Source organism: Bradyrhizobium campsiandrae, assembly GCF_014529705.1.
Lineage (GTDB): Bacteria > Pseudomonadota > Alphaproteobacteria > Rhizobiales > Xanthobacteraceae > Bradyrhizobium > Bradyrhizobium campsiandrae.
Window position 1 is genome coordinate 1 of the sequence record NZ_JAANIH010000038.1, and the last position, 55516, is coordinate 55516.

The window sequence follows — 55516 nt, forward strand, 5'->3', positions numbered from 1 at the left end:
ACCCATCGCGCAGGGAAGGCCGTGTGTTGGGCTTCACCTGTATGCTGCTGTGCGGTTCTCTCTGCGCTACATCTCGCGCAGCGGACCGCGGGTGCCGCTGGCACCCGGTCTTCCCTGCGCCCTCTTGGACAAGAGGGTGAAAGATCAAGCAAAGCTCGGGCGGATTACGCCGCGAGAGCGAGAAGGCGTTTCTGCAGTTTGAAATGCAACCGGGAGAGCGATGCCGTCGCCTCATACTCCGTCATTGCGAGCTCCGCGAAGCAATCCAGAATCCCTCCTCGGAAAGACTCTGAATTGCTTCGCTCCGCTCGCAAAGACGATTTGCAGAGAAGGTGCCCACCACAAGGATAGGGTGAGCAGGGCGCCTTGCGCCTCCGCCACCCCACGGCACTCAACCCTGGCTGGCGACCCGCGCGCGGTCGAGATGCTCCTCGATCCTGGGGCGGTCGCGGGTGCGCTCGAAGCTGGTGCACAGCAGTTCCGTCTCCTCGAGCGAGATGGGAGCGCGGTACAACCGGCACATGAACTCGGCAGTGGTGCGTCCCTTGCCTGTGACCGGGCTGCGCTCGGCCAGGAACATGCAATCGCGGCAGATGCTGGCATCGAGTCGCTGATGAGCTGCATCGAGATGATTGAGAACCTCGCGGAGCGAGTCGCGCAACCTGACGCATTCCTCGGTGCCGAGCGAGTTGACCGCATTCACGACGTGATTGATCGGATCATGCTGGCTCAGGCATTTCTCCCCCTGCGGGGTGACGTGCAGCACGACGGAACGCTTGTCTTCCTGCGACGGTTTGCGCACCAGGAAGGATTTGCTCTCCAACGTCTTCACGATTTGCGACGCCGTCGCTCTGGTCGCGCCGATGAAGCCGGCGAGAGCAGAGGGCGTGCGCGAGAAACGATTGGCGCGGCCGAGAAAGCGCAGCGCCATCCACTCTCGATCCCGCAACCCGTGTTGATTGCCTTCGAAATACCAGGCTCTGGCCGCCTGAACGAGCAGCTCGACTGCTTCGCGTGCCAACGGCATGAATTCCTACCTCGCCCTGCGCGAGAAACGGTCCTGCCGATGGCATGCCAACCGCAGGGTCGTCGAACGTCCGCCCGAGCTGCCGTCACTGCCGGACGATGGATCGGAGTTGTTCAACCGAAGCCCCTGAGTTCAAGTTACACGCAGACGTTTCTTATGTTCGACCGAAACGATGAATGAGCTTCTTAACAAAATCAAGTCAAGACACTCGTGGAGAACGGATGTCGTTGCCGACGAATGTAACGTTCAAGACAATCTCATTCTTCGGGAACACATGATGGTGAACGCAAGATGCAGTCAACAGGCTAGATGCACGTAGTATTACGCGCGCTTGATTGCATGCATATTGCCGTAGATCGTCGCTGCAATCTGATCGAAGCTTGTGCAGGACAGGCGGTGCGCATGACGAAAGTCATCCACAACTTCCGCGATCTGTTGCCGAAATGGCCGAGATGGCGTCAGGGGAACTCTGGCGAATTGCACGTGTCGGTTGTTGCGCTGTTGTGTCTGGCGTGTCGTCTGCACGTCGTTTGAGCGCCCGGCCGATCGTGCTCATTCAAATGGTTGAGACTGGCAGCTTATTAGGGCGAACGTGCGCCTATGCGGTTTGTGCCACGACATGCGTGCATCGAGGCAAGATGCGCGTGGGCCGATCGCGTGCCCGGCCCGCTGCTTGCGCGCTAGTCGCCCTTGAGCATGTCCCTCAGTTCGCGGAACGGGTCGGCGCTCGGCGCAGCGGAGGCGTCTTGGCGCATCGCGTTGTAGATTCGCGGGACCATGTCGATGGCCTGATCAAGCCCCGAATCGCGACCCGACTGGTATCCGCCCATCAGGCGAAGGTCGCGTGTGTCCTCGTATTTGGCGATGAGGGTCCGCAATTTACTCACCAGTTCGCGTTCCTCGGGGTCCCAGACGTTGTGAGCGAGGCGGGAGACCGAGGCCAGCACGTCCACGGCGGGATAGCGCGCCTGGTCGGCGATGTGCCTGGAAAGCACGATGTGGCCGTCCAGCGTGCTGCGGATGGTGTCGGCGATCGGCTCATTGTGATCGTCGCCGTCGACCAGCACGGAGAAGATCCCGGTGATGGTCCCGGATCCCTCCTCGCCCGGCCCGGCGCGTTCCAGCAGGCGCGGCAGATCGGTGAAGACAGTCGGGGCGTAGCCGCGCGCGACCGCGGGCTCGCCGGCTGCGAGTGCGACCTCGCGTGCGGCGTGGGCAAAGCGGGTGATCGAATCGACCACGAGCAACACCGATTCGCCGCGGTCGCGGAAATATTCGGCCACCGCCATCGCCGTCTTCGGCGCCAGTCGCCGCATCATCGGGCTTTCGTCGCCGGTCGATACGACGGTGACGGCGCGGTTGCGATCGTTGCCGAGCACGTCCTCGATGAATTCGCGCACTTCGCGGCCGCGCTCGCCGACCAGCGCCAGCACGACGGTGTCGAAGCCCTGGCTGCGGGCAAGCATGGCCAGCAGCGTCGATTTGCCGACGCCGGAGCCGGCGAAGATGCCGACGCGCTGCCCGGCACAGATCGGGGCAAACAGGTCGATGACGCGCACGCCCGTGCTCAGCGGCTTGTGGACGCGCGCCCGCTTCATCGCCGGCGGCGCCTCCGTCTCGGCCGAGACGGCCCGCGATCCCGGGGTGAGGGGACCCATTCCGTCCAGCGGTACGCCGAGCGCGTTGATGACGCGGCCCTTCCAGCTTGGATCCGGCGCGAACGACAAGGCCGGCATGCGGTAGGCGACCGAGCCGAGCCCGCCGCCGAATTGCCTGTCAAACGGTTTGGCGACGATGCCGTCGCTGTCGATCCGCACCACTTCGCCGATCTGGGACTTGCCGCCGGTATTGACGCCGATCAGCTCGCCGAGCTTGACCGAGCGCGACAGGCCGGAGACGCGGAAATGTGTCGGTGCGATCTCGGAGATCGCGCCGCTGATGCTTGCCAGCGGCGTGCTCTGCTGAAGTTCGAGCAGCGCCCACTCAAGTTGCCGGAGAGCGTTCAAGGAAATCGTCCACCCATATTACGCGCGACGCGCAGTCTACTTGTTGGGATCGCCCAGCGTCTGGATTGCGTTCCGAAGCGTGCTCTCGGTGCCGTCGATCAGCGAGTTGGTGCTGTCGAAGGCGCGCGAGGCCGCCATCAGCTTCGTCAACTCCATCATCGGATTGGCGCCGGAGCCCTCGACGTAACCTTGCTTGAAGCCATCCCGGCTGAAATCGGCAATGGCGGTGGCGGGACGGTCGGGTGTGACGCCGGAATTGCCGTAGCGCTCGAGATCGGCATCGGGGGGAATGTTGAACAGGCCGATGGTGCCGATCTCGTTGTTGTCCTGGGTGATCGCGCCGCTGCGCGAGATCGAGACGGGGCCGCCGTTGGGGTCGAGCGTCAACTGTGCGCCGCCGGAATCGATGACGGGGAAGCCCGACACGGTCTGAAGGTCGCCGTTCGGGGCGATCTGGAGTCGGCCGTCGCGAGTATAGACCGTGCCGTTGGGGCCGGCGAAGGCTATAAAGCCCTGTCCGACCACGGCGACATCGAGCGGGTTGCCGGTCTCGGTGATGTTGCCGGTCTCACGCGAGATGATGTTTTCGCCGGGCGAGGAGAACGCCACCGGATTGGCGGCGGCCTTGGAGAGCACCGTCTCGAATTTCACGACGTCGGTGCGGAAACCCGAGGTGTTGACGTTGGCGACGTTGTTGGCGATCGTCTGCAGGCGCTTTTCCAGCGCGACCTGCGCCGACAACCCGACATAAAGAGCCGATTGCATGGCTTACCTGTTGAACTTGATGTTTTGAAGTGTCGTCAGCATACCGGTGTCCAGGCTCGCCCCCGATGCCGATGCGCCGGTAATCAGGACCAGCGCGGGGTTGGTCGAGGGGTCGCTCTGGGCCTGGGTTGCGTCCCACATCGCGGCGAAGCGCTGGACGAACTTGGTGACCTTGGTGGGGTCCTTGAAATCCGCGAGGTTGATCTTGTCGGTGATCATCTTCGCCTGCATGTCGATATCGGACGAACTGATCGTCGACGACCAGCCCATGGCGGTCTGCACCACCTGGGTCAAGGCCTTGTCGGCGAGGATCTGGTAAGGGCTCGCGATCGAGGAAGCCTTGCGGGTGAAGTAGAGCGCCAGCCGCAGACCCTCGTTCTGGTCGCCGGCATTCTGCTCCAATGTCTGGGTGGCATATTGGCTGGTCGTGCCGGTCGTGGCGGCGGTGCTCTGGGTCGCGGCGGCGCCGAGCGCCGCGAAATTGAAGGCAGCGGCGAATTCCCGGTAGCGGGCGTCGGTCAACTTGTTGGCGAAAGTAGTCGGAGTCGCGATGCCCTCGGTCAGCACTTTCCGCATGAACGCCTTGGCGTAGATCATGTCGTCGAGGCCGTAGGCCTTCATCGCATAGGTGTAGAGCTTATAGTTATTGAGGAAGTCGTCGATGCTCTTCACTTTGCCGATATTGGCAAGGTAGTAGGCGGTATCGCGGCTGACGTCGGGCTGCTGCTCGACCTGGGTGAGCGACCTGCTCATGTCCGTGGTCAGTCTCGTGTAGTCCGCGATGGTGGATAGCATGGCCCCCGCCCCTTTGGCCGCCCTTGCGACATGATCTCAAGTTGCCGCCAATTGCTTGCGCGGGGCTGGCCATGCCATAGCCAGCTTCGCGCAAGCGTCGCCGACTAGATATTCCCGGTGGGATCGGCGATGGAGTGGCGGGTTGCTCAGTTTCGTGGGGATTTTCATCACGGTGGCGGCGCTGCTCGGCGGATTTGCCGCCATGGGCGGGCACCTGGCCGTGCTCATGCAGCCGTGGGAATTCGTGATCATCATGGGTACGGCGATCGGCACCTTCATCGTGGCCAATCCGTGGAAGACGGTCGTTGATACCGGCGTTGCCTGCATGCAGGCCATCACCGGCGCGGTGCCGGGGGAGCGCTATTATCTCGATCTGCTCGGGGCGCTTCATGCCCTGATGCGCGAGCTGCGCGGCAAGGGTCGCAACGAGGTCGAGGCTCATATCGACGATCCCTCATCCTCGGAGATCTTCAAGGCGTTTCCGAGCGTGCTCGGGGATCCCGCGCTGCTCCAGTTCATCTGCGACTATGTCCGCCTCATCATCATGGGCAATGCGCGCACGCACGAGATCGAGGCGCTGATGGACGAGGAGATCCACACCATCGTGAAGAGCAAGCTGACGCCCTACCACGCTCTGGTGACGGTGTCCGAGGCGCTGCCGGCGCTCGGCATCGTCGCCGCCGTGCTCGGCGTCATCAAGGCCATGGGCGCGCTCGATCAATCGCCGAAGCTGCTCGGCGGCTTCATTGGCGCGGCGCTGGTCGGTACTTTCGCCGGCATCTTCCTCTCCTACGGCATCATTTCGCCCTTTGCGCTGAAGATCAAGATGACGCGCGAGAAGAAGTGTCGGCCCTACATCATCGTCAAGCAGACGCTGCTGGCGTTCATGAACGGCGCCATGCCGCAGATCGCGGTCGAGCACGGCCGCAAGATGATCGCGAGCGGCGAGCGGCCGTCGATCGACGTCGTCGAGAACGAAACGATCGCAGGTCCCAAGGCCGTCGTGGCCGACGCTGAACCCAAGGCGGCACGCGCATGACCATGGAAGACGTCGAGGTCGATCAACGGAAGCAGTTGCCGAACTATCTGCTGGACGCGGCCGGCATCTCGATCGAACGCATGCCGATGCTCAATGTGATCTTCGATCGCATGGCGGCATCGTGTACGGACAGCCTGCAGCCGATGGCGGGTACGCCCTGCTATTTCTCGGTCAACGGCATCACCAACGACCCGCTCGGCGACATCATCAAGGACTACGAGGGCAACGCAGTTGCCGCCGTGCTCTATGCCGAGCAGTGGGATTCGCGCGTCATCATCATGCTGGATCGCGACTTTGTGTTCACCATGGTGGAGGCGATGTTCGGCTCCGACGGCGCCGAGCCGCCGCTCGATGTCGAGCGCACCTTCTCGAATATCGAGATCCGCCTTGTCCAGGCGCTGTTCGAGCGGTTCGCCAAGGCGCTGCAGACCGCCTTCGCCGGCACGTCCAACGTCACCTTCCGGGTCGAGCGGGTCGAGACGGCGATGGCGTCGCTGGCGATCGGGCGCGCCAGCAACATGTCGATCTGCGCGAACATGATGGTGCAGGCGCTCTATCGCGGCGGCCAGATGTTCCTGATCATTCCGCATTCCGCGCTCAATCCGCTGAGGCAGAAACTCGCTCACGTCGTCGTCAGCGAGGGCGGTGCGGCCGACCCTCGCTGGCGCGAGCAGTTGGAGAGTGAGGTTCACCGCACCGAGGTGACGCTGAGCGCGGTGCTCGACGAGAAGATGATCTCGCTCGAGGACGTCGTGAAATTCAAGGTGGGGCAGGTCCTCGAGCTCGAAGCCACCCCGCGCACCCTAGCGCGTCTCGAAAGCAACAACCAGGTGCTGTTCTGGTGCCAGATCGGCCAGCTCGATGGCTACTACGCCATGCAGGTGGCAGATCCCGTCGATCAGAAGCGGGAGTTCGTCGATGATATCCTATCTCGTTGATGCAGTGCTGCTGATTGCGTTGGCCTTCACCAGCATGCGGGTGACCCGGATGCACCGCGAGCTGGCGCGGCTCCGCAGCTACCAGGGCGAGTTTTCGACCATCGTCCATGAGACCGCGGGTGCCTTCGACACGGTGATCACTGCGGCGCACGATTCGACCGCAAGTCTGGGCCGGCTCGCCAACGTGCTGAGCACGAAGATCGACCAGGCCCACGAGGCGATCGCCGCACTCGATGCGCGTAGCGGGCTCCAGCCCGCTGCCACCGTGAGTGGTGCCGAAGCCAGCAAGCATTAGGGCCGGGCCGGCTCAAAAGACAGATCGGAACGCCGCGGCGCTCCGGGAGCGGAAATACCAAGAGGCGATACCAAATGGCGCAATCCTTCGACTACGAGTCTGCAACCGCGTCCGACGAAGCCGAGGCGTCTCCGCTGGAGCGGCTGGCGGAGATCGCCGCGCGCACGGCCGAGGAAACCGGCAAGTTCGCCAATGTCGATGCCATTCTGCGAATTCCCGTCACCATGCAGGTGGTGCTGGGGTCGGCGACGATTCCGGTGGCCAATCTGATGAAGCTAGGCCGCGGTGCCGTGGTTCCGCTCGATCATCGCGTCGGTGAGCCCGTCGACGTCGTGGTGAACGGCCGTGTCGTGGCCCGCGGCGAAGTGGTCGTCGTGGAAGAGGACAATTCCCGCTTCGGTGTCTCGCTCACCGAGATCGTCGGGCCGCTGGGGCAGAGTGATTCCTGACCATGGCGGCACAGGTCGGCATCGCTCCCGTCAAGCAGCGCGGCGTCGCCACGCTGGGCGGAACGGAAAAGGTCGCAGCGCTCCTGCTGGCCATGGGCCGGCAGGCCGCCGCGAGCGTGCTCGCGCAGTTCGAGCCCCAGGACATCCGCATCGTCACCAAGGCCGCGGCCGAGCTGCGGCCGATTACGGCGCAGGAACTTGAAGCGATCGTCGAGGAGTTCGCCCAGCAGTTCTCGATGGGCGCGAATATCCTTGGAACCATCGGCGGTCTCGAGGCCGTCCTCAACGACGTGCTTCCCGCCGACCAGGTCACCGCGATCATGTCGGACCTGCTCGGCAATTCGAGCCGGTCGGTGTGGGACCGCGTCTCGTCGGTGTCGGAAAACTCGCTGGCGACCTACCTGTCGAAGGAGCATCCGCAGACCGCGGCCCTGATCCTGTCCAAGGTCAAGCCATCCTGCGCCGCCAAGGTGATGAGCCAGTTGCCGTCGAGCCTGCGCAACGAACTGATGCGGCGCGTGCTCAGCCTCAAGCCGATCGTCGACGACGCGATGAAGGTTCTCGAAAAGACGCTGCACGAAGACCTGACACTCAACTTCGCGCGCAACCTCGGCGCCGATACCTACGCTCGCGTCGCCGACATCATCAACAAGATGGAGCGCGGCCATATCGAAGACATGCTGAAGAGCCTGTCGGAGAAACGGCCGAAGTCGGCGGAAGTGCTGAAGGAGCTGTTGTTCACCTTCGACGACGTCGTCAATTTGACGCCGAAGGCGCGCACCATGATCTTCGACCAGGTGCCGACCGATCGCATCGTCGTCGCGCTGAAGGGGACCGACAAGCACTTCCGGGAGCTGATCCTGTCCTCGGTCGCCTCGCGCGTCCGCCGGGTCGTCGAGCACGAGCTCGCGATCGGCGAGCCCTCGAACCAGCGCGACGTGCTGGAGGCGCGCCGCGTGATTACCGATCTCGCACTCGACCTCGCCGAGAAGGGTGAAATCGAGCTCAATCCCGATCAGGAGGATGAGCTGGTCTTCCGCTGACCGCTGAACGGGCATGGCAGAGACATCCGACCAGGAGAGCAAGACCGAAGAGCCGACCGAGAAGAAAGTCCGCGATGCGCTCGAACAGGGCAAGATTCCGGTCTCTCGGGAGGCGTCGATGTTCGCCTCCATGGCGGCGTTGATGGTGATTCAGGCGTTCCTGGTCGGGCAGGGCGTGCAGCAGCTGACGCCGACCTTATCGGGCTTCTTGGACGATCCCAGCGGCTTCCGCCTTCGCACCGGGGCGGACGCGCAGAACCTTCTCACCGTCGTGGGTCTCGAAGCCCTGCGATTCCTGGTGCCGCTGGTCGTGATCCTGGCGGCGTTCGGGCTCGCGGCCTCATTGCTGCAGAACGCGCCACGGCTGGTGCTGGATCGCATCATGCCGGACTTCTCCCGCATCTCGCCGTTCAGCGGTTGGAGCCGCATCTTCGGAACGCAGGGTCTGGTGGAGTTCGCCAAATCGCTGTTCAAGCTAGCCTCGGTGGCATCAGTCGTCTTTTTCGTCCTGCGATCGTCGGAGGCGAAGGCGTTCGAGGCGATGTACACCGATCCGGTCGCATTGCCGGAGATGATCCTCACCATCGCGATGCGGATCGTGTCGGCAATCTGCATCGCGACCATCGTGCTGGTCGCAATCGATCTCGCCTGGGCGCGCTTCCATTGGCGACGTGAGCTGCGCATGACCAAGCAGGAGATCAAGGACGAGCACAAGCAGGCCGAGGGTGATCCACTGGTCAAGGCGCGCCTGCGTTCGCTGGCGCGCGACCGCTCGCGTCAGCGCATGATCGCCTCCGCGGCGCGAGCGACGCTGGTGATCGCGAACCCGACGCATTTTGCGATCGCACTGCGCTATCAACGCAAGGAGAATCCGGCTCCGCTCGTGGTGGCCAAGGGCATGGACCTGGTTGCGCTGAAGATCCGCGAGGTCGCCGAGCAGAACAAGATTCCGGTGATCGAGAACAAGGCGCTCGCCCGCGCGCTCTACGAGGCGGTGCAGGTCGATCAGGTGATTCCGGCCGAGTTCTTCCGCCCGGTTGCCGAAATCATCTACTTCCTGCAGTCGAAGCAAACTCCGCGGCCCGAGAAGGTCCAATAGATTTCCGAGGATTGTGCTTCGCGCAACAGCTTGACGAAAGCTTAACGCCCTAGGGTTCTTGCCAATGAACCATAATGGGGCCGTCGTGGGACCGCTTTTTCTCTTCGAGCTCGCATCGTCGCAAGCGCGCTGGCTCGAGCTTCGCCAGTCGACGATCGCCACCAACGTCGCCAATGCGAATACGCCTGGCTTCAAGGCGCGCGACGTAGAGCCCTTCAACAAGGTGCTCGACGGCATGCCGGTCAGGCTCGCGACCACGTCGCCGTCGCACATGCAGCTGTCTCCGGCCGAAACCGATACGCGCGCGACCGCGAAGAAGGATAGCTGGGACGTCGTTCACTCCGGCAACTCCGTCAGCCTCGAGCAGGAGATGATCAAGGGCAGCGACGTCAATCGCGACTATTCGATGAACTCGGCGATTGTGCGGTCGTTCAACCGCATGATCATGAGCAGCGCGAAGACCTGAGGTGATTTGACATGCTGGACGCTCTATCGGCTTCATTGACGGTCGCAAGCTCCGGGCTCGAAGCGCAATCGACCCGCATGCGCATCGTCTCGGAAAACCTTGCGAATGCGAGCTCGACCGGGCGCACCGCGGGAGCGGATCCCTATCAGCGCAAGACGATCACCTTCGATGCCGCATTGGATCGCGCTTCCGGTACGCAGCTGGCCAAGGTCAAGGAAATCGGAGTCGACACCACGCCGTATCGCGTCGAGTACGATCCGGGCCATCCTGCCGCCGACAAGGCCGGCTACGTCAAGATGCCCAACGTCAACATGATGATCGAGATGGCGGACATGCGGGAAGTCAACCGGTCCTATGAGGCCAATCTCCAGGTCGTGAAGCAGGTGAGATCGATGCTCGGCATGACCATCGACCTGTTGAGGAGCTGACAATGCTTGAAGCCATCTCATCCACCGCGATCACCGCAGGGCAGGCGGCGTCCCGCACGTCCGAAACACAGTCCATCGCACCGATGGCGACGTCTGCGGTCCAGTCCGCCGACGATCTCGGCTTCGATTCTGTGATGAAGCAGGTGACCACGGACGCGATTGGAACGCTGAAGGCCGGCGAGGCGGCGTCGATCTCGGCGATGCAGGGCAAGGAATCGACGCGGAAGGTCGTCGAGGCGCTGATGTCGGCCGAGCAGGCCTTGCAGACCGCGGTCGCGGTCCGCGACAAGGTCGTGCAGGCCTACCAAGAAGTCGTTCGAATGTCGATTTGATCTGAGGGAGTGCCGTAAGTGAAATCGCTCGCCATTGCCGCGACGGGCATGAATGCCCAGCAGACCAATATCGAGGTCATCGCGAACAACATCGCCAACATCAACACGACGTCGTTCAAGCGCGCGCGTGCGGAATTCACCGATCTGTTCTATCAGATGGACCGCATGCAGGGCGTCGCGAATGTCAACGGCTCCTCGCCGATCCCGGAAGGCGCCAATCTCGGTCTCGGCGTCAAGTCGGCCGCCATCCGCAAGCTGCATATCCAGGGTCCGCTCACCCAGACCGGAAACCCTTATGACCTCGCGATCAACGGCCGCGGTTGGTTCCAGGTGCTCGGTCCCAACAACGAGATTCAATACACCCGCGCCGGCTCGTTCAACACCAATGGCAACGGCCAATTGGTGACGATCGACGGCTACCTGCTCGATCCCAACATCACGGTGCCGCAGGGAACGGTGCAGGTCACCGTCAACCAGACCGGGCAGGTCTTTGCCAAGCTGGACACTGAAGTCAATCCGCGGCAGATCGGCCAGCTCAATCTTGCCAATTTCGCCAACGAAGCGGGCCTCGAGCCGCTCGGCAGCAACCTCTATCGCGAGACCACGGCGTCAGGCGCGCCGGTCGTCGGCCTGCCCGGCGATGCCGGCTACGGCAAGATCAACCAGCAATGGCTCGAATCCTCGAACGTCGATCCCGTCAAAGAAATCACCGAGTTGATATCGGCGCAGCGCGCCTACGAAATGAACGCCAAGGTCATCCAGGCGTCGGATGAAATGGCCTCGACGGTATCGAAGGGTCTCAGTCGCTAGTTTCGGTGTGTCCATGTTGAACAGGATGGGCCTGATCGTGCGCGGGTTGGCCGCTGCGCTGTTGATTCTCGTCTCCGCGCGGCTCGCCGCCGCAGACGAGAAGCGGCTTCCAGTGCCGGCGGTCGCGATCCGCGCCGGCGAGCTGATCAGGGAGGACATGATCACCGAGCGCAGCTTTGAGCCCAACGCGCTCGGCGTCGCCATGTTCGTTGAAGGACGTCAGGTCCTGGTCGGCCGCATGGCGCGGCGGGCGCTGCTGCCGGGGCAGCCGATCCCGACCAATTCGGTCGAGGACCCCTGGACCATCGCCCGCGGCGCCATGGTCAAGGTCGTGGTCGAGGATTCCGGCCTGTCGATCGTGACCTACGGGGCCGCGATGCAGTCGGGCGCGCCGGGCTCGCTCATCACCGTGCGGAACACCGATACGGGCGTGATGATCAGGGCGATTGTCCAGCCCGATGGCACCGTCAAGGTTGCGGACGGGTCATGACCAGAGTTCTGATCGCCCTCGTCCTCATTCTGTCCGCCGCCAGCGTCCAAGCAGCCGTCCGCATCAAAGACATCGCCGATATCAAGGGATTGCGCGAAAACCAGATCGTGGGCTACGGGCTCGTCATCGGCCTCAACGGCACCGGCGATACCCTGCGCAACGCGCCGTTCACGGAACAGTCGCTCCAGTCGATGCTCGAGAATATGGGCATCAATGTCCGGAACGAGACGACCAGCACGAACAATTCGTCGCGGCCGACGACGCTGCGCACGCGCAATGTTGCGGCGGTGATGGTGACCGCGGACCTGCTGCCGTCGATCGGACCGGGCGAACGGATGGACGTGACGGTGTCGTCGCTGGGAGATGCGACGTCACTGCTCGGTGGCACGCTGGTGATGACGTCGCTGCGCGCGGCCGACGGTGCGGTTTACGCGGTGGCGCAGGGCGCGGTCACGGTTGCCGGCTACAGCGTCGGTGGCCAGGCCCAGAACGTCAGCCAGGGCACGCCGACGGCAGGGCGCATTCCGAACGGCGCGCTGGTCGAGCGCGAGGTGCAGGGAAGTCTCCACGAGATGGAATTCCTCGTGCTCGAGCTCAAGAATCCCGATTTCGTGACGGCGACGCGAATCCTCGACGCCGTCAATCGTTATGCCGGCGGCCGCTACCGTTCCCAGATCGCCTTTGAGCGCGACTACCGGACGATCGTGCTGTCCAAGCCGCGCTATGTCGGGCCGGTCCGCTTTCTCGCCGAGATCGGAGAACTCACGGTCGAGCCCGACACGCCCGCGCGAGTCGTGATCAACGAGCGTACCGGCACGGTTGTGATCGGGCGCGACGTGCGGATCTCGACCGTGGCCGTCACGCACGGAAACCTGACGGTCCGTGTCACCGAGATGCCCGTGGTGTCACAGCCGGCGCCGTTCTCGCAAGGCCAGACGGTCGTCGTGCCCCAGACCGTGGTCGAGGCCAACGAGGCCGGATCGCAAGTGGCGATCCTGAGTGGCGTCGATCTCCAGCGCCTGGTGCGAGGGCTGAATCAGATCGGCCTGAAACCATCAGGCATCATCGCGATCCTCCAGGCGATCAAGACCGCGGGCGCGCTGCAGGCTGAAGTCATCGTGCAATGATGCATAAGCGTCGTGCAAGCTTGGTCGCTCAATGCTCTGGTCTCGACCGAGAATCGTACGCGGCCCGATGCTGAAGCTGGATCACAAAGCGCAACTCCTTCTCCTCGCAGCGACGTTCGCGCTCGCGGCCGGCTCGCCCGTGCTGGCGCTGGACGAGCCGAAGCCGTCGAAGCCGCTCAATTTGCTTTCCTTCGCGCGCGCGCGTGCGCCAGGGCCGCAGAAGCCGCGCGGACCGGCGACGCCGGCATCTGGCGAAACCACGGGGGCGACGGCTTGGGCGGCCGAAGATTCTGGCCCCGCGACCACCAGTGCGGTGCCGACGTTGGAGACGCCTCCGCCCGCGCCGTCTCCCGCGTCCGCGCCGATGCGTCCAGCGAAGCCCGGCAGCGTAACCGCGCCGCCAAAGCCGGCGCCGGCTCAGGCGGTTGCGCCTGCGGACAATGAAGTCGCGCTGTTCTGCAGCAACGTCGCCGATCCCGCCGTCGATGCCAGGCTGGCCTGGCAGCTGAAGGAGCTGGAAAAGGCCGAGAGCCAGTTGCGCGAGCGGATCGCCGAAGTCGAGGCCAAGCGGGCCGAGTATGAGAAGTGGATGGCGCTTCGCGACGACTTCTTGAAGAAGGCCGAAGCGGGCGTCGTCGAGATCTATTCACGCATGAAGCCCGACGCGGCGGCGACCCAGATCGCCGGCATGGCGGACGAAACCGCCGCCGCTGTGCTCGCCAAGCTCAGCCCCAGGAGCTCGAGCGCGATCTTCAATGAGATGGAGACGTCTCGTGCGGCCCATCTCGCCGATGTGCTCGGCGGAATGCGTCGCGTGGACGACGGAAAGACCAAGTAAATGAAGACGCCGATCCTCATCCTGTCGCTCGTGCTTCTCGCCGGATGCTCGCATGATCCCGCAGAGATTTTGACGGGACCGAAACTGTCGCCCGTGGGCAGCGGCCTGAGGACGCCGGCCGAGCCTATCCCGGTGACGCCCCGCATGCGCACGCCCGTAAGCTATCGCTCGACCTGGGATGACGGCACCGATCTCTATCGAGATCCTCGTGCCCGGCGCGTCGGCGACGTCGTGACGGTGATCATCTCGATGCAGGACAAAGCCAAGCTCGACAACAAGACCGGCCGCTCGCGCGACTCGCAGATCCAGTTTGGTCTGAACTGGCTGATGGACGCCGCCGGGTGGCAAGACAAGGGCCAGACCAACGCCAATCTCAACACCAATACCCAGATCAAGGGCAACGGCCAGATCGACCGATCCGAGGACATCAAGCTCTCCATCGCAGCCGTCGTCACCGACGTGTTGCCGAACGGAAACATGATGATCAGCGGCTCGCAGGAGTTTGGGATCAATACCGAGATGCGCGTGCTCAATGTCGGTGGCATCGTGCGTCCCCGCGATATTTCGCGAAGCAACACGATCTCCTACGAGAAGATCGCCGAGGCGCGTGTGTCCTATGGCGGTCGCGGAAATCTGTCCGACGTGCAGCAGCCTGGATGGGGACACCGGATCTATGATGCCGTGGCACCGTTCTGAGGCTCGCGCGTCCTGGCGGCAGGGGGCCTCATGCGCCTGATTGCCGCCATCCTCGTGCTGACCCTGGTCGCGATCGGCGCGGGTGCGCTTGCGGGCCTGCATCTGTTCGCCGCGGCCGAGCGGGTCGCCGACGCGAAAAAGGGCGCCACCCCGCCGCCGATCGCGTCGAGCTACACCGGCAGCGCGCGGCTCAGGAAGCTGTCGCCGATCGTGACCAACCTGGCGGCGCCGGCCAACAACTGGGCGCGCGTCGAGGCTTCCATGGTCACCGACAGCATGAGCGACGAAGATGCCGGCATCCTCGCCGCCCATATCAGCGAGGACATCGTCACTTACCTGCGGTCCGCCTCGGTTACGCAGTTCGAAGGTACGCGCGGGCTTCAGCACCTGCGCGACGACCTGTCCGAACGCGCCAGCATCCGCTCGTCCGGCAAGGTCCGCGAATTGATCATTGAGACGTTGGTGATCCAGTGAAATTGAGAGTCCTGCTGCTCGCCTTGCTGCTGGTCGTGCTGCCCGAGGTGGCGTTCGCCCAGATCCCGGACCTCAATTCGCTGCTGCCGCCGGGCAACGGCTCGACCAGCGGCCGCATCATTCAGCTGATGGCGCTGCTGACGGTGCTGTCCGTCGCACCGGGCCTGCTCATCATGGTGACGAGTTTCACGCGCTTCGCCGTCGCGCTGTCGTTTCTGCGCGCGGGCCTTGGTCTGCAGACGACACCTCCGAACCTCGTGCTGATCAGCCTCGCGATGTTCATGACCTTCTACGTCATGGCGCCGACCTTCGATCGCGCCTGGGAAACCGGCGTGCAGCCGCTGATGAAGAACGAGATCTCGGAGGAAGAGGCCTATCTGAAGATCAGCGACCCTTTCCGCGAGTTCATGCTGGCGCATGTCCGTGACAAGGATCTGCAGACGTTCGAGTCGCTCGCCGCTGAAAGCTTCCGCAAGAAGCTCGACGACAAACGTATCGACATGCGCGTCATAATCCCCGCCTTCATGATCTCCGAGCTACGGCGCTCGTTCGAAATCGGATTCCTCGTCATCCTGCCGTTTCTCGTCATCGACATGATCGTGGCGACACTGACCATGTCGATGGGCATGATGATGATGCCGCCCTCGATCCTCGCCCTGCCGTTCAAGGTGTTGTTCTTCGTGTTGATCGACGGCTGGAATCTGCTTGCCTCCGGGCTGGTGCGGTCGTTCTCGTAGCGCGGATGATCGAGCTAACGGTCGGTTAAGGTTAGCAAGGCGTAACATTAACCATATGATTTTGCTGAATAATTCAAGGTCGTCTTAATCCAGAAGCAAGATTCGACGTGCTAGCAATGCGGCACGGCGGGTTGGACCCCACCCACATCAGTCCAAAGGCATGATGCCGCCCCTCCGTACCGGTGAAAGCCCGGTATGTCCCCTCGTGAAAATGTAACGCGTACATAAAGGGACATTCGCAATGTCAAGCCTGCTTACGAACTCGACCGCCATGACCGCGCTCCAGACCCTGCGGTCTGTGAGCTCTCAGCTCGCCACCACGCAGACCCGCATCTCGACCGGCCAGCGCGTCTCGACCGCATCGGACAACGCTGCCTACTGGTCGATCGCGACCTCGATGCGCGCCGACAACGCCGCGCTCTCCGCGGTGTCCGACTCGCTCGGTCTGTCGGCCGCGACCGTCGACACCGAATATACCGCTCTGACCTCGGTTGTCGGTGACAGCAACGGCGGCCTCACCAAGCTGCAGTCGCTGCTGGTCGAAGCCAAGACCGCCGGTATCGACCGCACCAAGATCCAGGCCGACATCACCCAGATCCAGCAGCAGATGAAGAGCACGGCCGCGGCCGCGACCTTCAACGGCGTGAACTGGTTGAGCACGACCACGGCCACGCCGACAACGGTCAGCCTGGTCTCGTCGTACTCCCGCGTCGGCAGCACGCCGACCACCGGCTCCATCTCCCTGACTGTTGCCAACTACTCGCTCTACACCTCGGGTACGAGCGGCATTCTGGATACGCAGGCCAGCGGCGTGTCGGTCGACAACATGAAAATCGGCACGCTGACCGACTCCGCGACCGACCAGGCCACGCTCGATACCTACATCGCGCAGGTGACTTCCGCGATCAACTCGGTGGCCTCGGCCGCCGCCGATCTCGGTGCCGTGAAGAACCGTATCTCGACCAACACCGACTTCGTGAAGTCGCTGATGGACTCGGTCTCGCGTGGTGTCGGCCAGCTCGTCGACGCCGACATGAACCAGGAGTCGACCCGTCTGTCGGCCCTCCAGGTCCAGCAGCAGCTCGGCGTTCAGGCGCTCTCGATCGCCAACAGCAGCAGCCAGAGCATCCTGTCGCTGTTCCGCTAAGCCTGAGAAGCATCTGAGGAAGGGCCGCGCTTCTCGCGAAGCGCGGCCCTTTCGCTTGACCACAGCTTTGCTTGGGCTGTTGCGGTGAGGACACAGAGCCACAAGCCTCGCACAAGCTTCGAGCGTTACGGTCGCCGTACGACAGGTTGGGCTTTAACCCGCATTTGCGGAGCCCAAAGGCATGACGCCGCCCTGTCGTACCGGTGCAAGTCCGGTATGTCCCCAAACAACTTATTCTTCAAAGGGACATCAAAATGGGTTCTAGCCTTCTCACCAACTCCGCCGCAATGACCGCGCTGCAGACGCTGCGCAACGTCAGCTCCAGCCTGCAGACCACCGAAAACCGGATCTCGACCGGCCAGCGCGTCGCCACGGCGTCGGACAACGCCGCCTACTGGTCGATCGCGACCTCGATGCGCGCCGACAACGCCGCGCTCTCCGCCGTCTCCGACTCGCTCGGTCTGTCGGCTGCGACCGTCGACACCGAATACACCGCTCTCACCGCGGTGGTCGGCGACAGCACCGGCGGCCTCACCAAGCTGCAGTCGCTGCTGGTCGAAGCCAAGACCGCCGGTATCGACCGCACCAAGATCCAGGCCGATATCACCCAGATCCAGCAGCAGATGAAGGGCACCGCCGCTGCCGCGACCTTCAACGGCGTGAACTGGCTGAGCACGACCACAGCCACCCCGGCGACCTTCGCCCTAGTGTCGTCGTTCTCGCGCGTCGGCGGCACGCCTACGATCGGATCGATCAACCTGACGATCTCGAACTACTCGCTCTACACCTCGTCCACCAGCGGCATCCTGGACACGGTGAGCGGCGGTGCATCGGTCGACACGATCAGCATCAGCACGTTGACCGACTCTGCGACCGACCAGGCCACGCTCGACACCTACATCGCGAAGGTCACCACCGCGATCAACTCGGTCGCGTCGGCTGCCGCCGATCTCGGCGCCGTCAAGAACCGCATCGCAACCAACACGGACTTCGTCAAGACCTTGATGGACTCCGTGAACCGCGGTGTCGGTCAGCTCGTCGATGCCGACATGAACGCGGAATCGACCCGCCTTCAGGCGTTGCAGACCCAGCAGCAGCTCGGTGTCCAGGCGCTTTCGATCGCCAACCAGAACAGCCAGAGCATCCTCTCGCTGTTCCGCTAAGCCTGAAAACGATCTGAGGGAGCCGCGCTTCTCACGAAGCGCGGCTCTTTCATTGGAGGTGTTGCTCGCGCGCGGAAAATTCGTCTGGGCGTCCGGTCCGGCTCACGCGATCGTGGTCCAGTCACAGAGCCACAAGCTTCACGCAAACTTCACGTGCTATCGCCGCCGTTACGACAGGTTGAGCGCGCTTTTCAGCAGCCCAAAGGCATGATGCCGTCCTCTCGTACCGGTGCAAGTCCGGTATGTCCCAAAAATTCAATTCGTTTTCAAGGGGACGTCAAACATGAGTTCTAGCCTTCTCACCAACTCCGCGGCAATGACCGCGCTGCAGACGCTGCGCAACGTCAGCTCCAGCCTGCAGACCACCGAAAACAGGATCTCGACCGGCCAGCGCGTCGCAACCGCGTCGGACAACGCCGCCTATTGGTCGATCGCGACCTCGATGCGCGCCGACAATGCCGCGCTTTCCGCCGTTTCCGACTCGCTGGGCCTGTCGGCTGCGACCGTCGACACCGAATACACCGCGCTCACCGCGGTGGTCGGCGACAGCACCGGCGGCCTGACCAAGCTCCAGTCGCTGCTGGTCGAGGCCAAGACCGCCGGTATCGACCGCACAAAGATCCAGGCCGACATCACCCAGATCCAGCAGCAGATGAAGGGCACCGCCGCTGCGGCGACCTTCAACGGCGTGAACTGGCTGAGCACGACGACGGCAACGCCTGCGACCTTCGACCTGGTGTCGTCGTTCTCGCGCGTCGGTGGCACGCCGACCATCGGCTCCATCACCCTGACAATCTCCAACTACTCGCTCTACACGGCGGGCACGAGCGGCATCCTGGACACGGTGAGCGGCGGTGCATCGGTCGACACGATCAGCATCAGCACGTTGACCGACTCTGCGGCCGACCAGGCCACGCTCGACACCTACATCGCGAAGGTCACCACCGCGATCAACTCTGTCGCCTCGGCCGCCGCCGGTCTCGGTGCGGTCAAGAACCGCCTCGCGACCAATACCGACTTCGTCAAGACCCTGATGGACTCGGTGAGCCGCGGTGTCGGTCAGCTTGTCGATGCGGACATGAACGCGGAATCGACCCGCCTTCAGGCGCTGCAGACCCAGCAGCAGCTCGGCGTCCAGGCGCTCTCGATCGCCAACCAGAACAGCCAGAGCATCCTCTCGCTGTTCAAGTAAGCCTTCGGCTTCGAATACGACCGTGCTCCCCAGGGAGCACGGTCCCGCCGTGATCGGCGGACATGATGGCACATGATGTGCCAAGCATCGATCTCCAGACGCCAGAGCCCCTGCCGGACATTGCAGTCGATCGCGCTGACGCGTTCGATCGTTTGCCGTCGCCCACGTATTGTCTGCGTCGCCCCAAGTCCTTGTAAAATTGCAACGCCTCGCCCGCGAAACGACGCCTTCGCATTTTTGCGCAACCTTCAGACAAGGTTGGCAGCGGAGTGTCCTCACCATACGCATTGGTACGAGGTCATATGCTCAGTCGCGCGCAGCTACAGCAGCTGCTCAACAATCTGCTGGAACTTGGGCCGCGACGACTGATGGCCTTGGGACTGATCGGCTTCGCCGTCCTCGTCACCGTGGTCGGGGGCGCCTACTATCTGAGCCGGCCGGAATTCGAACCCCTCTATACCGGCCTTACCCGCGAGGACGTGACGCGCATGGGCGCCGCGCTGCGCGAGCAGAACATCGCCTTCGACGTCAACGCGGCGGGCGATACCGTCTCCGTTCGGCCGAGCCAGACCAGCCAGGCAAGGATGCTGCTGGCCGAGAAGGGCCTGCCGACCAGCGCCAATTCGGGCTACGAACTGTTCGACAAGATCGGATCGCTTGGACTGACGTCTTTCATGCAAGAGGTCACGAAGCTTCGCGCGCTCGAGGGGGAGATCGCTCGCACCGTTCAACTGATGAAGGGGGTCAAGGCTGCGCGGGTGCACATCGTGATGCCGGTGCGTGGCTCCTTCCGTGCCACGCAGCAGCCGCCCTCGGCATCGGTCGTGCTGCGCACCGACGGTGCGATCGAGGCGCGCACGGCGCAGTCAATCCGCCATCTCGTCGCGGCTGCCATTCCCGGCATGACGCGCGACAAGGTTACCGTGCTCGACGCCGACGGCTCGATGCTGCTGGCCGAGGAGGACGAGGCCAGCGCCGCCCCAACCAAGATGGCGAGCCTCCAGAAGACCGTCGGCGGCATGGTGCAGGAGAACATCCGCAAGGCGTTGACGCCCTATCTGGGCCTGGACAATTTCGAGGTCAGCGTGGCGCCGCAACTGTCGACCGACAAGCGCCAGATCAACGAAACCGTCTATGATCCGGAGGGGCGCGCCGAGCGCTCTGTCCGCAACGTGCGTGAAAACGAGAAATCGTCGAACGCGGACCGATCGACGCCCACCACCGTGCAGCAGAACCTGCCGGATCAGCAGGTCAATGCCGGCGGCACCAAGAACTCCAGCGAGGACAAGACGCGCCGCGAGGACGTCACCAATTTCGAGGTCTCGTCCAAGACCACGACGACGGTGAGCGACGGTTACTCGGTCAAGAAGCTGTTCATCGCCGTTCTGGTCAACCGCGCGCGTCTCGTCGCCGATCTCGGCGACAAGACGAACCAGGCCATCATCGACAGCAAGCTCGCGGAGATCAGCCAGCTCGCCGCGACCGCCGGCGGCCTCGACAAGACGCGCGGCGACCAGATCCAGGTGACGGCGGTCGACTTCGTGGAGGGTTCACGCGATCTCGCGCCGGTGCCCCCGATCAGCTTCGTGGAGATGATGAACAAGCAGCTCGGCAGCGTCATCAACGCGGTCACGATCCTGGCTGTCGCATCGATGCTGGTCTGGTTCGGACTTCGGCCCGCGGTCAACGGCATTCTGACCCATCGCGCGCAGCAGGAGCAGACCGATGCGGCGGAAGCTGCTGAGCTCGATGCTGTCTCGGCGCTCGCATTGGCCGAGAGCCAGGACCCCGAACTCAACCTCGTCGAGGATCTCGAAGGCAAGATGCAGCGCACGCCGCAGAAGCGGCTGGAGCAGATCGTTCGCCTCGATCAGGCGCAGGCGGCGGCAATCCTTAAAGACTGGATGCGACGCGAGGAGGCGGCATGAACGCGGCAATCGGAAAACTGCTGACGCAATTCGACGCCAACGGCCGGGCCAAGTCGCCATCGCCTCCGCCGCCCAAGATCCAGGACGTGCTGACAAGAAAGGAAAGCCGGCGCGAGCCTCAATCGCAGCCGCAGCCTCAAGCGCAGCGTCCGGCGCAAGCACAACCGCAGCTGCATTCGCCCCCGGCGTCTGCGTCCGAAGCTGCGCCGGCGAATCTGCTCGAGGATGCCTATCGGCGCGGCCATACCGCAGGACTTGCGGAAGGCGAAGCCAAGCTCGCCGAAGAGCGTGTCCGCAGCGCGATCCGGCTCGGCGAGGAGCGGGCGAAATGGTCCGACCAGCAGGCAACTGCGATCGTCAATGGCTTTGACGCCGCCTGCCGCGAGATCGAGAGCAACATCGCGAGCTCGGTGGCGCGGATCCTGCTGCCGTTCCTCGCCGAAGCCGTCCGCGACAAGGCGATCGGATCACTGGTCGAGCAGATCTCGGCATTGACGTCGAATTCTCCAGTGCCGGCGTTCCGCGTCACCGGCCCGAGCGAGCTCATCGATCTGGTCAGGACGCAACTCAATCTCGCCGGCCGTACCGGCGTCGAATACCAGTCCGCCGACACGGTCGAGGTTCGCGTCCTCGCCGATCAGACCACGATCGAGACGCAGATCTCGACCTGGATGGACCGGCTGAAAGAGGCGCGTCGGTAGTCGCGCCATGGAAGAGGTCAAGCACGAGCTCGTCATCATCCGCAGGCGGAGCGCCTTCGAGGACGAGAAGGCGCATGGCGGTGTCTGGAAGATCGCCTATGCGGACTTCATGACCGCGATGATGGCATTCTTCCTGGTGATGTGGCTGCTCAATGCGCTCAACCAGGACCAGAAGCAGGTAGTGGCGAGCTACTTCAACCCGATCAAGCTTGCGGAGAACGCGCCCGCGCCGAAGGGCCTGAAGGATCTCACCAAGAAGGAGCCGACGACGTTCGACGGCCAGGACGGCAAGCGACAACCGAATGGGCCGAACGAAGAGCGTCGCGGCGACTCGCCGACCGCCGAGAAGCCGCCTTTCTACGAAGAGAAGGTTCTGTTCCGCGATCCCTACGCGACGCTTGCAGAGATCGCGGCGAGTTCGAACCAAGCCTCGGGCCAGCGGCGCGCCGGTGCGCTGACGTCCGCGGAAGAGGATGGCCTCAAGGGCGGCGATGCCTATCGCGACCCGTTCGATCCCGGCTATTGGAAACTCGCGCCGGAGGCTTCGAAAGAAGCCGACCGGATCATGGAGGGCGAGCCGAAGCCGAAGGCGTCCGCGCGCGACAACCCGGCCGCTGCCAATCAGGGGGAGCCGCGCCGCGGCAGGACCGACGATACGGGCGGCAACCTCGCCCCCGATGCCCCGGCCTCGTCCGCCAGCGTGTCGCCGCTGTTGCCGCCAGGACCGGCACCGTCATCGTCTGCGCGCGACGGCAACGTTCAGCCGAATACGCAGGCCAACCTTCAGGCCAACGCCGCGCCCCAGGCGCGTCCCGCCGATGCTCAGAGGGAATCCGAGCCGCGCGATCCCGCCCAGACCCAGCAGCCGACCGTCAAGCAGCTTCAGTCGGCGATTGCCGATGCCCTGTCGGATATCAAGGCCGGTGCCGGACCGGTGGCCGAAATTCGTCAGGTGGAGGAGGGGCTGCTGGTCAGCCTGACCGACGATGCGAGCTTCGGCATGTTCGCGGTCGGCTCGGCGGAGCCGCGACCCGAGCTCGTCCGCGTCATCGACAAGATCGGCCCGATCATCGCGAAGCGTCGCGGCATGATCATCGTTCGGGGCCACACCGACAATCGGCCGTACAAATCGGAGAACTATGACAATTGGCGGCTATCCACCGCGCGCGCGCAGATGGCGTACTATATGCTTGTTCGTTCCGGCATCGATGCGCAGCGGATCGAACATGTCGAAGGCTATGCCGACCGGCGGCCGAAACTTCCGAACGACCCCGCGGCCGCGCAGAATCGGCGGATCGAGATCCTGATCCGGGAGAAGCGCTCTTGATCAGGCCGCTGCTCCGTGCCGCACTGCTGATGGTCGTGTCGTTCGCGGCGACCCATGCATCAGCTGAAGCCGCGCTGCCGTCCGGCGAGCCGTATGAGCTCGTCCGCGCGTTGCAGGCAGTGCAGGACGGCATCGCCAATGGCGACACCGCGGCACATGGCAGCCACATCGCGATGATCCGGCAAATCGGCGAGAAATTTCTCGCCGCCGATCCCGCCGTGTGGAGCAATCCGCAGAATGGCCAAGCGGTCGTCATCTATCTGCTCAGCGGCGGCGCTCCGCAGGTCGTCCGCAAGCTGCCGCGAGACAAGATCAATGTCGACGCCAAGCTGTTTGACGGTGCGCTTGCTTATGTCGAGGGCCGCCAGGACGAAGCGCGGGAGTTGCTCAAGGACGTCAAGCCCCGGTCGATCTCGTCCGGCATGGGCGGGCAGGTCGCGCTGGTCCAGGGCGCATTGTTCGCACGGTCCGAGGCCTCGCTCGCGATCGAGCGTCTCGACGATGCGCGCCTGCTGCTGCCCGGCACGCTCGTCGAGGAGGCGGCGCTGCGGCGCGAGATCCTGCTGGTCGGGCAAGCCGAGGATTTCGACAAGTTCGAGTTCCTGACGCTGGCCTATATCCGCCACTATCGCAGCTCGGTCTACGCCGGCGATTTCTGGCAGCGCTTTTCCACCGGCCTGACACAATCAAGCCTGGCGCTGGACGATCGCCGCTTTGCGCGGGTCGCGGTTCTGCTGGAACAGGTCGATCGCGCCAGCCGCCTCAAGCTCTACCTGGTGATCGCGCGCGGCGCGCTGATCCGTGGCAAGCTCACCGTCGCGCGGCTCGCGGGTGAGCGGGCGCTGACGCTGAGCGCCGATGCCGCGGCGGATCGCGAGCGCGCCCATTTTTACCGTGGTGCGTCCCGCGCCTTCACCGACGAGTATGATGGCGGCTTGGCGGAGCTGAAGGCGCTCGACCGGTCGAAGCTGACGGAGCGCGATGTCCTGCTCCTCAATGCAAGCCTCCAGCTCGCGCTCGACATCCGCAAGCCGATCGCGGGCCCGACCGCTGCCGCACAGGCGGACAAGCCGCCGCCCACGCCGGCACGGATCGATCTCGCGTCGTCCGACGCAATGCTCGCGCGCGCAAAGACGCAGCTCGGTGAACTGGAGCTGCTCACCAAGGATCGCCGTCCATGACAAAACTGAGTGGAACCTCCGGACAGCTTTTCGCAGGTCTGGCTGAAAGCCTCACGCGCGGGGTGTCTCGCTCGGCGAAGGGCGCGGCAACATCTGGCGCGAAAACCGGCGACGATTCCTCGTTCCACGATCTGCTTCACACCGTATCGAACATGGCCAAGCGGGCGTTGGACGATCAAGGCACCGAGACGACCGCGAAGGCGGCTTCGGTGCGCCCCCGCCTGGCCCAGCTCACCGAGCGTGCGACGCCCAAGGATGAACCGGTGCACGAGCGCACCGACGAGACCAAGTCGTCGAGCAAGCAGGATCCGGCTGATCGGTCCACCAAGGCGGACGTCCCGATCAGATTGAGCGCTCCGACCATCGTGGGGCAGGAACTCGCCGCCGCGCCCGCCGTGACGTCGCCGGCGCCGCAGCCGTCGAGTGACAAGAAGGAGGCGGTTCGCGCCGAGCGGCCGTCCGCGGCAAAGCGCGAGGTTCAGGGCTCGGCAGGCGCAGCCGCAGCTGATGCCGCGCGATCCGCCGCTCAATCGATCGCCGCGCGTTCCGCGGCCGATGCATCCGGTCCGCGATCTCAGCCTGCGGGCGCGCAGGCGGAGATGTCCGCCCACGCTGCAATGGCGCAGGGAAGCGACGTTCAGCCGAAAGCCATGCCCGTCACGCCTGGCTTCGAAGCGGTCACGGCGAATGTCGAGCGCGCGGCGAAGGCTGCCGGCCGCGAAGCGCTGCCGGAGACGACCAAAGTCACGGTGGTTCAGCAGGAAACGCATCTGCCTCCCGTGGCGCAGTTCAGCGCCACGCAGCAAGTCGCAAACGCCGTGGTGTCCGAGCTCAAGAGCTCGTCCGCGCCTGCCGCAGCCGCGCCCGATCTTGTCGGCACCCAGACTAATTCACCGGATCAGCCGCTCAGGATCCTCACCGTCAATCTCGAACCGCCCGATCTCGGCAATGTCACCATGCGCCTCCGGCTGGTCGGCAACGAGGTCTCGGTCCAGCTCGCCGCTGAACGCAAGGACACCAGCACGATGCTGGATCAGCAGCGCGACCAGATCCGCAATCTGATGCAGTCGGCGGGGTACGTCGCTGACGTCGCGCCGGTGCAGCACGGCGCGCTCGACGGATTCCAGTCAGGAGCCGGCCAGTCGCAGCCGCAACTCTCCAGTCAGCAACAGCAATCATCCCAGTCTCAAGGCGCGTTCGGCGGCGCCGGCACGTCGTCCGGTCAGTCGGACGGCGGAGCCAGGCAAGCCTGGCCGGAGCAGCAGCCCAATCAGGAGGCCCGCCATGACCAAGACGTGGCGCCGCATACTCGTCGCGGCCCTGTCTATCTGTAATGCCGGCGCAGCCGCGGCCGCGACCGACAATGCGCGCTCCTGTGAGCGCGAGATGGCACGCGCCTCGCAGCAGCACGGAATTCCGCTCGGCATTCTCTATGCTGTCGGCCTCACAGAGACCGGTCGGCGCGGTGCGCTCCATCCTTTCGCGCTCGGCGCCGAAGGGCAGACCGTGTTCGCCAGGGACATGGACGATGCGATGGCGAGTTTCGAGGCAATGCGCGCGAAGGGCATCAAGCTGATCGATGTCGGCTGCATGCAGATCAACCATTACTTCCATGGCGACAAGTTCACGTCGGTGAGAGCGATGTTCGATCCGGCCAAGAATGTCGACTACGCCGCGCGCTTCCTCAACGAGTTGAAGCAACGCGAGGGAAGCTGGACCATGGCCGTCGCCCGCTACAATGCAGGCCCCAATAATCAACCCGCACAGAAACGCTATGTGTGCCACATCGTTGCCCATCTCGTCTCCAGCGGCTTCGGCGCGTGGACCGACAAGGCGCGCTCGTTCTGCCAACCCAAAACAACCTGAGATGACGATGCGCCGTAGGAAGTTGTGCATCGCCCCAAATCATCAGCCCCGCGCAAGCAAGACCCCCCATTGTAATTCCAACCTGTCAAAGGAGCCCACTACATGAGCCTGTATGGTGTTATGCGCACCGGCGTTTCCGGAATGAACGCGCAATCCAACAAGCTGTCGACGGTCTCGGACAACATCGCGAACGTCAACACGGTCGGCTACAAGCGGGCTTCGACGGAATTCTCCTCGCTGATCCTGAAGAGCGGCTCCGGCAATTACGATTCCGGCGCGGTCGAGACCACGGTCCGCTACGCCATCACCGATCCCGGCCATCTCCAGTTCACGACCTCGACGACGGATCTCGCGGTCCAGGGCAACGGCTTCTTCGTCGTACAGGACGCGAACGGCAACAATTTCCTCACCCGCGCCGGCTCGTTCGTGCCCGACAACACGGGCAACCTCGTCAACACCGCCGGCTTCCAGTTGATGGGCTACAACATCCAGAACGGCGCCGCGCCCAATGTTTCCGCCAACGGCTTCGGCGGCCTCCAGGTCGTCAACGTCAACCAGATGGCGCTGCAGGCCTCGCCTTCGACCTTGGCGACCGTGGCAGCGAACCTCGATCCGAGCGCTGCGATCATCACTCCCGCTCCGGCCGCCGGAGCTGGTCCCGGTGCGGGCAACTACACGTCGAAGACGTCGATGGTGACTTACGACAACATCGGCAATGCCGTGACGCTTGACGTCTATGCCGCGAAGACGGGTGCGAACACCTGGGATATCGAGGTCTACAACGGTGCAACCAAGTTGACGAGCGGTCCTACCGCCGCAACGACGTTCAAGTTCGACGTGAGCTCGACCGGAAAGGGCAAGCTGGATCTCGTGGGCCCGCCGCCAAGCGCGACCTCGCTCACGGTCGCAATTCCCGGCGGTTCTGGCGCCTTCAAGATCGACATGTCGGCCATGACCCAGGTCGCATCGAGCTTCGACTTCAAGGCGACCGTCGACGGCAACGCACCGTCCGCCGTCGATAAGGTCGACATCGACAGCAAAGGCGTCGTCACGGCGGTCCTCAAGAACGGCACCACCTTGCCGAGCTTCCAGATCGCGCTCGCGACTGTGCCGAGCCCGGACCATCTGACGCCCGAGGTAGGCAACGTCTATTCGCCCAATTTGGATTCCGGAAACGTGCAGGTCGGTCTCGCCGGTCAGGGCGGTCTCGGAACCATCCAGTCGGGAGCGCTCGAGGATTCCAACGTCGATCTCGCGGACGAATTGACCTCGATGATCGAGGCCCAGCGCGGCTTCACGGCGAATTCCAAATCATTCCAGACCGGCGCCGATCTACTCGACGTCGTCGTCAATCTGAAGCGCTGAGTCCCTCAGCGCCGATTCCGGGCAAGAACACGCCATGTCCATTACCTCGGCCCTCGACTCTGCCCGCTCCTCGCTCATGGCGTCGGGCATCCAGTCGTCGACCATTTCGCGAAACATCGCCGGTGCCAGTACGGAAGGCTATTCGCGCAAGATCGCCGTGCTGGACAATCTTCCCGGCGCCGGCGTCTATGTGGCGGCAATCCAGCGGGCCGCTTCGTCGGGCCTCTACAGCAACGTCCTCACCGCGACCTCCGCGGCCGCGACGCAGAGCGCGATCTATGATGGTCTCCAGAAAATCGCCTCTGCCACGGTGGACGATCCGCAGCTCGACCAGTCGCCCACGGCACAGCTGAACGCGCTGAAGCAGGCGCTGCAGCAATATGCCAACGCCCCCGACAACACCACGCTGGCGCAGGCGGCCGTCACGTCCGCAAAGGACATGGCGACCGCGCTCAACCAGGCAACCCAGACCGTGCAGTCGGTCCGCGAAGGCGCGGATGCCGACATGAATATCTCGGTCCAGAACATCAACCAATTGCTCTCCCAGTTCCAGACCGTCAATACGGCGATCGTGAAGGGGACGATCGCCGGCGACGACGTGACTGATTATCTCGACCAGCGCGACAGCATCGTTTCGAAGCTGACCCAGGAGGTCGGCGTCACGATGTCGATCCGCACCAACGGCGACGCGGCGCTCTACACCGACAGCGGTGTCGTGCTGTTCGACAAGTCGGCGCGGACGGTGAGCTTCGCTCCGACCACCTCCTACTCGGCGGGCATCTCGGGAAATGCGGTCTTTATCGACGGCGTGCCCGTAACCGGCCCCAATTCGGTGATGCCGATCAAGTCCGGCAAGCTGGCTGGTCTCGCCCAACTGCGTGACAACGACACCGTCACCTATCAGAGTCAGCTCGACGAAGTTGCCCGCGGCCTGATCAATGCCTTCAAGGAAAGCGATCAATCGGGCGCGGCGTTGCCCGACGTTCCCGGACTTTTCACCTATCCCGGCGCACCGGCGATGCCGGCGAGCGCAACCGTCTCGGTGGGGCTGGCCGGAACGATCTCGGTCGCTGCATCGGTCGACCCGAAGCTGGGCGGCAACCCGAATCTGCTGCGCGACGGTGCGATCAGCGGCAACGTCGCCTACCGGTACAACACCGCTGGCAACGGCGGCTATTCGACCCGGCTTCAGCAGCTCATCAGCAACATGGATGCCTCGCAGCCGTTCGATGCGACCACGCAAGGCAAGCCGAACGGCAGCCTGATCGACTACGCAGCGTCCTCGACGAGCTGGATCGAGAACCAACGCAAGACCGCCAACGACAACTCGCAGTATCAGAACACGCTGCTCACCCGCAGCACGACGGCGCTGTCGAACGTCAACGGCGTCAACATGGACGACGAGATGTCCCTGATGCTCCAGGTCGAGAGAACCTATTCGGCATCGTCGAAGATCATTTCGACCGTCGACCAGATGTTGCAGAGCCTGCTGGCAGCCGTGGGGAACTAAGTCATGATGAGCGCAAACTACATTTCCACCCTGATGCTGTCCTCGTCATTGAGGTACTCGATCACGAGCAATCAGGCTGCGCTGAGCAAAGCGTCGACGGAGGCGACCACCGGCCGCTTCGCCGATGTCGGCCTCGAGCTCGGGGCCACGACGGGCGGAGACGTCACCCTGCGTGCGGATCTGAATTTTGCCGATCAGCTGGTCGATACCAACGGGCTTGTCGGGGGACGCCTGGACGTGACCCAGGACCGCATCACCCAGCTCAGCTCGACCGCAACGGACTTCCTCAAGGACTTGATCGCGGCGCGCAGCACCGATGGCGGCGGGCGGATCATCCTGCCGCCGGCGTCTTCTAATCTCCAGGACCTGATCGGCGCGCTGAACGTCTCCTATAACGGATCGTATCTGTTCTCGGGCATCAACACGCAGAACCAGCCTATCACGGCCTACCAGGCCGGCTCCGCCAGCAAGAACCAAGTCGATGCCGATTTCCTTGCGGCCTTCGGCTTCACGCAGTCCTCGCCCAGCGTGAACACCATTACGCCCGCTCAAATGCAGACATTCCTCAACGGTCCCTTCGACGCCGAGTTCGCAAGTCCGGCCTGGAACACCAACTGGTCGACGGCCACGGACCAGGTCATGCAAAGCCGCATTTCGACGACCGAGATCGCCGACACCTCCGTGAGCGCCAATCAGACCGGATTCCGCAAGCTCGCGGAGGCCTACACGATGATGGCCGATCTCGGGAATGCAAACCTCGACCAGTCGACGTTCCAGGTGGTGGTGGACAAGGCGATCGGCCTCGTCGGCAGCGCCATCACCGATCTTGCGACGCTGGGCGGTGACGTCGGCACGGTCCAGCAGCGGATCACCACAGCGACCGACAAGCTCAAGACGCAGAAAGACATTTTGAACAATCAGATCGTCGGCATGGAGAAGGTCGATCCGGCGGAAGCGTCGACGCGCGTCAATGCGCTGCAGACCCAGATCCAGACGGCGCTCGCGCTCACCTCCCAGCTCCAGAAGATCAGTCTGATCAACTATCTCTGAGCTGGGGCGACCGTCGTTTTCGCTTTTTTTCCTGCAAGTTCCTGCGGCGAGTTGTCCGGATGACGTTTGAAGCCTACGAGACGGTCGTTGAAGATAGTGGTTACGAGGCGCGCGGCCGCGAGCGGCAGGCGCTCAGTCTCGGCATTGAGCGGCTGGAGCGGCTGCAGAAGGAGCCGCGCTTCAGCATGGAGGATCAGGTCCAGAGCCTGCTCTACGTCCGACGGCTATGGACCATCTTCATCGAGGATCTCGTGCACCCCGAGAACGGGCTGCCCGAGCAGCTTCGCGCCGACATCATCTCGATTGGCTTGTGGGTGGTCAAGGAAGCCGATCGCCTGCGCGAGGAAAAGTCCAACGATGTGACGCAACTCGTGGAAATCAACCGCCTGATCCGAGACGCGCTCTGATGAAGATTTCCTTGCGGGCCGGCGAACGGGTCTACATCAACGGTGCGGTCCTGCGGGTGGACCGCAAGGTCTCGCTCGAGCTTGTAAATGATGTGATGTTCCTGCTCGAAGGGCAGGTGATGCAGGCTTCCGATGCCACCACGGCGATGCGTCAGCTCTATTTCATCGTCCAGCTCATGCTGATGAACCCGACCGATATCGCCGCCGCCGCCTCGCTCTATGCGCAGCACCACACGGCACTTCTCGCGGTTTGCGAAAGCCGCGAGATGTTGGACGGCCTCGCCGCGATCGACGAAATGGTCGGCGGCACCCGTTACTTCGAGGCGCTCAAACGGATCCGGGCGCTGTTTCCCCTGGAGGAGGCGATCCTGGCCGGCGCCACCTCGGAATCTCCAATCAAGGCTGCCTGACAGCGGAGAGCGACATGAACGTCACCAGCGCGACCGATAAAAACACCAATTCGACCGACCCGAGCTCGTCCACATCTGGCACGTCGAGCACCGGCGTCGACTACAACACCTTCCTGCAGCTCCTCATCGCCGAGATGAAGAACCAGGATCCGACCAATCCGATGGATACGTCGCAATACATGAGCCAGTTCGCGCAGCTGTCGACGGTCGAGCAGGCGATGCAGACTAATACGAAGCTGGATTCTCTGCTGTCGTCGCAGTCGTTGTCGCAAGCCGACGGACTGATCGGAAAGACCGTCAGCTTCACCGATTCGACCGGGGCGACCTTCACCGGCAAGGTCGCCTCGATCTCCATCAACAGCAGCGGATCCGTCGCGACGCTTCAGGACGGCACCAAGGTTGCGGTCGGCCCTGGTCTCACGATCAGCAATTAGCCATGAACGAGCGCGACGCCCTCGACATCGTCCAGGCGGCGATCTGGACCATCCTCGTCGCCTGCGGGCCGGCGGTCGGCGCGGCGATGCTGGTCGGCATCCTCATCGCGCTGATCCAGGCTCTGACCCAGATCCAGGAGGCGACGCTGACCTTCGTTCCGAAGATCATCGTGATCCTGGTGGTCGTGGCGATCTCCGGCTCCTTCATCGGAGCCCACCTCTCCACCTTCACCGAGATGGTCTATTCCCGGATCGAGCACGGCTTCTGATCCGCAGGCCCGGCCACCACCCTCGCGTAAGCTTTGCCGGGCAGATTGAGGGCGGACCCTGCTGCCGGTGACCCATGGCCGATACGTTAGCTGCTAGCCTGCCGAACCCGCGTCGCTTCGGCGCGGACGCCGCTTTCGCGGGCGGTATCGTGACCATGCTCACGATTCTGTTCCTGCCGATTCCTCCCGTTCTGATCGACCTCGGCCTTGCCTTCTCGATCGCGCTGTCGGCCCTGATCCTGATGGTCGCGCTGTGGATCCAGCGGCCGCTCGACTTCTCGGCTTTTCCGACCGTGCTCCTGATCGCGACGATCTTGCGGCTGGCGCTGAACATCGCCACCACCCGCCTGATCCTGTCGCGCGGCGGGGAGGGCGAGCAGGCCGCGGGTCACGTCGTTGCCGGTTTCTCGAAGTTCGTCATGGGCGGCGACTTTGTCATCGGCCTGATCATCTTCGCGATCCTGGTCACGGTGAACTTCGTCGTGATCACCAAGGGCGCGACGCGTATCGCGGAAGTCGGCGCCCGATTCACGCTGGATGCCATTCCTGGCAAGCAGATGGCGATCGACGCGGATCTCTCGGCTGGCCTGATCGACGACAAAGAGGCGCAACGCCGGCGCCGCGAGCTCGAGGAAGAGAGCGCGTTTTTCGGTGCGATGGACGGTGCCTCGAAGTTCGTCCGCGGCGATGCCATCGCGGGCCTGATCATCACCGCGATCAACATTTTCGGCGGCATCATCATCGGCGTCACGCATCACGGGCTGACCCTGTCGCGCGCCGCCGACGTCTACACCAAGCTCTCGGTCGGCGACGGTCTGGTGTCGCAGATGCCGGCGCTGATCGTGTCGCTGTCGGCGGGTCTTCTGGTCTCCAAGGGCGGCACCAGGGGGTCGGCCGAGCAGGCGGTGCTCCGTCAGCTCGGCGGCTATCCGCGCGCGGTGTCGGCTGCCTCCTTGATGATGTTCGTGCTCGCCTTGATGCCGGGTCTGCCAATGCCGCCGTTCGTGCTGCTGGGCGGCGTCATGGCTTTCGTCGGCTACTCGCTGCCGAGGCGGCAGGCAGCCGCGAAGCAGAAGGAGGATGCGCGCAAGGCCGAAGAGCGCGCGCAGGTCGAAGCCAAGGAATCCGTCAAGGAATCGCTCAAGACCGCCGAGATCGAGCTCTCGCTCGGCAGCCATCTGTCCGTCCACCTGCTCGGTTCGCGCAACGAGCTTGCGCACCGCGTCAGCAAGATTCGGAAGAAGTTCGCCAAGCAGTACGGCTTTGTCATTCCCGAGATCAAGCTGTCGGATAATCTGTCGATCGACCCGAAGGGATACCAGATCCGGATTCACGATACCCGGGTCGCCCATGGCGAGCTCCGGATCGGCGAGATCATGGTGCTGGTGGACAAGGATGGAAAGCCGGACGTCCCGGGCGACGAGGTCATCGAACCCGCATTTGGCATGAAGGCGCTGTGGGTGACGGAAGCCTTCGCCGACGAAGTCCGGCGGCAGGGCTGCAAGCCGGTCGACAACCTCTCGGTCCTACTCACGCATCTGAGCGAAGTGCTCCGGGCAAACCTCGCCCAGCTTCTGTCCTACAAGGACATGCGCGGGCTGCTCGACCGGCTCGAGCCGGAGTACAAGCGCCTGGTCGACGATCTCTGCCCGTCGCAGATCTCCTATTCCGGCCTGCTGGCAATCCTGAAGATCCTGCTGGGTGAGCGGGTGTCGATCCGGAACCTGCATCTGATCCTCGAAGCCGTCGCCGAGATTGCACCTCACGTGCGGCGCTCCGAGCAGGTCGCCGAGCATGTGCGCATGCGCCTGGCTCAGCAGATCTGCGGCGATCTCTCCGACAACGGCGTGCTCAACGTCCTGCGTCTCGGCAACCGCTGGGATCTGGCCTTCCACCAGAGCCTGAAGCGCGACGGCAAGGGCGACGTCGTCGAGTTCGACGCCGATCCGCGGCTGATCGAGCAGTTCGCGACCGAAGCGAGTGCCGCGATCCGAAAGTTCACGGAAGACGGCACCAGCGTGGTGCTGGCGGTGACCCCGGAAGCGCGACCCTATGTCCGCATGATTCTGGAACGGGTGTTTCCGACGCTGCCGATCCTGTCGCATGTCGAGGTCGCCCGCAGCGCCGAGATCCGGGCGCTCGGAGCCATTTCGTGATCGCCGGTCTCGCCGACAACGTGCTTGCCACGTTCATCGTGTTCTGCCGTATCGGCGCCTGCCTGATGCTGGTGCCCGGTTATTCCAGCGTGAACGTTCCGCCGCAGATTCGCCTGTTCGTCGCCCTGGTCACGACGTTCGCGCTGACGCCGATCCTGGTCTCGATTCTGAAGCCGCTCGTGGACGACGCATCGCCCATGGCGCTGGCGCTCCTGATCGGCACCGAACTCCTGGTCGGTAGCGTCATTGGCCTCGGCGGGCGCGTGTTCTTTCTCGCGCTCCAGACCATGCTCGCGGTGATGGCGAGTGCGATCGGGCTCAGCAGCATCCCGGGTACGCCGGTCGGCGACACCGATCCGGCGCCGCCCGTGGTGCCGCTGATCATGGCCGCCGTCACCACGCTGTTCTTCTTGACCGACCAGCACTGGCAGGTCCTGCGCGGGTTGATGAATTCCTACGACGTCTGGCATCCCGGCGAGAAGTTGAGCGGCGAGATGGCGCTGAACCAGCTCGTCAGCCGTCTCACCGACGCATTCGTGCTGACACTGCGCATCACCAGCCCCTTCATCGTCTACTCCGTCGTCGTCAATTTCTCGATTGGCCTCGTCAACAAGCTGACGCCGGCAATTCCGGTCTATTTCGTCTCCGTGCCGTTCGTCCTGTTCGGCGGCTTCCTGCTGCTCTACCTGACCAGCGACGAATTGCTGACGCAGTTCATGCTCGGCCTGTCGTCATGGCTGGCGGGGTGACGATGATGACTTCCCGGGCGGACAAGCTCAGTCGGATCGTCTCGCTGGTGAAGCTTCAGCTTCGGCTGTCGCAATGGCAGCTCGCGCAACTGCGTCAGCAGGAGCAGTCCATGCAGGACGAACAGGCGTGGCTGGTGGGAAACCTGAACGAGGGCAAGCCGCCGGCGGGATCGTCGAGCGAATCGATCGCGCGGCGGCTCAACAGGATGAGCGTCGGCGCGCGCGCAGTGCAGGAGCGCGCCTCGATGCAGCTCGACAAGGTCCGCTCGGAGAATCGTCGCGTCAAGCAGCTCGAGGAAGTCGCCCGGGTGGCGCTTGCCGACAAGCTGCGCGAAGCCGAGAAGCGATCGCTCGAGGAGATGACGGGGATCCACGCCGTCGCGCGCGACTTGACGCCGCGGCAAGCCAGCCGGAACAAGACATGATTGTAACCGCGACACCCGATCTCGTTCTCGATGTCCTCGACGCCGCCGACCCGGTAGCGCAGCGCACGGCGACCGCTAAGCTCGAGGCGCTGAAATCGTCGGACGCCGATTTTGCCGCGACGATGGATGCAACGGCCAGCAAGGCCGCCGATCAATCCGTTGCAGGTGTGGTGGAGGCGCAATCGGGGGTGGTGAACGGGCCGCCGGTGCGGGTGATCAAGAAGCCCGGCCCGGACGAGGTCTACCGCAAGTTCGAAGCGTTCGTCCTGCAGACCTTCGTCGAGACGATGTTGCCGAAGGAGTCCGAGGAGGTATTCGGCAAGGGCACCGCCGGCGGCATCTGGAAATCGATGCTGGCCGAGCAGCTCGGCACTCAGCTCGCGAAGGGCAAGGGGATCGGAATTGCCAAGCAGCTCGCGTCCGCGCATCCGGCGGGGCCGGATACGACAGGAAAGGCCGGGTGATGGACTATAGGAAATGGGTAAGGACGGTTGAGGGATGAACTTACTATGCAGCTAGAACAGAGCGCGACGGCTCCGCTGATGGAGCAGCCGGTCGTGGGTACAGAGGCGATGGCAGAGGCGGCAAGGGGCGATGCTCTGTTGCCCGCGCTGCTGCCCGATATAGGCGCCGACTTGCTCGCCGACGACGCCGAATCAGCAAGGCTCGAGGCAACGCGGTTCGAGGAGCTCAGTGGTCTGCTGGCCGCAATTCGCCGGCTCGAAAGCATCGTCGAGGAGGAGACCACCGCACTTGCGACCGGGCAGAAGGTCGACTTCGACGATTTCAGTGCCCGGAAAAGCCGGAGCATGCTGGAATTCGTTCGGCTGATGCGAGCCCGGATGCATCTCGGCGGCGAGCCCGAGGTCACCGAGGAAATTCAACGGCTGCGTGAGAAGCTGGAGCGAAACCGCTCCCTGCTTGAAATGCACTACGATGCGGTGCGCGAGGTCGCGACCATCATCGTCAAGGCGATCAAGGACGCCGAGTCGGACGGAACTTATACGGGTCGCGCGGCGCGGGACGGAAAATGATCAAGCTCGTTCTGGCCGGCCTCTGGGCCTGCATCCTCACCGCAGGCACGAGCTATGGCGTGGCCTATTGGAAGGAAAACGGCACCCTGCTGTCCGGCAAGGACGAATATCTCGACGGGCTGCAATATCAGAAGACGCGGGCGCTGAGTGTGCCGATGGTCGAGAGCGGGGCGGTTCAGGGCTACATCGTCGCGCGTTTCGTCTACACCGTGGAGGCGAAGACCATGCACCAGCTCACCGTGCCGCCCGAGCCGTTTGTCGTCGACGAGGCCTTCCGCAGGATCTACGCCGACGACAAGCTCGATTTCCGGAAGCTCGCTCGCTACGACCTCTCCGCCCTTACCGCGGCGATCAAGCAACGCGTCAACGAGCGGATGCAGGCCGATATCGTCCAGGACGTGCTGGTCGAGGACTTCAACTACGTCTCCAAGGAAGAATTCCAGCAGAAGCCGTAACGCGCCCGGCGGCGGGGCGGGGCCGTCAGCACGCACAATTCTAAGCTCGAAACAAACCGGCCTCTGCGGGATCTCCCCGCAGAGGCCGTGGTCGTTTTGCTTGCCGCGGCTCGAGTGCCTTAGTTGCCGGCCGGGTATGCCGCTGGGGCCGCCTGAGCCCGGTTCAGCAGGATGCCGACCTCGTCGAGATCCTGCATCGGCTCGTCGATCGCCTCGTTGGCGGGGATGTTGAGGCGGTAGCCGACGTAGCGCCGGGCCACGATGGCGTCGAAGCCGAGGCGGTCGCGCAGCTTCTTGCGCAGCTTGCTGACGTGGCTCTCGATCACGCTCTCGTCGAATGTGGACTCGAAGATGCCGTAGACCGCGTTGAAGATCTGCGTCTTGGTGATCCACTTGCCGTGATTGCTGACCATATATTCGAGAATGCGCAGCTCGCGGCGGGGCAGGGTGAGAGCGTGACCCGCGATCTCGGGGTCACGCCCGTTGAAGAAGACCTGGATCCTGCTCTCGCAGGGCCTCGGCAGCTCGCCGACCCGGCGGCGCGCGATCGCGGCCGTTCGAGCCAGGATCTCGCGCAGGTGGATCGGCACGTGCACGACGTCGTCGACGCCGGCTTCGAACAGCTCCAGCGTGTTCTTGAGCATCTTCTGGCCGCTCATCGCGATGATCGGAGCCGCGGACCGCTTGCGCATCGCCCGTGGCAGGCTTCCGCGGGCATCGCAGTCCCCCAGAAGGAAGGCATCAACGGCCGCCAGGTCCGATTCGTTCGCGGATTGCAGCCAGTCCCAGAATTCTCCGGAAGTGAAGCCGATCGACGATACGCCTTCACGAACAAGCCCTCCTACGTAGCTGTTCGTGACGCTCTCGCGATCATCAACGATAATATACATCAGTCAGTCGCCCCTGTTTCGCACTTGCAGCGGCCGGGAGGTTTGTTGTGATGCCCCGACTCGGCAGCCATGCTGTTTGACGATATTTCCCTCCCGCGAACCGTTCTTATGGTTTCGATATTCGCGGGCAGCCTTACGCATTCAGTACCCGCGTGAGCAGGCCTGCTACTTCGACTCGATACTGAACCCTTACTGCGTGAAGCCCGGCGGGTGTTTTACGGATCACCTTGCGGGGCGCGTTGAGAAAACGACCTGGTACAGTTGCGTCACGTTGCTCATTGCGTTCGAACACTACTGAACTCAGTCGATCTCCTCGCCAACGGGCGAGAATCACTTGATGTAGACCGTAACAATTGCCGAATTCCGATCAAGCGTGCGAAACAAAGCGTTTGCTACGTCTGCTTGATGCTGTTGATTTGTTTCCGGTTGTTTCTTTGTATGTCAAAGCGCACCAGTTGATTTGAAAGACGAACTAGTTTTGCACCGTAGTGGTTGTATAGTTCCATAGGCCCGTACAAACACAGCTATTTTGGGTAGTGTCACCCAACCGTCACAGTGAGGGGTTTTCAACCCCGAATTGACTCTCCTGGCCGCGCACGCGGCTGCGACAATTCGACTCATGTGTGGCGGCGAGAGTCCAGCTTGGCAAAATCTTGGCGAGTGTGTGTCTTTCGAGTCGCACTTTTGCCTCGTGCACGACTCCTCTGACACGTCGACGCATCCTGCGTGGCGAAACATTTTCGATGCGCACGTTTCGGGCAAGCTTCGCCAACTAGCTTCGTTCGACAGATCCAAACGAACGGAGCATTTTCAAATGTTGTCCGACGGAAAAGCGCGCCCCGCCGGAGTTGCGGATGCGTCAGCCGCTGTGAAGCCCGCTCCGGAAGCGAGCGACACGAAGTTCAACAACACTGCGCGCGCATCCAAGCCCACGATGGGCGCGAAGCCCGCGTCGGCGTCGAGCGACGAAGTCGCGGCGAAGGAAGCGCTCGAAGGATTGAAGCGTATTCGTGCCAAGGCGCGCCTGGACAAGATGGCAATACCCAAGCCTGTGCCGACGGTGATCAAGCCGGCGGTGATTGTGGCCAAGCCGCCGCCACCGCGCCCGACCTGGGTCGCGCCACTCGCGACGCTCGCAGTCGCCGCCATCCTCGTGGTCTGCGCCTGCACCGGCGTCATTGCCTATCTCACCACGCAGCCGAACCAGACCAATGTGGCTGCTAATGCCGAAATCAGGAATCTGCGCGACACGGTCGCCCAGCTGCGCAGGCAATTGTCCAGCGTATCCGAGAATCTCGATGGCCTTCGCACCGCAGTCGATCAGTCGAGCAAGGCGACCAGCGATCGATTCGGCCGTTTTGCCGAGAATCTCGATCGCATCGAGCGGGTGAGCTCGTCATCGACGGCGAAGCTCGACAGGCTGGCTCAGGCTCAGGTCCAGCCGCCGACTCCCGTTGCTGCGCCGTCGCCGTCACCGGCGATGCCGATGATGGCCTCGGTCACGGCGCCCGAAACCACAGGCTCGGTATCTCCGGTCGAGCGCAGCTCCGCACCGCGAAAGGTGATCAAGGGCTGGTCAGTCCGCCAAGCCTATGAAGGCATCGCGATTCTTCAGGGACCGAACGGTGTCGTCGAGGCCGTTCTCGGGCAGCAAGTCCCGAGCCTCGGTCGCATCGAGGAGATCAGGAACGAGAACGGCCGTCTCGTCGTCGACATCAGCGGTGGCGGCGTCGTCTATTCCGCGCGCAAGTGAGAGGCAGACAATTCTATTGGCGGTGATGCTCGAAGCTGGTGCATAGCAAATCGATCTCCGCCTCCGCGATCGGCGCGCGAAACAACCGGCAGGTGAACTCGACCGTGGTCCTGTTCTCGGAAGAGGTGCGGTCCTCCCGCAGGAAGATGCATCGTTTGCAGACGTCGGTGTGGTGCCGCTGTTCGGCGGCATCCGCCTGATCGAGCACATGCCGCAGGGTGTCGCGAAAGCTGATCTTGCTGCCGTCATCGAGGACGGCAATGGCATCCACTAGGCCGTTGACGGGATCGCGCGCCAGAAACTTCTTGCCCTGCTGCGTCACGCTCAGCATCACCGAGCGCTTGTCCTTGGCGGAACGCTTCCGTTCCAGGTAGCCGAGCCGTTCGAGCTCGCCGATGATGAAGGAGGCGGTGCCGCGTGTGGTGCCGACATAGCTCGCCAGCGCCGAAGGCGTCCGGGAGAAGCGATTGGCACGGGAAAGGAATCGCAGTGCCATCCACTCACGGTCGCGCATGCCGTGCTTGGTGCCTTCGAACCACAGAATCCGCGCCACCTGTCCCAACAATTCAATTGCTTCGCGAGCCAAATTCATATCGATGCCAGATCGGATAAAGCTTTATTCAATTGGGCCTTGGGGTACGCAGTCGCAGCGGGTCGGAATGAAGCTGTCGAGCGTTGCTTTGCTCGAAGCGGATACGTTGCCGCGCTGAGAAGACGCTTCTCCGTCCTGGAGATGGAACATTCGGGAGTGGAACTAGAGCGCCATGACGAAAGTTCGAGTAAATATGACGGCTCAACTGATCTGAAAATTTCAGTCAAAAGGTGTGGGCCTGCGCCCGATAGAAGGGGGCGGTGCTGTCTCTGAGCAACATGATGTGTCGACGCGGCCACGATCGGGTCTGTTTGTTGCGGTAAATGGTTCGAGGCGCGCGAAATCGCACACGGTCTGCAACAGGTGCTGCTGCGCCGGGGAGCAGGAGAACCCCTGATTTCGGTTAATGGATGTTGCGACGCAATGCGGCTAGGCGGTTAAATCAGGCGCATGATCAGATCGGAGACTTCAAGATTGCCATCGGGAAACGCGCGGGCCGAACCATTTAGCGTCAAACGCGCAGCACTGGCCGCCACCGTCGGCAACATGCTCGAGTTCTACGACTTCATCACCTACAGCTTCTTTGCGATCCAGATCGGCCACACCTTCTTTCCGACTGGAAGCGAGTACGGCAGCCTGATGCTGTCGCTGGCGACGTTCGGGGCCGGCTTCGTGACGCGGCCGATCGGCGGCATCGTACTCGGCATCTATTCCGACCGGATCGGCCGGCGGCCCGCGATGCTGCTGAGCTTTGCCCTCATGGGCGCTGCAATCCTGACCATTACGTTCACGCCGTCGTACGATTCGATCGGCCTTGCGGCGCCGATCATCGTGATCGCGGCCCGCATGGTGCAGGGTTTCGCACTGGGCGGCGAGGTCGGACCGACCACCGCTTATCTGATCGAGATCGCGCCGCCCGAGCATCGGGCGCTGGTGGTGGCATGGCAGCCGGCGAGCCAGGAGATCGCCGCGACGGCAGGGGCCCTCGTCGGCGTCATCCTCAGCAAGATGATGGTGCCGGAGATGCTGGACCTCTATGGCTGGCGGGTGGCGTTTCTGATCGGAGCGGTCTGCCTGCCGTTCGGCGTCTGGATGCGCCGGACCCTGCCGGAGACGATCCCGCAGGCTGACGCCGGTGTCGCGGTGGAGGAAAGCACGGGGCATCTCTCCCTGGCCCGCCGTCACACCGGGCTGATCGTGCTCGCGCTGATGATTCTGGCCAGCGGCACCATCTCGACCTATGTCACGCAATACATGACGACCTATGCGCAGAACACGTTGCATGTCTCCTCGACACTGGCCTTTGCCGTCTCGCTCGTCAGCAACGGCATTCAGTTTGCCGGAGCGCTGGTCGGCGGCTGGCTGGCCGATCGTCTCGGCCGCAAGCCGGTGATGATCTGGCCGCAACTCGCGACGCTGCTGCTGACCTATCCGGTCTTCCTCTGGATCGTTCATGCACCCGGTATGCTGTCGCTGCTGGTCGGCTTTGGCGTGCTCTCCGTCATCGGCTCGCTGCCCTTCACCGCGTTCTACGCGACGTTCACCGAAGCATTGCCGCAGAACATCCGCGGTGGCGTATTCGCCACCGTTTACGCGGTTGCGATCGCGAGTTTCGGCGGCACGGCGCAGCTGGTGGTGACGTGGCTGCTTCATGTCACCGGCGATCCGCTGGCGCCGGCCTGGTACCTGTTGCTCGCAGCGATCGTCGGACTGATCGCGATGAGCCTGATGCCGGAAACCGCGCCGGCCAAGACCGGCAAGGCCTGACCGTGGGCGAAACCTCGCAGGCTGGTGATTTGCGTTTCGCCGGCAATTGTTGGCGAATGCGTCGCCTGAAGGATCGGGGCAAGACACCTGGACGAGGCATCAGGAGGACCAATCGATGAGCATCGAGACCACCATCACGGCCGACGTTGTAGGGCTGATCAAGTCGCCCCCGGTCTCGCGTCGCGGATTCATGAGCGCGACCGCGGCCGTCGCCGCCGGCTACACGCTTGCGGCAGGTCCCGTCCGCGCCGAGGTGATCACTACCGATACCAGCGGCCTCCAGGCCGGCGACGCCAAGATCAAGGTCGGTTCCGAAGAGATGCCGGCCTATTTCGCGCGGCCCGCGGGCAACAGCAAGGCGCCGGTGATCATCGTCGCGATGGAAATCTTCGGCCTGCACGAATACATCAAGGACGTGACGCGGCGCCTTGCCAAGCTCGGCGCCTTCGCCGTCGCGCCCGACTATTATTTCCGCAAGGGCACCGATCTCACCAAGATCACCGATATCAAGGACCTGCTGCCGATCGTCAACGCCAAGCCCGACGCGGAGCTGCTGTCCGATCTCGACGCGACGGTGGCCTGGGCGGGATCGCAAGGCGGCGACACCGCAAAGCTCGGCATCATCGGCTTCTGCCGCGGCGGCCGCAACGTTTGGGAATACGCCGCGCACAGCAGCACGCTCAAGGCCGGCGTTGCCTTCTACGGTCCGCCGGTCGATCCGCCCAATCCGCTGTGGCCGAAGAGCCCGCTGCAGCTTGCGCCCGAGATGAAGGCCCCGGTGCTCGGCCTCTATGGCGGTGCCGACACCGGCATTCCGGTCGCGCAGGTCGAGCAGCTCAAGGCGGCGCTCGAGCAGAACAAGAAGACCGCCGAGTTCAAGATCTATCCGGAGGCGCCGCACGGCTTCCATGCCGACTACCGTGGCAGCTACCGCAAGGACGCCGCCGAAGATGGCTGGAAGCAGGCGCAGGCCTGGTTCAGGAAGTATGGTGTTTTGAGCTGACCAGGGCCGAGAATCAAAGGGCGGCTGATTGGTCGCCCGGTCCCTTTCGCGCTTCGTCATCACGCCACAGCGCATCAAGGCCGTGGCGATAGGTCGGATAGGCCAGCGTCACGCCAAGCTCGCGCTTCAGTCTTGCGTTGGAGACCCGGGCGCTGCTGGCATAGAAGCTGCGCGCCATCGCCGACATCTCGGCGGTCGCGAACGCTTCTTCGGCCGGCGGCGCAACGCCCATCAGCTGTGCAGCATAGGCGATCACATCCTGCGGCGGCGCGGGCTCGTCGTCGCAGACGTTCCAGATGCCAGCGGTGTTGTGGTTGACCGCCGCCATGATCGCGCTCGCGATATCATCAACATGGATGCGGTTGAAGACCTGGCCGGGCTTGATGATGCGCCGTGCGGTGCCACTGCGCAGTGTCGCCAGCGCGTTGCGGCCGGGGCCGTAGATGCCGGCAAGCCGGAGGATTGCGACGTCGCCCTGCGCCGTCGCCGTCCAGGCCTGTTCCGCCGCCACCCGCATGCGGGCGCGGTCGAGGGCGGACTGCGGCGGCGTGCTCTCGTCCACCCAGCCGCCGGCGTGATCGCCGTAGACGCCGATCGTGGAGAGATAGACGATTTTGCGACGGCCCGCCGCCAGGACATCGCCGAGTGCCGCCAGTGCCGGATCGCCGGTGCTGTCAGGTGGGATCGAGACGAGGACGACATCGGCCCCGCGGATGCGCGCGGCCGTCGCGTCATCGGGACGGCTGCCGGAAAAACCATGAAGCTCGAGGCCGGCGAGATCGTCCCGCTTGGCGGGATCGCGGACCGTGCCGGCGATGTGCGAGAAGCTGCCGCCGAACCTGCGAACGAAATGCCGGGTGCTATAGCCGAGGCCGAGGATGAAGAGCCGCATGCGTCTTCCGTGCTGGTCCGAATTTGGTTCGCGCGAGCCCGCGCGTCCGCGCCGGTAAGAGATCAAAACTGCAAAACAACCCCATGCACAGTAGAACGCCGTCGCGGTCAGTGCACCCGGTGGCTCGCTCTATCGTCCTCAGCCTGCTCGACAATCTGCGCGATCGGGCTCGACTGGTGATGCACCAGACGCCAGCCGTCGCCGACGCGGCGAAAATGGTTGGCGGCGGCCAGCGCGGTGCCGTCGACGATTTCGATGCAAAGCACCCGGGCGCTGTCGCCGTCGATGATCGCCTGCGGCTCGGCGCAGACGATCTGCGGCCGTTCGGGGTTTTGCAGGATGTCGCGCCAGCTTCCGATCACCGTGGCGTGCCCGACGATCGCGGGCCAGCCGGGATGAATGCAGGAAATGGCGTCGTCATCCGCCCACATCCGCTTCATTTCGTCGAAATCGCCCGTCGAGAAGGCGGCGTAAAAGGCCGCGTTCGCGGCGATGACCTTGCTGTCCTTTGCCATGTCTCTCGGGTGGGCCAATGGCAGGCAAAAATCAAGCGCGACTTCCGTCCGACTTTGAACGCAGTGCAGCATTGCTGCCCAGTTTGTGGTCACGCTGAAACCAGCGTCTCCACCGCGCGCCGCGCCCCGTCCTTGTAGAGCCGGGCGAGCGCCGCGGTCACGGCCTCGCGCAGCCGCGGCTCGGCACCCAGCGGTCCGAACACTTTTTCCACGCCGAGCAATTTCGGCGCGAGCCGTTCCGCGACGGGGCCGGCTTCGCGCGCCAGACTTGCAAGCTCGGCGGCGAGGGGATCGCGCACGTCGATGGCGCGGCCCTGCTCGTCAGACGCGGTGACGTAGCGCATCCAGCCGGCCACGGCGAGCGCATGTGTCGCGATCGGCAGGTTTTTGGCGAGACGATCCTGCATCGCGCCGAGCAGGCGCTGCGGCAGCTTTTGCGAGCCGTCCATCGCGATCTGCCAGGTGCGGTGATGCAACGCCGGATTGGAAAAGCGCTTCAGCAGCGAGGCGCGATAGGCGGAAAGATCGGTACCGTCAGGCATCGCCAGCGTCACCGCGGCCTGTTCCATCACTTGGGCGGCAAGGCGCGCGAAATGCGGATCCTGCATGGTGTCGGCGATGGTCTCGTAGCCGGCGAGATAGCCGAGATAGGCGAGCGCCGAATGGCTGGCGTTGAGCAGACGCAGCTTCATCAATTCGAACGGCCTGACGTCGGTGACGAGCTCGACACCGGCGGCAGCGAGATCGGGCCGGCCCGCGCAGAAGCGATCCTCGACCACCCATTGCGTGAAAGGCTCGGTCATGACCGGCCATGCATCGCGCAGGGCGAGTGCCGCGGAGACCGCATCGCGGTCGGCATCGGTCGTTTCCGGCACGATGCGGTCGACCATAGTGGAGGGAAAAGCGACGGTGTCCGCGATCCACTTGCCGAGATCCTTCGAGCGGAGCGCGCCGAATTGCGTGACGATCCGCTGCACGGTGTGCCCGTTGGCCGCGAGATTGTCGCAGCACAACACTGAGAAGGGCGCCGTGCCGAGCGCCCGTCGCCGCGCCAGCGCCGCCGCGATGAACCCGGGAGCAGAGCGCGGCGCGTCGAAATTGTTCAGGTCGTGCACGACATCAGGATGGCGCTCATCGAGATCGCCGGTCTGCGGCGTGTGGCAATAGCCCTTTTCGGTAACCGTGAGCGAGACGATGCGAATGGCGGGATCGGCCATCCGCTGGACCAGTGCCGCCGGGTTCTCGCGCGCGACCATGCTGTCGAGCAGCGCGCCGATGACGCGGTGCTCGGTGCCCTCAGTGGCGCGCACCGCGACCGTATAAAGGTGATCCTGAGGAGCGAGGGCGTCGCGGGTCCCGGGGTTGCGCAGGCTCGCGCCGACGATGCCCCAGGACGAGCTGCCTGCGGCAAGACAATCGTCGATGACGACAGCCTGATGAGCGCGGTGAAACGCGCCCAAGCCGAGATGCACGATGCCTGAAGTGATGCGCGAACGGTCGTAGGCCGGCCGGCGGATGTGAGCTGGCAGCCGATCGAGATTGGCGCTTCCAAGCCGCATGGACGTCTCCCCTTTGCTTGGCGGCTGCTTGACATGGCGGCCTTCCTCGGTCAATGCTTCGGTCAATTGGTAAGACCAATTTTCCAAAATTGGCAGGCCGCCGGGCCGCAAGCCTTCCCGGCGAGACCTTTTCTTTCGGGGAGGCCAGCGTGCCGCTGGAAGCTGTGGAGGCGAGACGGCTCTATCGCCAGGTCGCCGATCAATTGCGAAGCCTGATCGACAGCGGCGAGTACGCGGTCGGCAGCCGCTTGCCGACCGAACGCGAGCTCGCGGAGCAGCTCAAGATCTCGCGGCCGACGGTGCGCGAAGCCCTGATCGCACTCGAAGTGGAAGGCCGGGTGCGCATCCGCGTGGGCTCGGGCATCTATGTGACCGAGCCCGCCGAAGACACGCCGGTCCCATCAGCCGTCGTCGAAGGTCCGTTCGAGCTGCTGCGCGCCCGCGAATTCCTGGAAAGCGCGATCGCCGAGCAGGCTGCACGGGTCGCTACCAAGGATGACATCACGCGCATCGACGCTGCCCTCGTCGCGATGGAAAATGTCGACCATCCCGGCGAAGCCTCGATGGTCTACGACCGCGCCTTCCACATCGCCATCGCCGGATGCCTCGGCAACGCCGTGCTGGTGCGGGTGGTCGGCGAGCTGTTCGACCAGCGTCTCAATCCCTATTTCGCGCAGCTCGCGCATTATTTCGAGAACCCCTCCACCTGGCGCACCGCGCTCGAGGAGCACAGGGCCGTGCGCGACGCCATTGCGGCGCGCCGGCCGCTCTCGGCCCACGACGCCATGCGCGACCACCTCGCGCATTCGCAGGAGCGCTTTGCGCAGAATTTTGGCGCGGAGACGTCAGGGGGCACGCCGGCGGCGCGGAAACGAGTGGCGCGACCCGGGGCCGAGCCGGCGGAGCCAAAACGACCGTCGAAGAAAGCAGCCAAAAGCAGCGGCGGTCGACGACGATGAGATTGAGCGACCCGCCTCAAGGCGGTGAACAAGAAGCAGACTTAAGTCAGTGGAGGAAATCAGTGTTGAAGACAACGACGATGATGCTGGCGATGTCGGTCGCCGCGATGTTTGCGACCACCGAGGCCGGCATGGCGCAGACCAAGCTGAAATGGGCGCACGTCTACGAGACCTCGGAACCGTTCCATACCGCCTCGCTCTGGGCCGCGCAGGAGATCGGCAAGCGCACCAACGGGCGTTATCAGATCGACGTCTATCCGGCCTCGCAGCTCGGCAAGGAAGCCGACATCAACCAGGGCCTCTCGCTCGGCTCGGTCGACATCATCATCTCCGGCTCGAGCTTCGCGGCCAAGAGCTTTGCGCCGATCGGCGTGACCTATTATCCCTACACCTTCCGCGATGCCGATCATCTGCTCGCCTATACCAAGAGCGATATCTTCAAGGAGCTCGCCAAGGGCTATGAGGACAAGAGCGGCCACCACATCGTCGCGGTGACCTATTACGGCGTGCGCCAGACCTCGTCGAACAAGCCGATCAAGAGCTGCGCCGACATGAAGGGCCTGAAGATGCGGGTGCCCGACGTTCCGGCCTACCTTGCGATGCCGCGCGCCTGCGGCGCCAACACCGCGCCGATCGCGTTTGCCGAAGTCTACCTCGCGCTCCAGAACGGCACGGTGGAGGCACAGGAAAACCCGCTGACCACGATCGAGGCCAAGAAGTTCTACGAGGTGCAGAAGCACATCGTGCTGACGGGCCACATCGTCGATCACCTCAATACGGTGATCGCGGGCGCGCTCTGGAAGAAGCTCAGCGACGAGGACAAGAAGATCTTCACCGACGTGGCGCAAGAGGCCGCCGCCAAGGCAACCGAGGAGATCAAGCAGAACGAGGCCAAGCTGGTCGCCTTCTTCAAGGAAAAAGGCCTGACCGTGACCGAGGTCGACAAGAACGAGTTCCGCGACATCGTGCTGAAGAACGTCCCGTTCGAAACCTTCGGCTATCGCAAGGCCGATTGGGAGCGGATCCAGGCGGTGAAATAAGCACGCCCCTCATGGTGAGGAGCACGGAACGCGCGTCTCGAACCATGAAGGCCCCGATCTCACCTAGGGCCATCCTTCGAGACGCTTGCTTCGCAAGCTCCTCAGGATGAGGAGCAGAGTCCGCAGAGCAAAGACGTCATTGCGGGTTCTCGCTTTGCGAGCCCCGGAACGACGATCTGGAGAGAGGTAACCACATGTCCACCGCCGAAATGCACCGGCAGATCACCGCGGACGAGATCGCGCACACGTTCGAAGAGGAGGCGGCGCCCAAGGTCGATCTCGGCGTCTACGCTTTCGAGGACTGGGTGGCGCTGGCGATCTTCTGGGTGATGGCGCTCGCCGTCTTCCTGCAGTTCTTCACCCGCTACGTGCTCAACGACAGCTACGCCTGGACCGAGGAGATCGCGACCTATTGCCTGATCGGCGTGGTCTTCATCGGCGCCTCGATGTGCGTGCGGCTATCGCGGCACATTCAGGTCGACCTGATCTATCGCTACCTGCCGCATCTCGTGGCGCGCGCACTGTCGACGATGATCGACCTGATCCGGATCGCCTTCTTCGGCTACGCCATCAAGCTGGTCTGGGTCTACATCCAGATCATTGGCGATGAGTCCATGACCACGATCAACTTTCCCAAGAACTACGTCTATTACGCGGTGCTGGCAGGCTTCGTGTTGATGTTCGCGCGCTCGCTGCAGGTCGCCCTGCAACATCTGCGACAGGGCTATTCGATCCTCGAACGTCCCGGCGCCTACGACGGTTTTGAAGGGTAATCTCATGCTGCTGTTGCTTGGCGGTTTTCTCCTCCTGATGCTGCTCGGCGTTCCCGTGGCGATTGCCATGGCTGGATCGTCGCTGCTCTACATCCTGGTCAGCGGCGTGACGCCCGACGTCACGCTGGCGCAGCGCATGATCGCGGGCGTCGAGAGCTTTCCGCTGCTCGCCGTGCCGTTCTTCATCCTGGCCGGCAACCTCATGAACATCGCCGGCGTCACCGGCCGCATCTACAAATTTGCCGTCGCGCTGGTGGGATGGATGCGCGGCGGTCTCGGCCACGTCAACATCATCGGCTCGGTGATCTTCTCCGGCATGTCCGGCACTGCGATCGCGGATGCCGCGGGTCTCGGCACCATCGAGATCAAGGCGATGAAGGACCACGGCTACAGCACCGAGTTCTCGGTCGGCGTCACCGCGGCTTCCGCGACGCTCGGCCCGATCATCCCGCCGTCCTTGCCTTTCGTGATTTACGGCATGATGGCCAACGTCTCGATCGGCGCGCTGTTCCTGGGCGGTGTCATTCCCGGCATCGTCATGACGCTGCTGATGATGGCGACCGTCACCTATTTCGCCCACAGGAACAAATGGGGCAGCGACACGCCGTTCTCCTGGCCGCAGCTCGGCGCGGCCGGTCTCGAGATCGTCATCGTGTTCTCGTTCCCGCTGGCGATCTGGCTGATGGTGCTGGCCGGCCTGTCGACCAATCTGGCCGTCGTCATCGGTCTCGGCGCGCTGCTCGCGATCGACTGGTATTTCGACTTCTCGGCGGTGATGGCGCTGATGGCGCCGGTGATCCTGATCGGCGGCATGACGCTCGGCTGGTTCACGCCGACGGAGGCGGCCGTCGCCGCGGTGATCTGGTCGCTGTTCCTCGGCCTCGTGCGCTATCGCACCATGACCTTGCAGACGGTGGCCAAGGCGACGTTCGATACCATCGAGACCACGGCCTCGGTGCTGTTCATCGTCACGGCTGCCTCGATCTTCGCCTGGCTGCTGACGGTGTCGCAGGCCGCCCAACTTCTGTCGGACTGGATGCTCGGCATCACCCACAACAAATGGGTGTTCCTGGCGCTCGCCAACGTGCTGATCCTGTTCGTCGGCTGCTTCATCGACACCACGGCGGCGATCACCATTCTGGTGCCGATCCTGCTGCCGATCGTGCTCAAGCTCGGGATCGATCCGATCCATTTCGGTCTGATCATGACGCTGAACCTGATGATCGGCCTGTTGCATCCGCCGCTCGGCATGGTGCTGTTCGTGCTGGCGCGCGTGGCAAAGCTCTCGGTCGAGCGCACGACGGTCGCCATCCTGCCCTGGCTGGTGCCGCTGCTGCTCGCGCTGATCGCGATCACCTACATGCCCGACCTGACCCTCTGGCTGCCGAAATACATGGGACTTTCCAAATGACCTCGACCTCTCTCGCCGCGACCCTGTTCGGACCCGAAGACCTGCGCATGATCGAGCATCCGCTTCCCAAGCTCACTGAGGGCATGGTGCGCATCCGCTTCGGGGCCGGCGGCATCTGCGGCTCCGACATGCATTACTTCCGCCATGCCCGGACCGGCGACTTCGTGGTGACATCGCCGCTGGTGCTCGGCCACGAGATCTCGGGCGAGGTCGTGGAGATCGCGGGCTCGGCAGCGAATCTCAAGGTGGGCGACCGCGTCGCGGTCAACCCGTCGCGCTGGTGCGGCCGTTGCGTGGCCTGCCGTGAGGGCCGGCAGAACCTCTGCGAAAATATCTATTTCATGGGTTCGGCGTCGAAGACGCCGCACATGCAGGGCGGCTTTGCCAGATATTTCGACGCGATCCCGGCGCAGTGCGTCAAGATTCCGGACCATGTGTCCTATCAAGCCGCGGCGCTGGCCGAGCCGCTGGCCGTCTGCCTGCACGCCGTTGCGCGCGCCGGCAACATCCAGGGCAAGCGGGGCATCATCTTCGGAGCCGGCCCGATCGGACTGCTGACCATGCTGGCCGCGCATCGCGCCGGTATGTCGGACATCACGGTGGCCGACATCGCGCCGGCGCCGCTGGCCTTCGCGACCAGGCTCGGCGCGTCCCGTGTCGAGAACGTCTCAGGCGGCGAAGAGGGCCTGAAGGCGCAAGCCGCGTTGCGTCCCTATGACGTCGCCTTCGAAGTCTCGGGCACGGCCGCAGGCCTTGCCAGCGCCATCGGCATCGTCCGACACGGCGGCGTGGTGGTGCAGATCGGCAATCTGCCGGGCGGTCAGATTCCGACGCCGTCGAATGCGGTGATGGCCAAGGAAATCGACCTGCGCGGCTCGTTCCGCTTTGGGCTCGAATTCATGACCGCGGTGGAACTGATCAGCGTGGGCAGCGTCGATGTGCTGTCGCTGGTCACCGCCGAGCGGCCGCTCGCGACCGCGCCGGACGCGCTGCGGCTGGCGCTGGACCGCTCGCAGAGCGTCAAGGTCGTGCTGACGGCGAACTGATTGGAGACAAGCATGATGCTCGAGGGATGGCGCTGGTATGGGCCGGACGATCCGGTTTCGCTCGACGACGTCAGGCAGGCCGGGGCGAGCGATATCGTCTCGGCGCTGCATCAGGTGCCGATCGGGGAGGCCTGGACCCGCAAGGCTGTCGAGGAGCGCAAGAACTTCATCGAGAACGGCCAGCCCGGGCGCTCAAAGCTGACCTGGTCGGTGGTAGAATCGATTCCTATTCCTGATGACGTCAAGCGGCTCGGAGCCAAGGCGACCAAGTCCATCGACGCCTGGATCGCGAGCCTGGAGGCGGTGGCCGCCTCCGGCATCACGATCGTCTGCTACAATTTCATGCCCGTGGTCGACTGGTGCCGCACCGATCTTGAATGGGAGCTTCCGAACGGCGCCCGCGCCATGCGTTTCGATCAGGATCGTTTTGCCGCGTTCGAGCTGCATATTCTCAAGCGGCCCGCTGCCGTTCAGGACTACTCGCTGGAAGCGCAGGCGCGTGCGAAAGCGCTGTTCAAGAGGATGAGCCAGGCCGATATCGACTATCTCGTCATGGTCATCGCCAGCGCGCTGCCCGGCTCGACCACCGAGCCGATGACGATCCCGCAATTCCGCGAGCGGCTCGCGACCTATCGCGATATCACCCCAGAGATCCTGCGGCAGCATCTGGTCGAGTTTCTCGCGCGCGTGACGCCGGTCGCCGAGCAGCTCGGCGTGTCGCTGACGCTGCATCCGGATGATCCGCCGCGCCCGCTGTTCGGCCTGCCGCGCATTGCCTCTTCAGCCGATGATTACCAGGCGCTGTTCGATGCCGTGCCGTCGAAGGCCAACGGCATCTGCCTGTGCACCGGCTCGCTCGGCGTACGGCCTGAAAACAATCTGCCCGAGATGGCCGAACGCTTCGCTCCGCGCATCGCCTTCGCGCATCTGCGCGCAACCAGGCGCGAGGCCGACGGTTTGTCTTTCTACGAGTCGGATCATCTCGACGGCGACGTCGACATGGTCGCCGTGCTCAAGGCCTTGTTGAAGGAGAACGCGCGGCGGTCACCGGACAAGAGGATCGTGTTCCGTCCCGATCACGGCCACCGCATGCTCGACGACCTCGCCGCCACCAAGCGCACCAATCCCGGCTACACCGCGATCGGCCGCCTGCGCGGCCTCGCCGAGCTGCGCGGCGCGATCAGGGCGATCGAGCATCGGTGAGGGGCTAGCTCTTTCCACTCGCAATGACGGTGTGTGGAGGAATTACTGTGCCACCTCATCATCGTCGTCCTGGCGAAAGCCAGGACGACAGCTGAGTTTGCGGTGCGCTTTCGCCCTCATCCTCCGCGTGTGGCCCCAGACCGCGGTGTGATCCGGGTCGACCGAGGGCCAGCCGCAGCTGTAATCTGCTTCACAGGCGGATGCGCCGATCTGCGCTAGATCAAGTCAGGCCCCGCGTTTCGCGCGGCCGGCTTCGGAGCTGGCGATGATTGCTGCACTGGCAAGAGCAATATCCCGTGCGACGGGAACCAATGTCGATGTCGAAACTCTGAAGATCCTGATGATCTTCTCGGGCGCAGGCCTCCTGATCTCGCTCGTCGCCGCGATGATCTATGGACAGGCTTTCAACGCCGCGCTGTTCTGAGCGCGCCTGCAATCCGTCAGGCCACGGGATCCTTGGAGCGGCTTCGGCTATCAGGCGCCAGCGGCGGGGCGCGCTTCAGCGGAGCAGTCTCGCGTGATGCGGCGTCTCGGCTCGCGGTGGGCGCGGCCGGCGCGGCGCCGGTATCGCGCCAGGCGAGGATCCAGATCAGAAAGCCCAAAAGCGCCAGCGCTGCGCCGACCGGACCGGTCGAGGTCCAGCCCAGCCCCTCGCGAATGGCGAGGCCGCCGAGGAACGGGCCGAGCGCGTTGGCGGTGTTGAACGCCGAATGATTGAGCGCGGCGGCGAGCGCCTGTGCATCTCCGGCGACATCCATCAGCCGCGTTTGCAAGATAGCCCCGAGCGCGACACTGGCGCCGATCGCAAAGATGTCGATCGCGAGCAGCCAGGGATTGCCGGCCGCGAGCGGAAACGCCAGCAGCGCCACCGCTGCGAACAGCAGGATGCCGCCCGCCGTCGGCATCAAGGCGCGATCGGCGAAGCGCGGCACGACCAGATTGCCAAGCGTGGCGCCGATGCCGAAGATCGCCAGGAAGAACGGAATGACCCCGGTGCCAACCTTGGTGACCTCGATCAAGGTCGTCGCCAGATAGGTGTAGACGGCGAACATGCCGCCGAAGCCGATGGCCCCGATCGCGAGCGTATTCCAGACGCGGCGGCTTCTGAGTGCGCCGAGCTCGCGCAGCGGATCCGACCGGCCGGCCTGGTCGCGCGGCGCGAACAGCGCGCACAGCACCACGGTGAGCAAGGCCAGCACCGATACGAGGCCAAAGCTCGCGCGCCAGCCGAGCGCCTGGCCGATCAGATTGGCGAGGGGCACGCCGATGATGGTGGCGACGGTCAGCCCCAGCATCACCTGGCCGACCGTCTGCGAGCGGCGATGTTGCGGCACGAGCGAGGCCGCAACCAGCGCGGCGATGCCGAAATAGGCGCCGTGCGGCAGGCCGGAGAGAAACCGGGCGGCGATCATCGCGCCAAAGCTCGGTGCCAGCGCGGTGAGGGCGTTGCCGAGTGCGAACACCGCCATCAGCGCCAGCAATTGCGTGCGCCGGGCAAATTTCGCGCCGAGCACGGCGATCAGCGGCGCGCCCAGCACGACCCCGAGCGCGTAGGCGCTGATCGCGTGTCCGGCGGTCGGCTCGTCGATGTGAAGGTCAGCCGCAAAGAACGGCAGCAGGCTCATCGACGCGAATTCGGTGGTTCCGATCGCAAAGCCGCCCATCGCGAGCGAGAACAGGACGATGGCGAGGTGAGGGGGCGCTGAGCTGCGAGGCGAGGTCGCTTGAGGCGAAGTCGTCATGTGTCCTGCATCGGTGATGGCAACGGGAACCAGCCCGGCGAACGTCGCCACCCCCGCAATATTTATCCGGTGTAGTTAAGCGCGCATGGGTCCGCGTCAACACCGGATGCCCCACGTCGGGCCGCGCGCATATCAGCGTCCCGCTCTGCTCAGGGCATCAAGCGAAAATGATCGATCAGAACTGCACTTCGCCCGGAATGTCGTCGGCGCTGAGGCCGACGGTTTGATAGGCCTTCAGCAGCCATTCGCGGGTCTGGCCCAGCGAGCGGTTGTAATCTGCCCAGGCGCTGAGGAAATCCTTGTAGCGCCGATCGGCTTCGGCGCGGATGCCGAGATTGGTCGGCAGCGTCAGCAGCGGCCGCGGAATCGCGAGATCGCCCAGCGTCGGATTCTTCTTCAGCGTGAAGATCGACAGCACCGCGAGCGAGACATTGCAGTCGGCGCGGCCGGTCGACACCGCGAGGATCGCCTCGTCGCGAGTCTTGAAGCCGAGGATGTCGGCCTTCGGGCAGTAACGGCGCGCGATCGTCTCGTGCGTCGAGCCGATGTCGACGGCGATCTTGACCTCGGGCTTGTTGAGCTCGGCCCAGGTCTGCGGCTTGGCAAAACCCTTCTTGGTGATGACGGTGAAGGAGTGCACCAGGATCGGCGTCGAGAAGTCGATGACGAGCGAGCGCTCGGGCGTCGGGTTCACGGCGAAGGCGAGGTCGATCTTGTCGGCCTGCAGATCGAGGATCTGGTTGCCCCAGGTCGATTCCAGCGTCTCGACCTTGGCGCCCAGCTTGCTCGCGATGTCGTTCGCCATGTCGATGCAGGCGCCCGACCATTGATTGGTCGAAAGGTCCTTGTGGAAATAGGGATCCTGGCCGGCGATGACGGCGATGCGCAGCACGCCGCTCTTCTTGATGCGATCGAGCGTGGAGGTCGGCGCGGTATCGGCCTTGATTGATGTGGTCGCGGCCATTGCGGCGCCCGCCAGCGCGACGGTGGTGAGTGCGTCCCTGCGGTTCATCGGCAGTTCTCCCTGGGGAATGGGGATCTATCGGCTCCGGCTGGTGGACTATTTCTGTATTCAGAACATAATGCAATATGGTATTGCGGCTTTGCCGGCGATTTGTGCGACGAGGCAGGTGAGAGCCTCCTCGATTGGCAAGGCGAGAGAAAACTCGCGTGGCTGGCCATGGGACCGGGCCGGCAAGCTTGGGATTGAGAAGGAGAGAGTTTGTGCGTGCTGTTTTCGTCGATGCCAACGACACCCTGGCCGCGGTCACCGAGAAGCTGCTGGGCGCGGCGAAACTGCCTGTCAGCATCGTCCGCAACCCCTCGATTAAGCCCGAAGATCTCCCCGGCCTGCTCGGCGATGCCGAGATCATGATCGTCGACCACACCGCGGTGCCGGCAGCGATTGCCGCCAAATGCGCCAAGCTGAAGCATGTCGTCTTCCTCGGCACCGGCGCGCGCAGCTACATGAATCCGGAGGAGCTCGCTGAACGCGGCATCTCGGTCCACACCATCAAGGGCTATGGTGACACCGCGGTGGCCGAATGCGCGATCGCGCTGATGTGGGCGTCGGCCAGGAGCTTCGGCGAGATGGACCGCGGCATGCGCGAGGGCAATTGGTTGCGTCGCGACGCCGTGCAGCTCACCGGCAAGACGCTCGGCCTGATCGGCTTCGGCGGCATCGCGGCTGAAGCCGCGCGCATGGCGGCGGGCTGCGGCATGAAGGTGATCGCCTGGAACAGGACGCC

Annotated in this window: 60 protein-coding genes (1 of these 60 cut by a window edge); 49 read left to right on the forward strand and 11 right to left on the reverse strand. The window is 63.8% G+C overall.

Annotated features, from left to right (window positions below):
- Positions 1-391: 391 nt before the first annotated feature.
- The 4 genes from G8O24_RS25575 to G8O24_RS25590 form a co-directional block, all read right to left on the reverse strand.
- Positions 392-1027 carry a MarR family winged helix-turn-helix transcriptional regulator gene (locus tag G8O24_RS25575; RefSeq protein ID WP_188104203.1) on the reverse strand — a complete coding sequence of 212 codons (636 nt, stop codon included), beginning with the start codon at positions 1025-1027 and terminating at the stop codon, positions 392-394.
- A 680-nt stretch (positions 1028-1707) separates the two neighbouring features.
- Positions 1708-3033, reverse strand: a complete 1326-nt coding sequence (gene fliI, locus G8O24_RS25580; protein WP_188104205.1) for a flagellar protein export ATPase FliI — start codon at positions 3031-3033, stop codon at positions 1708-1710.
- 36 nt (positions 3034-3069) lie between these two features.
- Positions 3070-3798: a flagellar basal-body rod protein FlgF gene (flgF, locus tag G8O24_RS25585; protein ID WP_188104206.1), complete on the reverse strand. Its 729-nt coding sequence runs from the start codon at positions 3796-3798 to the stop codon at positions 3070-3072.
- 3 nt (positions 3799-3801) lie between these two features.
- Positions 3802-4593, reverse strand: coding sequence for a DUF1217 domain-containing protein (locus G8O24_RS25590; protein WP_188104208.1), 792 nt, complete (start codon positions 4591-4593; stop codon positions 3802-3804).
- A gap of 142 nt (positions 4594-4735) precedes the next feature.
- On the opposite strand from G8O24_RS25590, the gene motA reads away from it, so the two are divergent.
- From motA to G8O24_RS25780, 38 genes are all read left to right on the forward strand, one after another.
- A complete protein-coding gene (motA, locus tag G8O24_RS25595; RefSeq protein WP_188104210.1) occupies positions 4736-5632 on the forward strand; it encodes a flagellar motor stator protein MotA in 897 nt (298 codons plus the stop codon).
- Positions 5629-6570 (forward strand): flagellar motor switch protein FliM, encoded by a 942-nt coding sequence (locus tag G8O24_RS25600; RefSeq protein ID WP_188104211.1) that lies wholly within the window; start codon positions 5629-5631, stop codon positions 6568-6570. The genes motA and G8O24_RS25600 overlap by 4 nt, the downstream gene beginning before the upstream one ends.
- A complete protein-coding gene (locus G8O24_RS25605) occupies positions 6551-6865 on the forward strand; it encodes a hypothetical protein (protein WP_188104213.1) in 315 nt (104 codons plus the stop codon). The genes G8O24_RS25600 and G8O24_RS25605 overlap by 20 nt, the downstream gene beginning before the upstream one ends.
- A gap of 74 nt (positions 6866-6939) precedes the next feature.
- Positions 6940-7314 (forward strand): flagellar motor switch protein FliN, encoded by a 375-nt coding sequence (gene fliN, locus G8O24_RS25610; protein WP_188104215.1) that lies wholly within the window; start codon positions 6940-6942, stop codon positions 7312-7314.
- A 2-nt stretch (positions 7315-7316) separates the two neighbouring features.
- Complete coding sequence (locus G8O24_RS25615) at positions 7317-8357, forward strand: flagellar motor switch protein FliG (RefSeq protein WP_188104217.1); 1041 nt, start codon at positions 7317-7319, stop codon at positions 8355-8357.
- Positions 8358-8370: 13 nt separating this feature from the next.
- Positions 8371-9456 (forward strand): flagellar biosynthesis protein FlhB, encoded by a 1086-nt coding sequence (flhB, locus tag G8O24_RS25620; protein ID WP_188104218.1) that lies wholly within the window; start codon positions 8371-8373, stop codon positions 9454-9456.
- Positions 9457-9520: 64 nt separating this feature from the next.
- On the forward strand, positions 9521-9922 hold the full coding sequence (flgB, locus tag G8O24_RS25625) for a flagellar basal body rod protein FlgB (RefSeq protein WP_188104220.1): 402 nt from the start codon (positions 9521-9523) through the stop codon (positions 9920-9922).
- 11 nt (positions 9923-9933) lie between these two features.
- Positions 9934-10350 carry a flagellar basal body rod protein FlgC gene (gene flgC, locus G8O24_RS25630; protein WP_188104222.1) on the forward strand — a complete coding sequence of 139 codons (417 nt, stop codon included), beginning with the start codon at positions 9934-9936 and terminating at the stop codon, positions 10348-10350.
- Between the two features lie 2 nt (positions 10351-10352).
- Positions 10353-10682: a flagellar hook-basal body complex protein FliE gene (gene fliE / locus G8O24_RS25635; RefSeq protein ID WP_188104224.1), complete on the forward strand. Its 330-nt coding sequence runs from the start codon at positions 10353-10355 to the stop codon at positions 10680-10682.
- An 18-nt stretch (positions 10683-10700) separates the two neighbouring features.
- Positions 10701-11492 carry a flagellar basal-body rod protein FlgG gene (gene flgG / locus G8O24_RS25640; RefSeq protein ID WP_188104226.1) on the forward strand — a complete coding sequence of 264 codons (792 nt, stop codon included), beginning with the start codon at positions 10701-10703 and terminating at the stop codon, positions 11490-11492.
- A gap of 13 nt (positions 11493-11505) precedes the next feature.
- Positions 11506-11982, forward strand: a complete 477-nt coding sequence (gene flgA / locus G8O24_RS25645) for a flagellar basal body P-ring formation chaperone FlgA (RefSeq protein ID WP_244645991.1) — start codon at positions 11506-11508, stop codon at positions 11980-11982.
- Positions 11979-13109: a flagellar basal body P-ring protein FlgI gene (gene flgI, locus G8O24_RS25650; RefSeq protein ID WP_188104229.1), complete on the forward strand. Its 1131-nt coding sequence runs from the start codon at positions 11979-11981 to the stop codon at positions 13107-13109. Before flgA ends, flgI begins: the two co-directional genes overlap by 4 nt.
- 67 nt (positions 13110-13176) lie before the next feature.
- Entirely contained in the window at positions 13177-13947 is a 771-nt protein-coding gene (locus G8O24_RS25655; RefSeq protein WP_188104231.1) for a MotE family protein, read from the forward strand.
- Positions 13948-14643: a flagellar basal body L-ring protein FlgH gene (gene flgH, locus G8O24_RS25660; protein ID WP_188104233.1), complete on the forward strand. Its 696-nt coding sequence runs from the start codon at positions 13948-13950 to the stop codon at positions 14641-14643. It abuts the gene before it with no gap.
- A 30-nt stretch (positions 14644-14673) separates the two neighbouring features.
- Positions 14674-15117: a flagellar basal body-associated FliL family protein gene (locus G8O24_RS25665; protein ID WP_188104235.1), complete on the forward strand. Its 444-nt coding sequence runs from the start codon at positions 14674-14676 to the stop codon at positions 15115-15117.
- Complete coding sequence (gene fliP, locus G8O24_RS25670; protein ID WP_188104236.1) at positions 15114-15854, forward strand: flagellar type III secretion system pore protein FliP; 741 nt, start codon at positions 15114-15116, stop codon at positions 15852-15854. Before G8O24_RS25665 ends, fliP begins: the two co-directional genes overlap by 4 nt.
- 241 nt (positions 15855-16095) lie before the next feature.
- Entirely contained in the window at positions 16096-17001 is a 906-nt protein-coding gene (locus G8O24_RS25675) for a flagellin N-terminal helical domain-containing protein (RefSeq protein ID WP_188104237.1), read from the forward strand.
- Positions 17002-17255: 254 nt separating this feature from the next.
- Positions 17256-18164 (forward strand): flagellin N-terminal helical domain-containing protein, encoded by a 909-nt coding sequence (locus G8O24_RS25680; RefSeq protein ID WP_188104239.1) that lies wholly within the window; start codon positions 17256-17258, stop codon positions 18162-18164.
- Between the two features lie 283 nt (positions 18165-18447).
- A complete protein-coding gene (locus tag G8O24_RS25685) occupies positions 18448-19356 on the forward strand; it encodes a flagellin N-terminal helical domain-containing protein (protein WP_188104240.1) in 909 nt (302 codons plus the stop codon).
- A gap of 302 nt (positions 19357-19658) precedes the next feature.
- The gene (gene fliF, locus G8O24_RS25690; protein ID WP_188104242.1) at positions 19659-21284 is read left to right on the forward strand and encodes a flagellar basal-body MS-ring/collar protein FliF; all 1626 of its coding nucleotides are present in this window, start codon (positions 19659-19661) and stop codon (positions 21282-21284) included.
- The gene (locus G8O24_RS25695; RefSeq protein ID WP_188104244.1) at positions 21281-21985 is read left to right on the forward strand and encodes a hypothetical protein; all 705 of its coding nucleotides are present in this window, start codon (positions 21281-21283) and stop codon (positions 21983-21985) included. The genes fliF and G8O24_RS25695 overlap by 4 nt, the downstream gene beginning before the upstream one ends.
- Before the next feature lie 7 nt (positions 21986-21992).
- On the forward strand, positions 21993-23312 hold the full coding sequence (locus G8O24_RS25700) for a MotB family protein (protein ID WP_188104246.1): 1320 nt from the start codon (positions 21993-21995) through the stop codon (positions 23310-23312).
- On the forward strand, positions 23309-24493 hold the full coding sequence (locus tag G8O24_RS25705) for a chemotaxis protein (RefSeq protein WP_188104247.1): 1185 nt from the start codon (positions 23309-23311) through the stop codon (positions 24491-24493). Before G8O24_RS25700 ends, G8O24_RS25705 begins: the two co-directional genes overlap by 4 nt.
- Positions 24490-25827, forward strand: coding sequence for a flagellar hook-length control protein FliK (gene fliK, locus G8O24_RS25710; RefSeq protein ID WP_188104249.1), 1338 nt, complete (start codon positions 24490-24492; stop codon positions 25825-25827). Before G8O24_RS25705 ends, fliK begins: the two co-directional genes overlap by 4 nt.
- A complete protein-coding gene (locus G8O24_RS25715) occupies positions 25778-26359 on the forward strand; it encodes a transglycosylase SLT domain-containing protein (RefSeq protein WP_188104251.1) in 582 nt (193 codons plus the stop codon). The genes fliK and G8O24_RS25715 overlap by 50 nt, the downstream gene beginning before the upstream one ends.
- A gap of 102 nt (positions 26360-26461) precedes the next feature.
- The gene (locus tag G8O24_RS25720; protein WP_188104253.1) at positions 26462-27724 is read left to right on the forward strand and encodes a flagellar hook protein FlgE; all 1263 of its coding nucleotides are present in this window, start codon (positions 26462-26464) and stop codon (positions 27722-27724) included.
- 34 nt (positions 27725-27758) lie between these two features.
- Positions 27759-29234, forward strand: a complete 1476-nt coding sequence (gene flgK, locus G8O24_RS25725) for a flagellar hook-associated protein FlgK (protein ID WP_188104255.1) — start codon at positions 27759-27761, stop codon at positions 29232-29234.
- A 3-nt stretch (positions 29235-29237) separates the two neighbouring features.
- Positions 29238-30284 (forward strand): flagellar hook-associated family protein, encoded by a 1047-nt coding sequence (locus G8O24_RS25730; protein ID WP_188104257.1) that lies wholly within the window; start codon positions 29238-29240, stop codon positions 30282-30284.
- A gap of 59 nt (positions 30285-30343) precedes the next feature.
- Positions 30344-30691 (forward strand): flagellar biosynthesis regulator FlaF, encoded by a 348-nt coding sequence (flaF, locus tag G8O24_RS25735; RefSeq protein WP_188104259.1) that lies wholly within the window; start codon positions 30344-30346, stop codon positions 30689-30691.
- Entirely contained in the window at positions 30691-31101 is a 411-nt protein-coding gene (gene flbT, locus G8O24_RS25740) for a flagellar biosynthesis repressor FlbT (RefSeq protein WP_188104261.1), read from the forward strand. The genes flaF and flbT overlap by 1 nt, the downstream gene beginning before the upstream one ends.
- A 14-nt stretch (positions 31102-31115) precedes the next feature.
- Positions 31116-31535 carry a flagellar hook assembly protein FlgD gene (gene flgD / locus G8O24_RS25745; protein ID WP_188104263.1) on the forward strand — a complete coding sequence of 140 codons (420 nt, stop codon included), beginning with the start codon at positions 31116-31118 and terminating at the stop codon, positions 31533-31535.
- Between the two features lie 2 nt (positions 31536-31537).
- Positions 31538-31804: a flagellar biosynthesis protein FliQ gene (fliQ, locus tag G8O24_RS25750; RefSeq protein WP_128964483.1), complete on the forward strand. Its 267-nt coding sequence runs from the start codon at positions 31538-31540 to the stop codon at positions 31802-31804.
- A gap of 74 nt (positions 31805-31878) precedes the next feature.
- Positions 31879-33960, forward strand: coding sequence for a flagellar biosynthesis protein FlhA (flhA, locus tag G8O24_RS25755; protein ID WP_188104264.1), 2082 nt, complete (start codon positions 31879-31881; stop codon positions 33958-33960).
- Positions 33957-34709 carry a flagellar biosynthesis protein FliR gene (gene fliR / locus G8O24_RS25760; RefSeq protein WP_188104266.1) on the forward strand — a complete coding sequence of 251 codons (753 nt, stop codon included), beginning with the start codon at positions 33957-33959 and terminating at the stop codon, positions 34707-34709. Before flhA ends, fliR begins: the two co-directional genes overlap by 4 nt.
- 5 nt (positions 34710-34714) lie before the next feature.
- Positions 34715-35134 carry a hypothetical protein gene (locus G8O24_RS25765; protein WP_188104268.1) on the forward strand — a complete coding sequence of 140 codons (420 nt, stop codon included), beginning with the start codon at positions 34715-34717 and terminating at the stop codon, positions 35132-35134.
- Positions 35131-35598 (forward strand): rod-binding protein, encoded by a 468-nt coding sequence (locus tag G8O24_RS25770; protein ID WP_188104270.1) that lies wholly within the window; start codon positions 35131-35133, stop codon positions 35596-35598. Before G8O24_RS25765 ends, G8O24_RS25770 begins: the two co-directional genes overlap by 4 nt.
- A gap of 45 nt (positions 35599-35643) precedes the next feature.
- Complete coding sequence (locus G8O24_RS25775) at positions 35644-36168, forward strand: flagellar biosynthesis protein FlgN (protein ID WP_188104272.1); 525 nt, start codon at positions 35644-35646, stop codon at positions 36166-36168.
- Positions 36165-36623 carry a hypothetical protein gene (locus G8O24_RS25780; RefSeq protein WP_188104274.1) on the forward strand — a complete coding sequence of 153 codons (459 nt, stop codon included), beginning with the start codon at positions 36165-36167 and terminating at the stop codon, positions 36621-36623. Before G8O24_RS25775 ends, G8O24_RS25780 begins: the two co-directional genes overlap by 4 nt.
- Positions 36624-36742: 119 nt before the next feature.
- On the opposite strand, the gene G8O24_RS25785 is transcribed toward G8O24_RS25780, so the two are convergent.
- Positions 36743-37513: a response regulator transcription factor gene (locus G8O24_RS25785; RefSeq protein ID WP_188104276.1), complete on the reverse strand. Its 771-nt coding sequence runs from the start codon at positions 37511-37513 to the stop codon at positions 36743-36745.
- A gap of 814 nt (positions 37514-38327) precedes the next feature.
- Here G8O24_RS25785 and G8O24_RS25790 point away from each other — a divergent pair.
- Complete coding sequence (locus G8O24_RS25790) at positions 38328-39266, forward strand: hypothetical protein (protein WP_188104277.1); 939 nt, start codon at positions 38328-38330, stop codon at positions 39264-39266.
- 13 nt (positions 39267-39279) lie between these two features.
- On the opposite strand, the gene G8O24_RS25795 is transcribed toward G8O24_RS25790, so the two are convergent.
- Positions 39280-39858 carry a MarR family winged helix-turn-helix transcriptional regulator gene (locus G8O24_RS25795; RefSeq protein WP_188104279.1) on the reverse strand — a complete coding sequence of 193 codons (579 nt, stop codon included), beginning with the start codon at positions 39856-39858 and terminating at the stop codon, positions 39280-39282.
- A gap of 450 nt (positions 39859-40308) precedes the next feature.
- On the opposite strand from G8O24_RS25795, the gene G8O24_RS25800 reads away from it, so the two are divergent.
- Complete coding sequence (locus G8O24_RS25800) at positions 40309-41625, forward strand: MFS transporter (RefSeq protein ID WP_188104281.1); 1317 nt, start codon at positions 40309-40311, stop codon at positions 41623-41625.
- A gap of 115 nt (positions 41626-41740) precedes the next feature.
- Positions 41741-42628: a dienelactone hydrolase family protein gene (locus G8O24_RS25805; protein ID WP_188104283.1), complete on the forward strand. Its 888-nt coding sequence runs from the start codon at positions 41741-41743 to the stop codon at positions 42626-42628.
- 13 nt (positions 42629-42641) lie between these two features.
- Here G8O24_RS25805 and G8O24_RS25810 read toward each other — a convergent pair whose 3' ends face one another.
- The 3 genes from G8O24_RS25810 to G8O24_RS25820 all read right to left on the reverse strand — a co-directional run bounded on the left by G8O24_RS25810 (position 42642) and on the right by G8O24_RS25820 (position 45594).
- Positions 42642-43520, reverse strand: coding sequence for an SDR family oxidoreductase (locus G8O24_RS25810; protein WP_188104285.1), 879 nt, complete (start codon positions 43518-43520; stop codon positions 42642-42644).
- Between the two features lie 107 nt (positions 43521-43627).
- Entirely contained in the window at positions 43628-44035 is a 408-nt protein-coding gene (locus tag G8O24_RS25815; protein WP_092297404.1) for a nuclear transport factor 2 family protein, read from the reverse strand.
- A gap of 89 nt (positions 44036-44124) precedes the next feature.
- Positions 44125-45594 carry a mannitol dehydrogenase family protein gene (locus G8O24_RS25820; protein WP_188104286.1) on the reverse strand — a complete coding sequence of 490 codons (1470 nt, stop codon included), beginning with the start codon at positions 45592-45594 and terminating at the stop codon, positions 44125-44127.
- A 149-nt stretch (positions 45595-45743) separates the two neighbouring features.
- On the opposite strand from G8O24_RS25820, the gene G8O24_RS25825 reads away from it, so the two are divergent.
- The 7 genes from G8O24_RS25825 (at position 45744) to G8O24_RS25855 (ending at position 52450) form a co-directional block, all read left to right on the forward strand.
- Positions 45744-46553: a FadR/GntR family transcriptional regulator gene (locus G8O24_RS25825; RefSeq protein WP_188104288.1), complete on the forward strand. Its 810-nt coding sequence runs from the start codon at positions 45744-45746 to the stop codon at positions 46551-46553.
- A gap of 80 nt (positions 46554-46633) precedes the next feature.
- Positions 46634-47593, forward strand: a complete 960-nt coding sequence (locus tag G8O24_RS25830; protein WP_188104346.1) for a sialic acid TRAP transporter substrate-binding protein SiaP — start codon at positions 46634-46636, stop codon at positions 47591-47593.
- A 194-nt stretch (positions 47594-47787) separates the two neighbouring features.
- A complete protein-coding gene (locus tag G8O24_RS25835) occupies positions 47788-48366 on the forward strand; it encodes a TRAP transporter small permease (RefSeq protein WP_188104290.1) in 579 nt (192 codons plus the stop codon).
- A gap of 4 nt (positions 48367-48370) precedes the next feature.
- Positions 48371-49777 carry a TRAP transporter large permease gene (locus G8O24_RS25840; protein WP_188104292.1) on the forward strand — a complete coding sequence of 469 codons (1407 nt, stop codon included), beginning with the start codon at positions 48371-48373 and terminating at the stop codon, positions 49775-49777.
- Positions 49774-50823: an L-idonate 5-dehydrogenase gene (locus G8O24_RS25845; protein WP_188104294.1), complete on the forward strand. Its 1050-nt coding sequence runs from the start codon at positions 49774-49776 to the stop codon at positions 50821-50823. Before G8O24_RS25840 ends, G8O24_RS25845 begins: the two co-directional genes overlap by 4 nt.
- A gap of 12 nt (positions 50824-50835) precedes the next feature.
- On the forward strand, positions 50836-52026 hold the full coding sequence (gene uxuA, locus G8O24_RS25850) for a mannonate dehydratase (RefSeq protein WP_188104296.1): 1191 nt from the start codon (positions 50836-50838) through the stop codon (positions 52024-52026).
- A 265-nt stretch (positions 52027-52291) separates the two neighbouring features.
- Positions 52292-52450, forward strand: coding sequence for a hypothetical protein (locus tag G8O24_RS25855; protein ID WP_188104298.1), 159 nt, complete (start codon positions 52292-52294; stop codon positions 52448-52450).
- Between the two features lie 16 nt (positions 52451-52466).
- Here G8O24_RS25855 and G8O24_RS25860 read toward each other — a convergent pair whose 3' ends face one another.
- A complete protein-coding gene (locus G8O24_RS25860) occupies positions 52467-53768 on the reverse strand; it encodes an MFS transporter (protein WP_188104348.1) in 1302 nt (433 codons plus the stop codon).
- A gap of 175 nt (positions 53769-53943) precedes the next feature.
- Positions 53944-54780, reverse strand: coding sequence for a transporter substrate-binding domain-containing protein (locus G8O24_RS25865; RefSeq protein WP_188104299.1), 837 nt, complete (start codon positions 54778-54780; stop codon positions 53944-53946).
- Positions 54781-54992: 212 nt separating this feature from the next.
- Here G8O24_RS25865 and G8O24_RS25870 point away from each other — a divergent pair, with 212 nt between their 5' ends.
- On the forward strand, positions 54993-55516 hold the 5' portion of the coding sequence (locus G8O24_RS25870; RefSeq protein WP_188104301.1) for an NAD(P)-dependent oxidoreductase. 394 nt of this gene lie beyond the right edge of the window; 524 of the gene's 918 nt are visible here — the first part of the coding sequence; the start codon lies at positions 54993-54995; its stop codon lies off the right edge, out of view.

What these genes read in the sequence shown, in the direction of transcription:
- G8O24_RS25655 (WP_188104231.1), top strand. Translation starts at nt 13,177, where the DNA reads ATGCTGAAGCTGGATCACAAAGCGCAACTCCTTCTCCTCGCAGCGACG.
- flgC (WP_188104222.1), top strand. Translation starts at nt 9,934, where the DNA reads ATGCTGGACGCTCTATCGGCTTCATTGACGGTCGCAAGCTCCGGGCTC.
- G8O24_RS25835 (WP_188104290.1), top strand. Translation starts at nt 47,788, where the DNA reads ATGTCCACCGCCGAAATGCACCGGCAGATCACCGCGGACGAGATCGCG.
- G8O24_RS25680 (WP_188104239.1), top strand. Translation starts at nt 17,256, where the DNA reads ATGGGTTCTAGCCTTCTCACCAACTCCGCCGCAATGACCGCGCTGCAG.
- G8O24_RS25575 (WP_188104203.1), bottom strand. Translation starts at nt 1,027, where the DNA reads ATGCCGTTGGCACGCGAAGCAGTCGAGCTGCTCGTTCAGGCGGCCAGA.
- G8O24_RS25615 (WP_188104217.1), top strand. Translation starts at nt 7,317, where the DNA reads ATGGCGGCACAGGTCGGCATCGCTCCCGTCAAGCAGCGCGGCGTCGCC.
- G8O24_RS25810 (WP_188104285.1), bottom strand. Translation starts at nt 43,520, where the DNA reads ATGCGGCTCTTCATCCTCGGCCTCGGCTATAGCACCCGGCATTTCGTT.
- G8O24_RS25715 (WP_188104251.1), top strand. Translation starts at nt 25,778, where the DNA reads ATGACCAAGACGTGGCGCCGCATACTCGTCGCGGCCCTGTCTATCTGT.
- flgI (WP_188104229.1), top strand. Translation starts at nt 11,979, where the DNA reads ATGACCAGAGTTCTGATCGCCCTCGTCCTCATTCTGTCCGCCGCCAGC.
- fliF (WP_188104242.1), top strand. Translation starts at nt 19,659, where the DNA reads ATGCTCAGTCGCGCGCAGCTACAGCAGCTGCTCAACAATCTGCTGGAA.
- G8O24_RS25675 (WP_188104237.1), top strand. Translation starts at nt 16,096, where the DNA reads ATGTCAAGCCTGCTTACGAACTCGACCGCCATGACCGCGCTCCAGACC.
- flbT (WP_188104261.1), top strand. Translation starts at nt 30,691, where the DNA reads ATGAAGATTTCCTTGCGGGCCGGCGAACGGGTCTACATCAACGGTGCG.
- G8O24_RS25765 (WP_188104268.1), top strand. Translation starts at nt 34,715, where the DNA reads ATGACTTCCCGGGCGGACAAGCTCAGTCGGATCGTCTCGCTGGTGAAG.
- G8O24_RS25865 (WP_188104299.1), bottom strand. Translation starts at nt 54,780, where the DNA reads ATGAACCGCAGGGACGCACTCACCACCGTCGCGCTGGCGGGCGCCGCA.
- G8O24_RS25600 (WP_188104211.1), top strand. Translation starts at nt 5,629, where the DNA reads ATGACCATGGAAGACGTCGAGGTCGATCAACGGAAGCAGTTGCCGAAC.
- G8O24_RS25695 (WP_188104244.1), top strand. Translation starts at nt 21,281, where the DNA reads ATGAACGCGGCAATCGGAAAACTGCTGACGCAATTCGACGCCAACGGC.
- G8O24_RS25815 (WP_092297404.1), bottom strand. Translation starts at nt 44,035, where the DNA reads ATGGCAAAGGACAGCAAGGTCATCGCCGCGAACGCGGCCTTTTACGCC.
- flgA (WP_244645991.1), top strand. Translation starts at nt 11,506, where the DNA reads ATGTTGAACAGGATGGGCCTGATCGTGCGCGGGTTGGCCGCTGCGCTG.
- G8O24_RS25780 (WP_188104274.1), top strand. Translation starts at nt 36,165, where the DNA reads ATGATCAAGCTCGTTCTGGCCGGCCTCTGGGCCTGCATCCTCACCGCA.
- fliK (WP_188104249.1), top strand. Translation starts at nt 24,490, where the DNA reads ATGACAAAACTGAGTGGAACCTCCGGACAGCTTTTCGCAGGTCTGGCT.
- G8O24_RS25840 (WP_188104292.1), top strand. Translation starts at nt 48,371, where the DNA reads ATGCTGCTGTTGCTTGGCGGTTTTCTCCTCCTGATGCTGCTCGGCGTT.
- G8O24_RS25830 (WP_188104346.1), top strand. Translation starts at nt 46,634, where the DNA reads ATGATGCTGGCGATGTCGGTCGCCGCGATGTTTGCGACCACCGAGGCC.
- flgB (WP_188104220.1), top strand. Translation starts at nt 9,521, where the DNA reads ATGAACCATAATGGGGCCGTCGTGGGACCGCTTTTTCTCTTCGAGCTC.
- G8O24_RS25790 (WP_188104277.1), top strand. Translation starts at nt 38,328, where the DNA reads ATGTTGTCCGACGGAAAAGCGCGCCCCGCCGGAGTTGCGGATGCGTCA.
- G8O24_RS25720 (WP_188104253.1), top strand. Translation starts at nt 26,462, where the DNA reads ATGAGCCTGTATGGTGTTATGCGCACCGGCGTTTCCGGAATGAACGCG.
- flaF (WP_188104259.1), top strand. Translation starts at nt 30,344, where the DNA reads ATGACGTTTGAAGCCTACGAGACGGTCGTTGAAGATAGTGGTTACGAG.
- fliE (WP_188104224.1), top strand. Translation starts at nt 10,353, where the DNA reads ATGCTTGAAGCCATCTCATCCACCGCGATCACCGCAGGGCAGGCGGCG.
- flhB (WP_188104218.1), top strand. Translation starts at nt 8,371, where the DNA reads ATGGCAGAGACATCCGACCAGGAGAGCAAGACCGAAGAGCCGACCGAG.
- G8O24_RS25845 (WP_188104294.1), top strand. Translation starts at nt 49,774, where the DNA reads ATGACCTCGACCTCTCTCGCCGCGACCCTGTTCGGACCCGAAGACCTG.
- flgD (WP_188104263.1), top strand. Translation starts at nt 31,116, where the DNA reads ATGAACGTCACCAGCGCGACCGATAAAAACACCAATTCGACCGACCCG.
- G8O24_RS25855 (WP_188104298.1), top strand. Translation starts at nt 52,292, where the DNA reads ATGATTGCTGCACTGGCAAGAGCAATATCCCGTGCGACGGGAACCAAT.
- G8O24_RS25605 (WP_188104213.1), top strand. Translation starts at nt 6,551, where the DNA reads ATGATATCCTATCTCGTTGATGCAGTGCTGCTGATTGCGTTGGCCTTC.
- G8O24_RS25775 (WP_188104272.1), top strand. Translation starts at nt 35,644, where the DNA reads ATGCAGCTAGAACAGAGCGCGACGGCTCCGCTGATGGAGCAGCCGGTC.
- G8O24_RS25820 (WP_188104286.1), bottom strand. Translation starts at nt 45,594, where the DNA reads ATGCGGCTTGGAAGCGCCAATCTCGATCGGCTGCCAGCTCACATCCGC.
- G8O24_RS25665 (WP_188104235.1), top strand. Translation starts at nt 14,674, where the DNA reads ATGCGCCTGATTGCCGCCATCCTCGTGCTGACCCTGGTCGCGATCGGC.
- G8O24_RS25785 (WP_188104276.1), bottom strand. Translation starts at nt 37,513, where the DNA reads ATGTATATTATCGTTGATGATCGCGAGAGCGTCACGAACAGCTACGTA.
- G8O24_RS25685 (WP_188104240.1), top strand. Translation starts at nt 18,448, where the DNA reads ATGAGTTCTAGCCTTCTCACCAACTCCGCGGCAATGACCGCGCTGCAG.
- uxuA (WP_188104296.1), top strand. Translation starts at nt 50,836, where the DNA reads ATGATGCTCGAGGGATGGCGCTGGTATGGGCCGGACGATCCGGTTTCG.
- flgK (WP_188104255.1), top strand. Translation starts at nt 27,759, where the DNA reads ATGTCCATTACCTCGGCCCTCGACTCTGCCCGCTCCTCGCTCATGGCG.
- G8O24_RS25860 (WP_188104348.1), bottom strand. Translation starts at nt 53,768, where the DNA reads ATGACGACTTCGCCTCAAGCGACCTCGCCTCGCAGCTCAGCGCCCCCT.
- fliN (WP_188104215.1), top strand. Translation starts at nt 6,940, where the DNA reads ATGGCGCAATCCTTCGACTACGAGTCTGCAACCGCGTCCGACGAAGCC.
- fliQ (WP_128964483.1), top strand. Translation starts at nt 31,538, where the DNA reads ATGAACGAGCGCGACGCCCTCGACATCGTCCAGGCGGCGATCTGGACC.
- G8O24_RS25800 (WP_188104281.1), top strand. Translation starts at nt 40,309, where the DNA reads ATGATCAGATCGGAGACTTCAAGATTGCCATCGGGAAACGCGCGGGCC.
- flgF (WP_188104206.1), bottom strand. Translation starts at nt 3,798, where the DNA reads ATGCAATCGGCTCTTTATGTCGGGTTGTCGGCGCAGGTCGCGCTGGAA.
- G8O24_RS25805 (WP_188104283.1), top strand. Translation starts at nt 41,741, where the DNA reads ATGAGCATCGAGACCACCATCACGGCCGACGTTGTAGGGCTGATCAAG.
- flgH (WP_188104233.1), top strand. Translation starts at nt 13,948, where the DNA reads ATGAAGACGCCGATCCTCATCCTGTCGCTCGTGCTTCTCGCCGGATGC.
- G8O24_RS25730 (WP_188104257.1), top strand. Translation starts at nt 29,238, where the DNA reads ATGATGAGCGCAAACTACATTTCCACCCTGATGCTGTCCTCGTCATTG.
- flhA (WP_188104264.1), top strand. Translation starts at nt 31,879, where the DNA reads ATGGCCGATACGTTAGCTGCTAGCCTGCCGAACCCGCGTCGCTTCGGC.
- G8O24_RS25770 (WP_188104270.1), top strand. Translation starts at nt 35,131, where the DNA reads ATGATTGTAACCGCGACACCCGATCTCGTTCTCGATGTCCTCGACGCC.
- G8O24_RS25795 (WP_188104279.1), bottom strand. Translation starts at nt 39,858, where the DNA reads ATGAATTTGGCTCGCGAAGCAATTGAATTGTTGGGACAGGTGGCGCGG.
- G8O24_RS25700 (WP_188104246.1), top strand. Translation starts at nt 21,993, where the DNA reads ATGGAAGAGGTCAAGCACGAGCTCGTCATCATCCGCAGGCGGAGCGCC.
- G8O24_RS25590 (WP_188104208.1), bottom strand. Translation starts at nt 4,593, where the DNA reads ATGCTATCCACCATCGCGGACTACACGAGACTGACCACGGACATGAGC.